This is a genomic window from Pseudoalteromonas sp. OANN1, from assembly GCF_024124685.1.
GTDB lineage: Bacteria > Pseudomonadota > Gammaproteobacteria > Enterobacterales > Alteromonadaceae > Pseudoalteromonas > Pseudoalteromonas piscicida.
This window is the reverse complement of sequence record NZ_JAMXSE010000030.1, coordinates 1-57,671: the sequence shown is the minus strand read 5'-3', so window position 1 is coordinate 57,671 and position 57,671 is coordinate 1. Positions and strand designations below refer to the sequence as shown.

54 protein-coding genes and 2 tRNA genes (1 of these 56 running past the window's edge) are annotated in these 57,671 nt (G+C 44.7%); 21 read left to right on the top strand and 35 right to left on the bottom strand.

Going from position 1 to position 57,671, the window contains the following annotated elements; translation table 11 throughout:
• From NH462_RS20325 to NH462_RS20310, 4 genes are all read right to left on the bottom strand, one after another.
• Window positions 1–478: the 5' portion of an MBL fold metallo-hydrolase gene (locus NH462_RS20325; protein WP_010378083.1), read on the bottom strand. Its footprint begins 272 nt before the window's first position; the window shows 478 of its 750 coding nt (coding positions 1–478); it begins with the start codon at window positions 476–478; the stop codon falls past the left edge of the window.
• A gap of 127 nt (window positions 479–605) precedes the next feature.
• Window positions 606–698: transfer RNA gene (locus tag NH462_RS20320), tRNA-Ser, on the bottom strand.
• Between the two features lie 18 nt (window positions 699–716).
• Window positions 717–807 (bottom strand) — tRNA-Ser (locus tag NH462_RS20315).
• Between the two features lie 224 nt (window positions 808–1,031).
• Window positions 1,032–1,178: a hypothetical protein gene (locus tag NH462_RS20310; protein ID WP_017219379.1), complete on the bottom strand. Its 147-nt coding sequence runs from the start codon at window positions 1,176–1,178 to the stop codon at window positions 1,032–1,034.
• A gap of 285 nt (window positions 1,179–1,463) precedes the next feature.
• On the opposite strand from NH462_RS20310, the gene NH462_RS20305 reads away from it, so the two are divergent.
• Complete coding sequence (locus NH462_RS20305; protein WP_253107580.1) at window positions 1,464–2,306, top strand: YegS/Rv2252/BmrU family lipid kinase; 843 nt, start codon at window positions 1,464–1,466, stop codon at window positions 2,304–2,306.
• A 41-nt stretch (window positions 2,307–2,347) separates the two neighbouring features.
• Here the strand turns inward: NH462_RS20305 and NH462_RS20300 are convergent, their stop codons facing one another.
• A complete protein-coding gene (locus NH462_RS20300; protein ID WP_253107578.1) occupies window positions 2,348–3,262 on the bottom strand; it encodes a DMT family transporter in 915 nt (304 codons plus the stop codon).
• On the opposite strand from NH462_RS20300, the gene NH462_RS20295 reads away from it, so the two are divergent.
• Window positions 3,261–4,820 (top strand): PLP-dependent aminotransferase family protein, encoded by a 1,560-nt coding sequence (locus NH462_RS20295; RefSeq protein ID WP_010378090.1) that lies wholly within the window; start codon window positions 3,261–3,263, stop codon window positions 4,818–4,820. The two genes, NH462_RS20300 and NH462_RS20295, sit on opposite strands and share 2 nt — an antisense overlap.
• Window positions 4,821–4,858: 38 nt before the next feature.
• On the opposite strand, the gene NH462_RS20290 is transcribed toward NH462_RS20295, so the two are convergent.
• Window positions 4,859–5,644, bottom strand: a complete 786-nt coding sequence (locus NH462_RS20290) for a DUF2884 family protein (protein WP_010378093.1) — start codon at window positions 5,642–5,644, stop codon at window positions 4,859–4,861.
• 288 nt (window positions 5,645–5,932) lie between these two features.
• Here NH462_RS20290 and NH462_RS20285 point away from each other — a divergent pair, with 288 nt between their 5' ends.
• Window positions 5,933–6,118, top strand: coding sequence for a PA3496 family putative envelope integrity protein (locus NH462_RS20285; RefSeq protein ID WP_010604204.1), 186 nt, complete (start codon window positions 5,933–5,935; stop codon window positions 6,116–6,118).
• A 189-nt stretch (window positions 6,119–6,307) separates the two neighbouring features.
• Here NH462_RS20285 and NH462_RS20280 read toward each other — a convergent pair whose 3' ends face one another.
• From NH462_RS20280 to NH462_RS20270, 3 genes are all read right to left on the bottom strand, one after another.
• Entirely contained in the window at window positions 6,308–6,754 is a 447-nt protein-coding gene (locus tag NH462_RS20280; protein ID WP_010378096.1) for a cytochrome c, read from the bottom strand.
• A gap of 101 nt (window positions 6,755–6,855) precedes the next feature.
• Window positions 6,856–7,320, bottom strand: a complete 465-nt coding sequence (locus NH462_RS20275; protein WP_017219384.1) for a DUF2721 domain-containing protein — start codon at window positions 7,318–7,320, stop codon at window positions 6,856–6,858.
• Between the two features lie 12 nt (window positions 7,321–7,332).
• On the bottom strand, window positions 7,333–7,845 hold the full coding sequence (locus tag NH462_RS20270; RefSeq protein ID WP_253107576.1) for a thioredoxin-like domain-containing protein: 513 nt from the start codon (window positions 7,843–7,845) through the stop codon (window positions 7,333–7,335).
• A 106-nt stretch (window positions 7,846–7,951) separates the two neighbouring features.
• On the opposite strand from NH462_RS20270, the gene NH462_RS20265 reads away from it, so the two are divergent.
• Window positions 7,952–8,380: a YqaA family protein gene (locus tag NH462_RS20265; RefSeq protein WP_253107574.1), complete on the top strand. Its 429-nt coding sequence runs from the start codon at window positions 7,952–7,954 to the stop codon at window positions 8,378–8,380.
• Between the two features lie 44 nt (window positions 8,381–8,424).
• Here the strand turns inward: NH462_RS20265 and folX are convergent, their stop codons facing one another.
• The 6 genes from folX to NH462_RS20235 all read right to left on the bottom strand — a co-directional run bounded on the left by folX (window position 8,425) and on the right by NH462_RS20235 (window position 15,118).
• On the bottom strand, window positions 8,425–8,787 hold the full coding sequence (gene folX / locus NH462_RS20260) for a dihydroneopterin triphosphate 2'-epimerase (protein ID WP_010378103.1): 363 nt from the start codon (window positions 8,785–8,787) through the stop codon (window positions 8,425–8,427).
• Between the two features lie 7 nt (window positions 8,788–8,794).
• The gene (gene folE / locus NH462_RS20255; protein WP_010378105.1) at window positions 8,795–9,349 is read right to left on the bottom strand and encodes a GTP cyclohydrolase I FolE; all 555 of its coding nucleotides are present in this window, start codon (window positions 9,347–9,349) and stop codon (window positions 8,795–8,797) included.
• 6 nt (window positions 9,350–9,355) lie between these two features.
• Window positions 9,356–10,072, bottom strand: a complete 717-nt coding sequence (folM, locus tag NH462_RS20250) for a dihydromonapterin reductase (RefSeq protein WP_253107572.1) — start codon at window positions 10,070–10,072, stop codon at window positions 9,356–9,358.
• A gap of 70 nt (window positions 10,073–10,142) precedes the next feature.
• Window positions 10,143–10,979 carry an ammonia-dependent NAD(+) synthetase gene (gene nadE / locus NH462_RS20245; protein ID WP_253107570.1) on the bottom strand — a complete coding sequence of 279 codons (837 nt, stop codon included), beginning with the start codon at window positions 10,977–10,979 and terminating at the stop codon, window positions 10,143–10,145.
• A 60-nt stretch (window positions 10,980–11,039) separates the two neighbouring features.
• The gene (locus tag NH462_RS20240) at window positions 11,040–11,666 is read right to left on the bottom strand and encodes a DUF480 domain-containing protein (RefSeq protein WP_253107568.1); all 627 of its coding nucleotides are present in this window, start codon (window positions 11,664–11,666) and stop codon (window positions 11,040–11,042) included.
• A gap of 95 nt (window positions 11,667–11,761) precedes the next feature.
• Complete coding sequence (locus NH462_RS20235; RefSeq protein WP_253107566.1) at window positions 11,762–15,118, bottom strand: ATP-binding protein; 3,357 nt, start codon at window positions 15,116–15,118, stop codon at window positions 11,762–11,764.
• Window positions 15,119–15,313: 195 nt separating this feature from the next.
• Here NH462_RS20235 and NH462_RS20230 point away from each other — a divergent pair, with 195 nt between their 5' ends.
• A complete protein-coding gene (locus NH462_RS20230) occupies window positions 15,314–17,599 on the top strand; it encodes a penicillin acylase family protein (protein ID WP_253107564.1) in 2,286 nt (761 codons plus the stop codon).
• Window positions 17,600–17,626: 27 nt separating this feature from the next.
• On the opposite strand, the gene NH462_RS20225 is transcribed toward NH462_RS20230, so the two are convergent.
• Window positions 17,627–18,697: a diguanylate cyclase gene (locus NH462_RS20225; RefSeq protein ID WP_253107562.1), complete on the bottom strand. Its 1,071-nt coding sequence runs from the start codon at window positions 18,695–18,697 to the stop codon at window positions 17,627–17,629.
• Window positions 18,698–18,854: 157 nt separating this feature from the next.
• On the opposite strand from NH462_RS20225, the gene NH462_RS20220 reads away from it, so the two are divergent.
• Window positions 18,855–20,381 (top strand): bifunctional GNAT family N-acetyltransferase/carbon-nitrogen hydrolase family protein, encoded by a 1,527-nt coding sequence (locus NH462_RS20220; protein WP_010378119.1) that lies wholly within the window; start codon window positions 18,855–18,857, stop codon window positions 20,379–20,381.
• 1 nt (window position 20,382) lies between these two features.
• Window positions 20,383–20,697 carry a multidrug efflux SMR transporter gene (locus NH462_RS20215; RefSeq protein ID WP_010378121.1) on the top strand — a complete coding sequence of 105 codons (315 nt, stop codon included), beginning with the start codon at window positions 20,383–20,385 and terminating at the stop codon, window positions 20,695–20,697.
• On the opposite strand, the gene NH462_RS20210 is transcribed toward NH462_RS20215, so the two are convergent.
• The gene (locus tag NH462_RS20210; RefSeq protein WP_253107560.1) at window positions 20,684–21,553 is read right to left on the bottom strand and encodes a DMT family transporter; all 870 of its coding nucleotides are present in this window, start codon (window positions 21,551–21,553) and stop codon (window positions 20,684–20,686) included. The two genes, NH462_RS20215 and NH462_RS20210, sit on opposite strands and share 14 nt — an antisense overlap.
• 304 nt (window positions 21,554–21,857) lie before the next feature.
• Here NH462_RS20210 and NH462_RS20205 point away from each other — a divergent pair, with 304 nt between their 5' ends.
• Window positions 21,858–22,244 carry an MAPEG family protein gene (locus NH462_RS20205; protein ID WP_010378123.1) on the top strand — a complete coding sequence of 129 codons (387 nt, stop codon included), beginning with the start codon at window positions 21,858–21,860 and terminating at the stop codon, window positions 22,242–22,244.
• 23 nt (window positions 22,245–22,267) lie between these two features.
• On the opposite strand, the gene NH462_RS20200 is transcribed toward NH462_RS20205, so the two are convergent.
• Window positions 22,268–22,960: a pseudouridine synthase gene (locus NH462_RS20200; RefSeq protein ID WP_253107597.1), complete on the bottom strand. Its 693-nt coding sequence runs from the start codon at window positions 22,958–22,960 to the stop codon at window positions 22,268–22,270.
• Between the two features lie 81 nt (window positions 22,961–23,041).
• Between NH462_RS20200 and NH462_RS20195 the strand changes: the two genes are divergently transcribed.
• On the top strand, window positions 23,042–23,347 hold the full coding sequence (locus NH462_RS20195) for a DUF6482 family protein (RefSeq protein WP_010378127.1): 306 nt from the start codon (window positions 23,042–23,044) through the stop codon (window positions 23,345–23,347).
• A 3-nt stretch (window positions 23,348–23,350) separates the two neighbouring features.
• Here NH462_RS20195 and NH462_RS20190 read toward each other — a convergent pair whose 3' ends face one another.
• From NH462_RS20190 to NH462_RS20155, 8 genes are all read right to left on the bottom strand, one after another.
• The gene (locus NH462_RS20190) at window positions 23,351–24,220 is read right to left on the bottom strand and encodes an SDR family oxidoreductase (protein ID WP_253107558.1); all 870 of its coding nucleotides are present in this window, start codon (window positions 24,218–24,220) and stop codon (window positions 23,351–23,353) included.
• A gap of 239 nt (window positions 24,221–24,459) precedes the next feature.
• Window positions 24,460–25,971: a peptide MFS transporter gene (locus tag NH462_RS20185; protein WP_010604223.1), complete on the bottom strand. Its 1,512-nt coding sequence runs from the start codon at window positions 25,969–25,971 to the stop codon at window positions 24,460–24,462.
• Between the two features lie 84 nt (window positions 25,972–26,055).
• Window positions 26,056–26,757, bottom strand: coding sequence for an HAD-IA family hydrolase (locus tag NH462_RS20180; protein WP_206472100.1), 702 nt, complete (start codon window positions 26,755–26,757; stop codon window positions 26,056–26,058).
• 2 nt (window positions 26,758–26,759) lie between these two features.
• On the bottom strand, window positions 26,760–27,683 hold the full coding sequence (locus tag NH462_RS20175) for a tyrosine recombinase XerC (RefSeq protein WP_253107556.1): 924 nt from the start codon (window positions 27,681–27,683) through the stop codon (window positions 26,760–26,762).
• The gene (locus tag NH462_RS20170) at window positions 27,680–28,306 is read right to left on the bottom strand and encodes a DUF484 family protein (protein ID WP_253107554.1); all 627 of its coding nucleotides are present in this window, start codon (window positions 28,304–28,306) and stop codon (window positions 27,680–27,682) included. Before NH462_RS20170 ends, NH462_RS20175 begins: the two co-directional genes overlap by 4 nt.
• Window positions 28,303–29,133, bottom strand: coding sequence for a diaminopimelate epimerase (gene dapF, locus NH462_RS20165; RefSeq protein ID WP_010378136.1), 831 nt, complete (start codon window positions 29,131–29,133; stop codon window positions 28,303–28,305). The genes NH462_RS20170 and dapF overlap by 4 nt, the downstream gene beginning before the upstream one ends.
• 127 nt (window positions 29,134–29,260) lie before the next feature.
• Entirely contained in the window at window positions 29,261–30,514 is a 1,254-nt protein-coding gene (gene lysA, locus NH462_RS20160) for a diaminopimelate decarboxylase (RefSeq protein WP_010378137.1), read from the bottom strand.
• Window position 30,515: 1 nt separating this feature from the next.
• Complete coding sequence (locus NH462_RS20155) at window positions 30,516–30,692, bottom strand: lipoprotein (RefSeq protein ID WP_010378139.1); 177 nt, start codon at window positions 30,690–30,692, stop codon at window positions 30,516–30,518.
• Between the two features lie 155 nt (window positions 30,693–30,847).
• Here NH462_RS20155 and cyaY point away from each other — a divergent pair, with 155 nt between their 5' ends.
• The 7 genes from cyaY (at window position 30,848) to add (ending at window position 37,857) form a co-directional block, all read left to right on the top strand.
• Window positions 30,848–31,168, top strand: coding sequence for an iron donor protein CyaY (cyaY, locus tag NH462_RS20150; protein ID WP_010378141.1), 321 nt, complete (start codon window positions 30,848–30,850; stop codon window positions 31,166–31,168).
• The gene (locus tag NH462_RS20145) at window positions 31,168–31,824 is read left to right on the top strand and encodes an alpha/beta hydrolase (protein ID WP_253107552.1); all 657 of its coding nucleotides are present in this window, start codon (window positions 31,168–31,170) and stop codon (window positions 31,822–31,824) included. The genes cyaY and NH462_RS20145 overlap by 1 nt, the downstream gene beginning before the upstream one ends.
• Window positions 31,825–31,869: 45 nt before the next feature.
• Entirely contained in the window at window positions 31,870–32,769 is a 900-nt protein-coding gene (locus NH462_RS20140; protein WP_253107550.1) for a DUF2914 domain-containing protein, read from the top strand.
• 103 nt (window positions 32,770–32,872) lie between these two features.
• Window positions 32,873–33,811 (top strand): hydroxymethylbilane synthase, encoded by a 939-nt coding sequence (gene hemC / locus NH462_RS20135; protein WP_253107547.1) that lies wholly within the window; start codon window positions 32,873–32,875, stop codon window positions 33,809–33,811.
• Entirely contained in the window at window positions 33,812–35,629 is a 1,818-nt protein-coding gene (locus tag NH462_RS20130) for a uroporphyrinogen-III C-methyltransferase (protein WP_253107545.1), read from the top strand. It abuts the gene before it with no gap.
• The gene (locus NH462_RS20125) at window positions 35,626–36,729 is read left to right on the top strand and encodes a heme biosynthesis HemY N-terminal domain-containing protein (RefSeq protein ID WP_010378149.1); all 1,104 of its coding nucleotides are present in this window, start codon (window positions 35,626–35,628) and stop codon (window positions 36,727–36,729) included. The genes NH462_RS20130 and NH462_RS20125 overlap by 4 nt, the downstream gene beginning before the upstream one ends.
• A gap of 132 nt (window positions 36,730–36,861) precedes the next feature.
• Window positions 36,862–37,857, top strand: a complete 996-nt coding sequence (add, locus tag NH462_RS20120; protein ID WP_253107543.1) for an adenosine deaminase — start codon at window positions 36,862–36,864, stop codon at window positions 37,855–37,857.
• Between the two features lie 20 nt (window positions 37,858–37,877).
• On the opposite strand, the gene NH462_RS20115 is transcribed toward add, so the two are convergent.
• From NH462_RS20115 to ubiD, 3 genes are all read right to left on the bottom strand, one after another.
• Window positions 37,878–38,285, bottom strand: coding sequence for a CBS domain-containing protein (locus tag NH462_RS20115; protein ID WP_010378153.1), 408 nt, complete (start codon window positions 38,283–38,285; stop codon window positions 37,878–37,880).
• A gap of 355 nt (window positions 38,286–38,640) precedes the next feature.
• Complete coding sequence (gene fre, locus NH462_RS20110) at window positions 38,641–39,354, bottom strand: NAD(P)H-flavin reductase (RefSeq protein ID WP_017219412.1); 714 nt, start codon at window positions 39,352–39,354, stop codon at window positions 38,641–38,643.
• Window positions 39,355–39,431: 77 nt separating this feature from the next.
• A complete protein-coding gene (gene ubiD, locus NH462_RS20105) occupies window positions 39,432–40,904 on the bottom strand; it encodes a 4-hydroxy-3-polyprenylbenzoate decarboxylase (RefSeq protein ID WP_045962178.1) in 1,473 nt (490 codons plus the stop codon).
• Between the two features lie 316 nt (window positions 40,905–41,220).
• On the opposite strand from ubiD, the gene NH462_RS20100 reads away from it, so the two are divergent.
• Window positions 41,221–43,833: an EAL domain-containing protein gene (locus NH462_RS20100; RefSeq protein ID WP_017219414.1), complete on the top strand. Its 2,613-nt coding sequence runs from the start codon at window positions 41,221–41,223 to the stop codon at window positions 43,831–43,833.
• On the opposite strand, the gene NH462_RS20095 is transcribed toward NH462_RS20100, so the two are convergent.
• A complete protein-coding gene (locus NH462_RS20095; protein WP_010378162.1) occupies window positions 43,830–44,600 on the bottom strand; it encodes a tetratricopeptide repeat protein in 771 nt (256 codons plus the stop codon). The genes NH462_RS20100 and NH462_RS20095 overlap by 4 nt on opposite strands.
• A gap of 89 nt (window positions 44,601–44,689) precedes the next feature.
• Entirely contained in the window at window positions 44,690–46,105 is a 1,416-nt protein-coding gene (locus NH462_RS20090) for a M20/M25/M40 family metallo-hydrolase (RefSeq protein ID WP_253107541.1), read from the bottom strand.
• Window positions 46,106–46,296: 191 nt separating this feature from the next.
• Between NH462_RS20090 and dbpA the strand changes: the two genes are divergently transcribed.
• Window positions 46,297–47,679: an ATP-dependent RNA helicase DbpA gene (dbpA, locus tag NH462_RS20085; protein WP_253107539.1), complete on the top strand. Its 1,383-nt coding sequence runs from the start codon at window positions 46,297–46,299 to the stop codon at window positions 47,677–47,679.
• Here dbpA and NH462_RS20080 read toward each other — a convergent pair.
• Window positions 47,668–48,252: a DNA-J related domain-containing protein gene (locus tag NH462_RS20080; RefSeq protein ID WP_010378167.1), complete on the bottom strand. Its 585-nt coding sequence runs from the start codon at window positions 48,250–48,252 to the stop codon at window positions 47,668–47,670. The genes dbpA and NH462_RS20080 overlap by 12 nt on opposite strands.
• A gap of 71 nt (window positions 48,253–48,323) precedes the next feature.
• Between NH462_RS20080 and NH462_RS20075 the strand changes: the two genes are divergently transcribed.
• Window positions 48,324–51,158: a response regulator gene (locus NH462_RS20075; protein ID WP_010378168.1), complete on the top strand. Its 2,835-nt coding sequence runs from the start codon at window positions 48,324–48,326 to the stop codon at window positions 51,156–51,158.
• Here NH462_RS20075 and NH462_RS20070 read toward each other — a convergent pair.
• The 3 genes from NH462_RS20070 to trxA form a co-directional block, all read right to left on the bottom strand.
• On the bottom strand, window positions 51,155–52,417 hold the full coding sequence (locus NH462_RS20070) for a methyl-accepting chemotaxis protein (protein ID WP_010378169.1): 1,263 nt from the start codon (window positions 52,415–52,417) through the stop codon (window positions 51,155–51,157). The two genes, NH462_RS20075 and NH462_RS20070, sit on opposite strands and share 4 nt — an antisense overlap.
• Before the next feature lie 138 nt (window positions 52,418–52,555).
• Window positions 52,556–53,815, bottom strand: a complete 1,260-nt coding sequence (gene rho, locus NH462_RS20065) for a transcription termination factor Rho (RefSeq protein WP_010378171.1) — start codon at window positions 53,813–53,815, stop codon at window positions 52,556–52,558.
• A 205-nt stretch (window positions 53,816–54,020) separates the two neighbouring features.
• The gene (gene trxA / locus NH462_RS20060) at window positions 54,021–54,347 is read right to left on the bottom strand and encodes a thioredoxin TrxA (protein ID WP_010378172.1); all 327 of its coding nucleotides are present in this window, start codon (window positions 54,345–54,347) and stop codon (window positions 54,021–54,023) included.
• Window positions 54,348–54,438: 91 nt separating this feature from the next.
• On the opposite strand from trxA, the gene rhlB reads away from it, so the two are divergent.
• Window positions 54,439–55,719, top strand: coding sequence for an ATP-dependent RNA helicase RhlB (rhlB, locus tag NH462_RS20055; RefSeq protein WP_017219421.1), 1,281 nt, complete (start codon window positions 54,439–54,441; stop codon window positions 55,717–55,719).
• Between the two features lie 52 nt (window positions 55,720–55,771).
• On the top strand, window positions 55,772–57,280 hold the full coding sequence (gene gppA / locus NH462_RS20050) for a guanosine-5'-triphosphate,3'-diphosphate diphosphatase (RefSeq protein ID WP_253107537.1): 1,509 nt from the start codon (window positions 55,772–55,774) through the stop codon (window positions 57,278–57,280).
• The last annotated feature ends 391 nt before the right edge of the window (window positions 57,281–57,671 follow it).

Here is a 57,671-nt window from a genome sequence, read left to right as displayed (position 1 = left end):
GGAGATGATACAAGCTCAAATCTCTATCCGTATGACCGGGTGTGTGTATCGCTTGCCATTCGTTAAAGTGGGGCAAGCTATCACCATCGGCTAGGTAAAAGTCTGGTGATAATTGTCTTGGGTACCAAAGATTGCGTTTGGCCTTGCGCTTTCTCCCTGCAACCCAAAGTGCCAGTGCCATATCGGAGAGGTGCATCATGACCCCATCAATACCACGATACCACTGACTGGGGGCATTTGCGGCCGCAATCTTTGCGCCCGTGAGTTTTTTGAGTTTGTGCGCGCCACCGGCATGATCTGGGTGCATATGCGTGACCACAATCAGCTTGAGTGCGCTTAGTGGCTTTTGCAGTTGTTGGATGTAGTTGCAGACCAACTCAACATCGGCACGACAGCAACCATCGAGTAACAGCAGGCCCGTTTCGTGTTCAACCAGATAAATATGTTGAATATAGCCTTCTAAGACATGGATTTTCATTAGTCACACTCATTTCCCCAATCAGATCTCAACATAGCATAGGTTGAAGACATCTGACCAGTTGTGTGTGGAAGTGATAAATCGCAGACATAAAAAAACCGCAATTAAGCGGTTTTCTTATAAGTGATGGCGGAGAAGGAGGGATTCGAACCCTCGATAGGGCTACAAACCCTATACTCCCTTAGCAGGGGAGCGCCTTCAGCCACTCGGCCACCTCTCCGGCGCAATACTTTAAAAATGGCGGAGAGATAGGGATTTGAACCCTAGATACGCTATTAACGTATGCCGGTTTTCAAGACCGGTGCTTTCAACCACTCAGCCATCTCTCCATGGGCAAAGATAATACTTAGCGATTTAGGCGCTGTAAACCGTTTTTAAACTGTTTGCTTAAAAAATGTGCTAAAAGTGAGGTTTTTTTAAAATTGTGCTAGAAATTAGCGGTTTGACGAAGAGGTTTTGTACAAAAATGCTGGTTGAAGTGGTGCTTTTATGGTCTATTGAAACAAATGCTGACGAGAGCATGGCGGGTTGGGACGCCATGCTCTGTGCAGACTTACTTATACATAATCACGTCTTTTAACGCTAAGTGTTGACCACATACTGCCAACCACTTCGTCCAATTGATACGACGTTGTTTAGTTGGTTGTGTTTGGTTAAACGTGTTTTGTGATGGGCTGCAAGGTGCAGCTGAATTAAGCATGTCTGGCTCCTAATAAGCAATGATTGAAAACAAGGCTATTTTGCACGCAATCTGTTTAAATTTAAAACGATAAAAATTGATGTTTTCGGATAAAAATAACTAATGAATTAATGATTTATTCATTTTTGTTTCAATGGGTTTTTTGCATGTTTATGCATGGCTTTGATTGTCTTGGTTAGGCTGTAACCCAATTAATATGGGTGTTTGTGGTTTTTGTTTTTGATTTTTGGTTTTAGTTTTGGTTTTTTATTCATATAAGTTGAGTTTTTGTATTTAAGGGTTTTTATGCTGGTGGTAGTCAACCCTTTAGCGGGTGCTGAGGGGAAAGCGCAAATTGCATGGTTAAAGCAACAATTAACACAACAACAGTTGACGGCAACTTGGTTTAATACCACTGGAAACTTTGTCGCAGATAGGGACGCAATTGCTCAAGCTGCTACGGCGGGAGTTAGCGTGGTGGTGATTGGGGGGGATGGCACGTTGCATCTAGTCGCCAATGCCATTGCTGAGCGGGATAACACGCTTGCGTTGCTGCCTGCGGGGACTGGCAACGATTTTGCTCGGCAGTTTAATTATTCCAAAGCACAGTGGCGAGCAGCTGTATTTTCAGATCAGGTCACAACTATTGATTTGGGTAAAGTGGACGGGCGCTGGTTTGTCAATGTTGCTGGGATTGGCTTTAACGCGCATGTCATGAATAACTTAGGACAAACCAAACGTTTAGGTAAGCTGAGCTATACCTGTGCGGGACTAATGTCGCTGTTTACTGCCAAACTCATTCGCTATCACAGCAATACGTGGCCTGAGCAGGGTATGATGTTGTTACTTGCGAATGGCAAACACTTTGGGGCAGGGTTAACTCCCGCTCCTATGGCTTGCCTTGATGACGGTCAGCTGGAGCTACTGTGGTTCACGCCGCAAACGCATTGGCAGCGGGTGATATTGTTTGTCAATATGCTGCTTAAACGTCATATGGGTACAAGAAATGTGCACCACGGCCGCATTGCAGAGCTTTTTATCGAACAAGAGGGTTATGACATTGAGGCTGATGGTGAGATTGTTGGGCGCACGCCTGCGACGATAACCTGCTGCCGCCGAGCTCTGAGCATAAAAAAAGCGCCATTATAAAATGGCGCTGAAAAGTAAGAAGCTAAAGCATTGGTAAGACTTCAACTTCTAACTGGGGACCGAATGGACAACCAAGCGTAGATGCGATTTAAAGGCGTGAGTACAATCGCATTACCTAGGATGACCAAAATAAACCCAATAAAGGTGTTTTGCTGCCACTCAAAGCCTTCAAATAAGGTACTCAAGACCACGGCAACAAAAGGAAATAACACTATCAAATAACTCGCTTTCTCAGGCCCAATATTCTTGAGTAGTGAGAAATAACAACCAAAGGCAATGACGGTGCCAAACACGCTGAGATAAATCAGAGACCACCAATATGATGCCGGCGCTTGGTTGATAAACTGATGTTCACTAAAGGCGACATAGGTTGCTAACATGACAGCGCTGTAAAGCATGCCCCACGCATTTCCCGCCATAACATCAATTTGCTGATTGGAATTGCGTACGCTCACCATATTACCGAGTGACGCGACCACTGTTCCTAATAGAGCTAATGATAATCCCAAGAAGGCCTCGCTTTGCAAATCAAATGCGACCAAATCGTGCCAAAACAAGCTGACTATCCCAAGCGTGCCCAGTGATGCACCAAAGTAAATTCGCTTTGCAATAGGTTTGGCAAAAAACAACTTAGTGTTGACGATGTTAACGACCAATAATAATGAAAACGCAATTGATGCCATCGCTGACGTTAAATGTGCCTGAGCCCAATACAAGAAGAGATAGTTAGCACCAAAATTACACAGCGCTAAGAGGATGAAAAAGCCGTGATCTCGGCGAGAAAATCGCATTGGCACACGCTTATAGATGACAAACGCCCACATACAAACCGCGGCGAGGCCAAAGCGGTAAAACAGCGACACGAACTCGTTGATGCTGCCAAGTTGGTATTCAATGGCAAGCCATGTTGATCCCCAAATCAACACAGTGATGGCGTAAAGAAATAGATTTTTCATGATCGGCTCTAGATTCAAACAGCAGTGGAAGTATGTAGTTTACGCTGTTATTCTGTATAAGCTATATACAGAATTTACTAATTTATACCTATACAGATTATTGCTTATGAGTACCGTTATTCAACGCCAACATTCCGCCTTTCTCTATCAGCAGGTGATCCAAATGATCTTGTCGATGGCAGAACAAGAGTCCATTTTACCGGGCGAAAAGCTTCCCTCATTGCGTGTTATGGCGCAAAACTTAAATGTCAGTATCCCAACGGTAAAGCAGGCCTATCAAGCACTTGAAGATCAAGGAAAAGTCATTGCCAAAGAGAAATCCGGCTACTTTTTATGCCACAGAGCTTCGCACAACGACTCTCCGAAGCGTGCACGATTGCCCGCCAAACCTGTAGTGGTTAACAAGCAGGCGCTGATTGAACAAGTGTATAAGGGGATCCATCAGCCGCATGCAATCCCCTTAGGTATCGCTAACCCCATCGCCATTGCTGGTACTGAGCAGGTTCTTGCCAAAATTATGCGCCGCGCAATGAAAGAAGCAGGGAATGAACTCATTAATTATGGCCCTATGGACGGTTTAGATAGTTTAAAAAAGCAAATCGTGCGGCGTTATTTGGATATGGGCTTAGCAATAGACATGGATGAAGTGGTGATCACCAATGGCGCGCAAGAAGCATTGGCGATTGCGTTACAAGCGGTAACCAAGCCCGGAGACGTGATAGCGATTGAATCTCCCTGTTATTTTGGCATTGTTGAACTGGCTGAAAACTTAGGGTTAAAGGCCATTGAAATACCTGTTTGCCCGGATGATGGCATTTGGCTGAGCGACCTTGAACGGGCACTTGAAAAGCATGATATTCGAGCGTGTGTGTTTTCTACCAGTATTAGTAACCCGCTTGGTAGCTTTATGCCAGATACGAGACGTGCGCAGTTGGTGGCACTATTAGAGCAACGTGACGTGGTGTTGATAGAGGACGATGTGTATGGTGATTTATATTTTACCGAGCAGCGCGGCATACCGGCACAAGCATTTAGCCAAAAAGGCTTAGTGATCACATGTGCGTCATTTTCAAAAACCGCAGCGCCCAGCTATCGAGTGGGTTGGATGGTCGCCAGTCAATTTAGTGCAAAAGCAAAGCGCATAAAACGTGCGTTGAGTTGTTCGTCATCTTTAATGAATCAATGGGCTCTGGCGGACTTTCTCAGCTCCGGAGGCTACGAGCGCCATTTAAAGTTGGTCCGTAAACGGTTAATTGAGAATCGAGATCGTATGATCCAAGCGGTGAATGTTGCATTTGGTAGTGAGGTAAGAGTCAGTCGCCCGCAAGGCGGTTGTGTGCTGTGGCTAGACTTAGGTAAGCACGTTGATGGTGCCTTGTTGTTCCAAAAAGCCTTGGAGTGCGGGATCAGTATTACGCCTGGTACGTTATTTAGTGCCAGCAAAAAGTATCAAAATTGTATACGTATCAGTTATGGTTTGCCGTGGGATGCGTCGGTAGAGCAAGCGATTAAAACGCTGGGGGAGTTGGCTGATGCACAAAGGAAAGGGTTGGCATAACGTATCCTGAATTAAAAGTAAGTTATGCCAACGTCAGATTATTTAAATTTAAACAGTTGGTACTCTGACATTGCGGGAATAGACTTTGCGACAATGGCTTCGTTTTTCGCTATTTGTTCAAAGTCGCCACACAGTGCGTCTGCTTTTTTCTCAATAGATTCTGCCTGTTGTTCAACTTTGGTTTCGATTTGTGTTGCGAAGTTTTCCATACGCTGTTCAAAGCTGCTCATATCACCGTTTGCATCTGACATTTCGTTGCCAATCGCAACCAGTAAGCTACCTATCGATTGCATCATGGCACCTTGTACTGCAGTCTCGATTTTTTCTTCAAACTGATTATCGAAATTTTGGCCAAACTCATCAAAGGTTTGCTTGCCCATCACAAACGCACCTTGCTGATAAAACGTATTTTGCACTTCTGTTTCGAGGTCATCGATCACAGCATGGATGCTATCTAAACTGGTTAAATTAAAGGTTTGCGCCACTTCATTAAGGGCAACGCCCGCTAGTTTTATGCCTTCAAAAGCAATATCAGCCACTTGTGGTAGGCGGCCTCTTAGTTCATCACCGTATTGCGTGAGCATCGTTTTTTGCTGTGTATTAAGTGCGATGCGCTCGCCATTGAGTGTCAGTTCGCCAAGGTTGTTGATCTCAGCTGTTTTGTTTTTGGCTGTTGTGATCACCAAGTTATCAGGCGTGATCCTAACGTCATTTTGAAATTCTACTTCACAATTGTCACCGCTAAACGTGATGTTATTTTTTTCGTGTGCAGCGACAGTGGTTGTCATCATTGTTGCTGCTGTTAGTAGTAAAATTTTATTCATGGTCGATCCTTATTGGCTCAGTTGCATGATTATTGTTACAAGAACAATGCCAAATATAAACTCAAATAAAATCAATATATTGTATTTTATTGTTGAAAGTTAATGTGCTCTAAAAGTGATGAAATTGACTAAAATATAGTTGTTTTTGTCAAAATGAATTAAGCAATAAAAAATTTTTATTGTAAGGATAAGAAACTCTCACTTTTCAGAATGACAATTTAGCGCTAAATAGTGATCTTGAGAGACGGCTCTCATTTTATTAATGACTATTTTATTTTGGAGTTAGTTGTGGGTAAGACATTCTCTTACGATGCGCTTGATGATGATTTTGCAGACGATGAATTTGAAAAGTTGGGTCGTAACCAACATGATAAGCAAAAGCGTAAAGTCAAAAGAAAGCTAGACGACTACTTAGAGCAAAAACGCCTACGTAGAAATCTAGGCGATGATGATTTCGACTATATTGATGATTGATCACTAGACGTCATCTACGAGTCTAGCACTGACAGTAATTCAATTTGGCTGTGTGATTAAGCAGGGCTGTGGGTTACTCAGTGCGATGTCTGAGTCACTGTGTCGTTGGTGATAACCAAGCGAGTGACGAGATATTCAGATAGTAAGCAGCCGCAAATATGCGGCTGTTTTGTTTTTATGCGATTGGTATTAATCTTTAAAAGATTTATGGCAGTCTTTACAGCCTTTTGCCCAATCTTTAAATGCAGAAGCAATCAGCTTTTTGTCGCCAGAGTCAGCTGCAACAGCCAGTGCTTGAGCATACTCGGCAAATTGCTTGGCTTTACCATCGAACTCAGCTCTGTTTGACCAAACGGCTGGTAGGGCATCAGTATTGCCTTTGTCAGAACCGTCGATAAATGCTTCCCAAGGCATTTGCGATAATTGCGCAGCATTGTGAGCACGTTGCTTAAATACTTCAGCATCAAATGGTACTTTGCCTTTTAGCATGTCGCCCATATTGCCAATCTGGAAACGGATCAATTGGAAAGACGCTTGGCGGTATTCAATTGCATCTTCAGCCGATTCAAACATGGTGTTAGCTTGCGCTGTTGCTGCAAGACAGCTAAATAGTGTGACGGTAAGTAGTTTCTTCATAGTAAACCCCTAATATTTTTCCCTATTTTCAATGTAAATTACAAATATAATCAAACAATTGCGATAAGTGCCCTGTGACGGAGGCAACTAGTTTTAAATAATCAACTCTCGATGTCTTTGAATATCATGCCCCTGCGCATACTGCGGGTGGCTAAAAAGATTTCTCCCAGCAAAGAGACAAACGCGCCAATAAGCAGCACCATAGCGGCGATAAAACAAGACGATAACGTAATGCCCAATGGCATACTGTACAAGTGTGACATGAACAGCAGCATAACCACTGCACAGACAAGCAACGCACTGAGTACACTCATGCTAAATGCAACGTGAATAAAACGAGACCGTTTTAATAGTGCGCGCATTTCACGGCTAAAGTGCATTTTTAGCTCTTCATCTTGCGTGGTATTGATCTTGCGATCAAGTAAACGCGCCCTATCCGTGATCCGTGCTAAGCGGTTTGATAGTACCCCTAAGGTCGCAGCAATACCCGTAATTAAAAATACAGGGGCAACGGCGGTTTGGATAACTTTGGCCATCGTGAGAATGCTGACGACTTCTGGATTCATATAGTTACCTCGTTAATTCCAGTTTAGTTTTGATAAGGTGTTGGGTTGCTCACCGATGAGGGTTTGCATCACTTGGTTGCGTTCATCAAGCAAGATGACTCTAGGAATGCCTTTATTGGCATACGTGTTGTAAATATCTCGATTGGGATCGGCAACAAAATGGATGGGCAATTGCATGGTTTCGTTGAACTGCTCAAGTGTAGTGTTAGTTTCTTCTCGGCCAATGGCAACGATGGTTAACTCGGCTTGGGTGAGTAATTCAGATTGTTTTAGTTCACTCAATAAACGTTGCGAATCAGAGCACCACGTCGCGAATAAAATCACCAGCTTTTTGTGATTAGCATCGAACCTAACAGCTTGGTTTTTGATATCCGTAAATTGCAAATGTTTGAAGGTGTCGCCGGTGTAGATATAGGTCTGATAGCCATCGTCTGCTTGTGGTAGCGCTTCGTTAGAGGCCTTGCAGCCGCTTAATCCGGTGGCGAGTACGGTGCTAAGTAGTAACATTTTTATTGTTGTTTTCATGCCTATCCCTTGATTCCATGTCAGTGTTTTTGAAGTCTTGCGCACATTTCAGTATATTGCCCCACTTAGATGATTTCTTAAAGTCCAATTTCTTATAGCCGTTGATATGATTTACCTTTCTTTATTTGGGCTTGCTTTTATTGCCGCAACCTTATTACCTGCGTCGTCGGAACTGGCGCTGAGTGGGCTCGTTGTGAAACAACAAGGCGAATTAGTTTGGTTATGGCTGACTGCGACAACGGGTAATTTACTTGGTAGCTGTGTCAACTATTATCTTGGCTGGTTTATCGCTAAGTGGCGGGATAAGCGCTGGTTTCCGGTTTCTCAACAGCAATATGATAAGGCTTGTGGACTATTTAATCGTTACGGCAAGTTTTCATTGCTATTTGCTTGGCTACCCATAGTCGGAGATCCTTTGACCGTGGTAGCGGGATCTCTACGGACCTCTTTTGGGTGGTTTTTTGTGTTAGTCGCGCTCGGTAAAGGCGCTCGTTATGCACTGGTGATTTACCTTGCCTTACAGGTGATTTCTTAACACCAGAAGGCAAGGAAATGAATATCAGAGTCTTATCTCTTAGTTTAGCTTCTGTACCAATCGAGCGTCAGTGACACTGAGTCAGCAAACCGTAAAGCGTGCGGTTTATCTACGGTGACTTTTGCATACGTCACGTCTTGATGTTGATGACATTCAGCAAGTATGTCAGCCACTAATTTCTCAAGTAACAAAAAATGCCCTTCTTCTACCAGTGTGATGACAGCTTTGGTCACTGTTTTGTAGTTGAGCGCGTGAGCCACGTTATCATGATCTAAACATGCCGTATCCGCTGGGTAGTGAATTTCAATATTGATCACGACATCTTGCTTTTTTTCCCGCTCCTCGGGATTAAAACCAATAAAGGTACGTAGCCTTAAATTCGTCACCTTAATAATGGCATTCGACATAGCGTGCTTATCCTTTCACTAACTGTAAAAATTCGTTGCGGGTTTTGGGGTCGCTTCTGAAGTTACCAAGCATGACAGACGTGCGCATACTAGAGTTTTGTTTTTCAACCCCACGCATCATCATACACATATGTTTGGCTTCAACGATCACGCCAACGCCTTTTGCGCCGGTGACTTCCTCAACGGCCTTGGCGATTTGATGAGTTAGCTGCTCTTGGATTTGAAAACGTCGGGCAAACATATCAACAATGCGGGCAAATTTAGACAAGCCAAGCACTTTACCATTAGGTATATAAGCGATGTGACAACGACCAACGAAAGGTAGAAGGTGATGCTCACACATAGAGTACAACTCTATATCTTGAACCAGCACCATATCATCGGCATCCGAGCTGAATACCGCGTTGTTGGTGATTTCATCCAGTGTTTGACGGTAGCCCTGAGTCAGATATTCCATCGCTTTCGCTGCGCGCTTTGGCGTATCTAATAATCCTTCGCGGTCTGCATCTTCACCCACGGCTTCAATAATCGTTTTATAACTCTGTTGTAATTTGTCTTGCATAATGCGTTACCTCAAATGGCGGCCACCGTCGATTTGTACCGTGCGTCCTGTCATATAGTTGCTAGAGAGTATCATGTCGACACTATTGATAACTTCTTTGCTACCAGGCTCAATTCCCATAATAGACTTTTTCAAGGTTTTTGCCTTGTACTCGTCACTATCGTCTTGATTAAAGATGATAAGAGAAGGTGCAATGCTATTCACTTTGATGTTAGGTGCAAACTTAGCGGCAAATGACCGTGTTAAGTTATCTAATGCAGCTTTACTTGCGGCATAGGCAATGTGTTTTGGACTGCCTTTTTCTACTACATAGTCAGTAATATGGATCACATCGCTGACGTTATTGCTAGCTGTCAATAAGTCGCTCAAGACATGATTGATCAAATAAGGGACTTTAGCGTGGATCCGCATCATATTGTCGAATAATGCTGAAAAGTCAGGGTTGTTGGCTTCACAATCCCAGCTCGATGCATTGTGGATGATGGCACTGAGTGCGTCGGTATGGGCACGAATTTGGTTGTTGAGTTGCGTGATTGCTTCTGGCTCGTCAAAATCAGCCTTGATACAAATAGCACCTTGCGATTCGAGTTCATTGATAACTTGGTGTTTGGTGCGATACGTCAATATGACGGCTTGCTGTTTAGCGAGAAAGTGTTTCACCAAAGCAAGTCCAATGCGCTGTGCGCCACCAGTAATTAAAATAGGTGCGGCTGCTGGGCTCATAAGTTCATCACCTTGTGAATTGAGAGATTAGGGGGCAGGGTGAATAATTAATTATCTCCTGCCAACAATATTATTGTTCGTCGTATACCGTAGGAATTGGCTGACGCTTGTGTTGGGTGCGCTGATAGATGGTAATAAGTTTGTCGTTCACTTCACTGCTAACAGGCTTACCCTCAAGGAAGTCATCAATATTGTCATAGCTTAGTCCCAGCGCCTCTTCATCGGAAAGGCCTGGACGGTCGCATTCAAGATCGGCTGTAGGTACTTTATGTACTAGTCCGGCAGGTGCCCCGAGAAAAGCCGCTAGTGCGCGAACTTGGCGTTTTGATAAGCCAAACAAGGGCGCTAAGTCGCAGGCGCCGTCACCAAACTTGGTATAAAAGCCCGTGATGTTTTCCGCGCTGTGATCGGTACCGACTACTAAACCGCGAGTCAGGCCTGCTATTTCGTACTGCGCTACCATGCGCTGGCGTGCTTTTACGTTTCCTTTAATAAAATCCACGCTGGCTTGTGAAGGTAGTGGCACGCTTCCACCCGCCATGGCAGCAAGTGCTTGCTCGTGCATGGCATCGGCCGCAGGCTTGATGTTGACTGTTAAGCGCTGACTAGGTTGGATAAACTCGAGTGCAAGTTGTGCTTCCTCTTCATCAGCTTGAACGCCATATGGCAAGCGCATGGCAATAAATTTATAAGCCCCAGTACCATGTTCAGCATTGAGTTCATTGATAGCTAGCTGGCATAGGCGTCCACAGGTTGACGAATCAACTCCTCCGCTTATGCCAAGCACAAGGGTGAAGCAGCCAGAGGCTTGTAATCGTGCTTTTAAAAATGAGACACGTCGTTTGACTTCAAATTCTGGGTCAATAATTGGCTGAACTTTCATTTCAGCCATGATTGCTTCACGCATACTGGTTCCTCAATACTATCGGGGCGATAAACTTCTATTATGTTGGTGCTGACGCGCTTTTTAAAGCCCTAAATGTGCTTTGATGGTAGCGAGCTCTTGCTTTAATTGCTCAATCTCGGCAATTAAGCTTTCGATTTCGCTGTCATTTTGGGTGCAGGTTATGGGTTCTGCTGGCGCTGTTGGTTCAACGACTTGGTCACCAAACAAGTGTTGATAACGACTTTCTCGTTTTCCAGGTTCTCTGGCAAGCTTAACTACATAATCATGTTCTTGCATTGCACTTAATGTCGATTCAACATCCTGTACGGAGCTGAACTCTGCGAGGCGGCTGCTACGGGTACGCAGTTCACCTGGCGTTTGTGGTCCACGCAGTAACAACAAACAGATAATCGCTTTTTGTTTCGCGTTGACTTTAAGGTGGCCAAAATCACTGTTACAAAAGCGCTGGCTGTACTTGTCGACGCGACCAGAGAGTGCTTCGTCGCAGGTAATTAAGCGTTTTTCTTGTAGGCGAGTCAGTGTGTCTAACACATCATTTTGAGAGAGTTCCATCACCGGCTCGCGATTCGACTTTTGATTACACGCATTGGTGAGGCCGTTGAGTGACATGGGGTATTGTTCTGGGGTGGTGACTTGCTTTTCGATTAAGCTACCCAGTACGCGTTGCTCTTGAGTATCTAATTGCATCACTTTCCTTATTTTTGTTGTTGCTGATGAGATGTATAACATCATCTTGATAGTAGCAATATAATACCAATATTTACTGTAGCAAAGTGTGCGAGCTAACTTTGTTGGGCCGTAGACGAAGGTGCTTGCATTGTTTGCTGCGGTTTTATTTGCAGAAGTTTGGCTTTTAGCTCATCAAAGTCAATGGGTTTGGTGAGGTAATCATCCATTCCAGCATCAAGGCATTTTTCTCTATCACCTTGCATCGCGTTGGCGGTGAGTGCAACGATCACGCTATGCTGATGGATTTTTCCGGCAACACCTTGGCGGATCTGCTGTGCTGCCTGATAACCGTCCATTACTGGCATTTGACAATCCATTAGAATTACATCGTAAGGTTTGTTAGTTGATTGTAAGTGTGTAAGTGCTAACTCGCCATTTTCTTGGCAGACTACTTTTGCACCTAAACGCTCTAACATCGTCATCGCAACGGTTTGGTTTATCCGATTATCTTCCACCAATAAGATTGAGCATGCTAACAGAGGATCAGCACTGACCTGTGAGTTGGTTTTGACTGATTTCGGCTTGTCTGGGTCTTGATAATCAGAGTTGAACACCTGAAGTGCTGCATATGGCGTGATGGGATAGTACACCCGCTCGCAAGAGGAAAATAGCGAGAGCGTTTCGCTACTTTGTTCTTCAACGGCAAGCACATGAACGATCTGTTGTTGTGTTAGCTGCGTTTTGAGGGCTTGTTGCTTTTTCCGCGGGGCGGCATTGAGTAATTTGGCATCCAAAATAACAGCAAGATGTGAGGACGGTTGTTGCAGTTGTGTCATGAGCATATCAAGTTGCTGCACGTGTAAGCACGTGATATGCCAAGGCTTCAGTAGTTTACCGTAGTCTTCATTGATTTCGCTTAATATATATAACGTTGAGTTATCAGACTTTTCATGTACGGTAATGGGTTTAGCTGCTGTTAGTAGTACATTACAGGAAAACGTGCTGCCAACGTGTTCTTTACTAAATGCTTGTAGGTCACCACCGAGCAACTGAGACAATTGCTTTGCAATGGTGAGACCAAGCCCAGTACCACCATATTGTCGAGTGGTTGATAAATCTGCTTGGGTAAATGAATCAAAAACTTTATTGAGCTTTTCTTTTGAAATACCAATACCGGTATCTTCTACACTGCACCATAACCGAGTTTGATCGCCCGTTTGTTCGGTATGGCAGCTTAATGTCACTGAACCATCATGGGTGAACTTAATCGCATTGCTTAGCAAATTATTAAGGATTTGTTTGAGGCGATTTGGATCCGTTTGCGCGGTATGGACTTTCATGCCCGATAAATCGATATGTAGCCGATTATTGTTGGCATCAGCTGCGCGCACAAAACCAGACAGCATATTACTTAACATCTCGATAAGGTCGAACTCAACAAATTCGATCGTTAGCTTACCAGCCTCTATTTTGGAAAAGTCGAGAATGTCATTAATGATGGTAAGCAAGGACTTCGCTGAACTATGTGCCAAAGAGAGCTGGTGGTGTTGGGTCGAAGTGAGTTGTGAGTGCATTACAAGCTCAACCATGCCCATTACGCCATTGAGTGGAGTGCGTATTTCATGACTCATACTGGCTAAAAACTCTGCTTTCATTTTAGCGGATTGTTCTGCTAAGTCTTTATCAATGATGGCTTGATTTTTTGCCTTTTGATGGGCTTTATTGATAAAAAGGCTTCCTAACATGGCGGCGATAGATTTCATTAAACGGAGATCGCTTTGACCCCAAACTGGACTTACAACATCGTACTCTGCACAAAGAACGCCTAAGGGTTGGTTTTTATGACTGATAGGGCAGCAAAGCATCGCCTTAATTTCAAAAGGCTCAAGGTACGTTGTGGTGAGGGCCATTGTTGCAGGGTGGTTTTCAGCTTGTTCCGCCGCAATTATTTGGCCACTCTCAATTTCACTAAAGAATGCCGGCGCTATTGCTTTTCGCCAAGGAGGAAAGTGCTCTAAGTTATCCATCGCTGCATTTGAAAAACACACTGGGATCAGCTGGTTTTTATCCTCATTAAATTGCCAAATACTCACTTTATTCACCTCCACTCCTTTTCTACAGGTATCTGCACAGAGTGTGAGTGCTTTGTTGAGATGGTTATTTAAGATGGCTTCGTGAGAGCTCAAATGGGCAAGGAGCTCATTATTTTTGGCGAATTTATCATGTTCCATTTCCATGATTTTGCGTTTATGGATGTTTTGAATGGAACCAAAAATGTGGCTAGTGCGTTTGCCACTGCGAATAGAGCGTGCTTTCACGAGCACCCATAAGTCATCCAGATTTTGAGTTTGGATAATAAATTCTTCTTCGAACTCATGGCCTGTTTTTATAAGTTCATCCACACAATCTTGCAAACGCTTTCTGTGCAAACCTGCTTTGAAAAACTCTGTTGTATTCATCCAAGTGGGCTGAAATTGTCTTGGCACACAGAAAATACTACGAGTGACGTCCGACCAAATAATATCGCGTGTTTTGACGTTAATTTCCCATGCACCAACTTCTGCGAGTATGCCCATATTGGTCAGTGATAAAGCATTGCGTTGCAGTTGCGATAGCAGTCGAGTGATGAAGATAAATGCGGCAATAAAGATGATAATCAACGCGATGATAGCTAAGCGAAAAGGCCACACTGCAGTTGCCGCTGGTTGCCAACCAATGCGAGGCACAGCGTAGAGTTCCCATTCACCTGAGGGCACGTTGACACTAAATGCGATGGGGGCAAGCGAATGAATATTACTATTGCCATAAAAGTAATCTCCGTCTTGGCCTTTACCATCAACGCCTTGAATCGCGATCAGATATTGACTTTCTAATGCGGTAAAGTCTGCTTGTTGATACAGACTATCCATATCGAGCACGACAGAGAGTAAACCCCAGAAATGAGTTTTGTCTGTGTAAACGGGAACTCTTGCGATTAAACCTGTGCCTCCTTGCAGCAACTCCAGTGGACCTGCCATCACGATTTCGCGACTTTCTTTGGCGAGTAATGCGCCGTATTTTTGCGTCGGATGGGTTTGGTAGTCCAAGCCTATGGCTTTTTCATTGCCCTTCAATGGGTAAATATAGTCGAGCCGCATATCTGGAGCTGCTCCGATATTACGAAGGATTTGGCTACTATCGAATAGGGGTTTTGCGAGCTGTTCGAAGCGAGCTTGAGAGAGCTCGGATTGACCAGAAAGGGCAATGCCTAGCCCTCTGACAAGTTGTACATTTTTTGCCAGAATACCTTCTATTTTAGTGCGGTAGACATTCACTTCCTCGGTCGAGCGGCTTTTTTCTATCGCGATTAAGCGGCGATAGTTTACTTGATCAACATACCATGCCACTGCGATGATCACGACTAGCAAAAGCCAGAAGCTATATTTCACAAAGCGAAATTTAAGTGGTGATGTCGATAGTTCAGAGATCATGGTGCTTCTGTGTTGAAGACGATGATTTAACTATAGTTCAGTCCTCGCAAAGCGAAATCTAATTAACCAAAATAAAATGCTTTAACTTGATTGTCTTATAACTGTGACAAAGTCGAGAATATTGGTTTATTAGCCAATGACATGCTATATCTTCTAGGCATAAATTAGCGCTAGATACATTGTTAAGGGATGGTCATGCTTACTTGGATTAAACGAATTGTTGTCGCTCTGCTGTTACTGGTATTGCTTGGTACTGCAAGTATATATGGCTTACTTGCGCTAAGTTTGCCCGCACTGGATGGTAAAGGTAGTACATCGGAGATCGATAATACAGTAACGGTAGCACGCGATGCCATGGGGCAAGCTGTGGTGTCGGCTGACACCCGAGCAGATGCGTCGTATGGATTGGGTTTTGCACATGGTCAGGACCGTTTTTTTCAAATGGATCTGCTGCGTCGCAATGCCGCAGGTGAATTGAGTGAGTTATTTGGCTCGGCGGCCATTGGCCTTGATGAAAGCATGCGTTTCCATCAATTCAGAAAACGGGCAAAGCTTATCCTGATGTCCTTACCTGAAGCGCATAGACAAATCCTTGAGCGTTATACACAAGGGGTGAACGATGGGCGAGTACAATCAGGCTTCACCAGTTTTGAATACCTGCTTCTAGGTGCAACTCCTGCACCATGGCAGCCAGAAGACAGCTTACTCACTATTTTTAGCATGTATCTAGACTTGCAAGCAGGTACTTATGAGCGCGATGAAACCCTAATTGCGCTTAAGCAGCAATATGGTCAAGATATGCTCGATTTTATCTTGCAGCCTAGTCAATATCAGGCTGCTTTGGATAACAGTGTACTTACGGCATCGCCAGTTACTATTCCTGCATTACAGCAACAAATCGTGCAAGCTCAGCCATCACATATTGCTGATGTGCCGCTTTACGGCAGTAATAATTGGGCCGTAACTGGTGCGCTTACAAAGACAGGATCGGCAATGTTATCCGACGATATGCACCTTGGCTTAAATGTGCCGTCGATTTGGTATCGTGCCCAGCTTAATTATCAGGATCAGGGCCATGCAATTCAGGTAACTGGGGTGTCGTTACCAGGCGCTCCAGCCATTGTGGTTGGAAGCAATAATCGCATAGCGTGGGGATTCACCAATGGTTATTTAGATACAGCCGATTGGATTGAGCTTGACGCAGACACCAAGACGCAGTTCATTGCTGAAGAAATTAAATTGCCTGATGGCAAAAGTCATACCTATCAATTAGAAATGAGTACATTTGGTCCCGTTAAACAACTTGGAGATAAGAAGCTAGCGCTGAGTTGGGTTGCTCATCAACCCTATGCCGTAAACCTAGAGCTTGTGCAACTTGAGTGCTTAACCGAAGTTCAACAAGCAACAGAGCATGCCAAAAAGGTAGGGATCCCTGTACAAAATTTGATGGTGGTAGACAGTAAAGGAGCAGCTGCTTGGACGCCGATGGGGGCTATTCCTGCACGTAAAATGACTCATAACACGGCGTTGAATACAGAGCAATATGAGCAAGCGTGGCAGAACAACGAACAAGTTCGCCCGGTTGTGCAAAACCCTGAAAACGGTAAATTGTGGACGGCTAACTCTCGCGTGGTTTCAGTTGCAGATAATCAAAGGTTTGGTGATGGCGGCTATGCGTTAGGTGCACGTGCCGTGCAGATCCGCGATGGACTTTTAGCTCAGCAGCAGTTTACGGAAGCGGATTTCTATCAGCTGCAATTGGACAATCGCGCTAAGTTTTTAGCGCCGTGGCACGAGCACTTAGTATCCCTATTGCAAAACCAACATTCCGCATCTTTTGAAAATGATATTTCGCTCCTTAATGACTGGCAGGGCTGTGCGTGTGCCGGTTCAGTCGGTTACACCTTAGTGAAAGCCTACCGCAATGCACTGATCGACACTCTTTTCGCACCCTTGGAGCAGCACTTAAACACGCAAAAATTGTCGCTGAAGCCGGTTAAGCGTTATCTTGAACCCGGACTCTGGCAGCTCTTAACCGAGCAGCCAAATAGCTGGTTGGGCGAGCATGGCTCTTGGGTTGAGTTAGAGTTGGCTGCTTACAAGCTTGCCAAGCAGAAACTTAGCGAAAGATATGGCAGTAATATGGCTGCTTGGCGCTGGGGGGATGTCAATGCACTTAAGGTGCAGCATCCTTTTTCAAAACAAATGCCAATGCTGAGTGGTTTGTTAGATATGCCAACCGCACAAGCTTTTGGTGATACCTTTATGCCTGCGGTGCAGGGTAAATCTTTCGGCGCATCGCAGCGCTTTATCGCACAACCGGGTCATTTACAAAATGCAATTTTAACGGTTGCTGGTGGCCAAAGTGGACATCCGTTATCGCCGTTTTATCGGTCTGGATTTGCTGATTATGCCGAAGGGGAGAATACCCCCTTGCTACCTGGTGAATTAACTCACCAGATAGTCATTTCACCTAAGTAATGCTTTGCACTGGACGTATCGGAAGGGTTAACTTACACCCTCCGATACACGCAAAATCGGTGCCGCGGTAACACGGTTCCGACCTGAATGTTTGCTGTCGTAAAGTGCGGCATCCGCGTGTTGAATGACGACCTCAAAAGTTTGGCTAGGATCCCAATTTGCAACGCCAAAACTCATAGTGACTTTAAGAATGTCGTTTTCAAAACTGGTGGTCTCTACGGCTCGTCGTAATTTTTCCATGCGCTGTATTGCTTCTCCACTTGAACAAGGCGCCAGCACGATTAAAAACTCTTCACCACCCCAACGAACTGCAATGTCTGCAGGGTGAATATGTGCTTTGATTGTTTCGGCCACACTTTTTAAAATTTGATCTCCTTTGTCATGGCCAAAGGTGTCATTGATTTTTTTAAAGTGGTCGATATCCGCCATTACCAAACATAAAGGAGAGTGAGTAGAGATACAGTTTTCTTTAGCATGGGTGATTAACTCGCGCGCATAGCGACGGTTGAACATTTGTGTGAGCGGGTCGTGTGCAGCGAGCTCTTCTAATTTGTCTCTTTGTTGCACCGTCATTTTACGTATGTGGCTGATCGTGTAGATCATCGGAATACCACATATGAGCACATTGGCAAAATGCACATAGGGAATTAACTGTTGATAGCGATATTGATAGGCAATATCACCAAACAATAATTCTAAGACTGCGAATAGCGTGATTAACACAACGGAATAAATTACGGCATTACGTAATCTGAGTTGGTAATCTAGCAGCATGAGGCAAGACACTGTCCAGAGATAGTACTGAAATCCAAGTGACATGCCGAGATAGGCACACACCAGCGTCGCATGGATGGCGACTTCAAGGCAGAAAACCCGCAGTGCAATAGAGGGTTTACTCGCATCAATGAGTTTAATGCCAGCGTACCACATCAGTACACTACCCACGTTTACCAAAGCAAGCATGTTCACCTCTAAATGCCAAAAGACAACAATGAGGCCGGCGTGTAGCCACATGCAATACGCGGCCACGCGTCGTAATAATGCAAATTTTAATGCTTCTACTTGGTCTGGTTTGCTATAAGGGTGGTATTTAGTCAAACGTAAGCTCTTGTGGTATTCACAATAAAATAAGTATAGAAGCTCTATTGTGATTTGCCGTCTATTTGACCTAAGCTCTGGTTATTCGCTCAGCATCCAGCAAGGTTCGCTGTAGTAGAGTGAGAGATAGGTAGATAATAAAAGCTTTGGAGTTGATATGTCTGTAGAAAAAGCGCGGATCACGCTATGTAACCTAGAAAAGTCTGACTACGATCAGGTTAAATCTTTAATGGATGAAGCCTACCCTGATCTCGGTGGTGCGTGGCCTAGTCATACGATATTTAGGTTGATTGACCAGTTTCCTGAGGGACAGATCGGTGTTAAAGACGGTGAGCGTCTCGTCGGTATCGCGCTGAGTGTTCAAGTTGACTATCAAACCTTTTCTAACCCGCATACCTATGAAGACATTGTCGACGCGCATAGCCGAATTTTTAGTGATAGTAATGCAGATGCGCTGTACGGGCTGGACGTAGTGATAGCCAAAAGCCATCGTGGTCTACGTCTTGGTCGACGACTGTATGATGCCCGTAAAGAGCTTTGTCGTCAGTACAACTTACGTGCGATTTTAGCAGGTGGTCGTATCCCGCTTTATAAGCAATTCCGTGGCAGTATGTCGCCAATGGAATATATAAACAAAGTCGATCATAAAGAATTACACGACCCCATTCTAAGCTTCCAACTTGCCAACGACTTCCAAGTAAAGCGACTGCTTAAACAATATCTGCCGGAAGATCAGGACTCCGAAGGCTATGCGACCCTACTTGAGTGGAATAACATTCTCTTCGAGCCTACCGATACCGTGATCGAAAGCAAGAAAACCATCGTCAGAGTGGGGGCCGTGCAGTGGCAGATGCGCCGGGTGGAATCGGTAGAGGAGTTAATGAAGCAGGTTGAGTATTTCGTGGACACGGTCTCGGATTACCAAAGTGACTTTATCCTGTTCCCTGAATTCTTCAACGCGCCACTAATGGGGCTCGGAAGCTATAGAAATCAGACCGAAGCTATTCGTGCATTGGCGACGTATACCGAGCAGTTTAGAGCCGCTATGTCGCAAATGGCGATCGAGTACAATGCCAATATTATCACGGGCTCTATGCCGCTACTTGAGGGCGACAAGCTCTATAACGTCAGTTACTTATGTCACCGCTCTGGCAAAGTGGATGAACAACGTAAAATTCATATCACCCCTCACGAAGACTACGATTGGGTTATCAAAGGCGGTGATAAAATAGAGGTGTTCGATACGGACGCAGGCCGAGTAGGGATCCAAGTATGCTACGACGTGGAGTTTCCAGAGTTATCGCGGATCATGGCTGAAAAAGGGCTGGATATTTTGTTTGTACCATTTTGGACTGATACGAAAAACAGCTACTTAAGGGTAAGGCACTGTGCACAGGCCCGTGCGGTTGAAAACGAATGCTACGTCGTTATTGCAGGCAGTGTTGGCAACTTACCTCAGGTAGAAAGCCTAGATGTACAGTACGCGCAGTCAGCGGTGTTGACGCCATCGGACTTTGCTTTTCCTCATGATGCCGCGCTCAACGAAGCAACACCAAATACGGAAATGCTGTTATTTAGTGACTTAGACTTAGATAAACTCAAAATATTGCATAGTGAAGGGACGGTGCGTAATTTACGAGACCGAAGAAAAGACCTGTATTCCGTGGAGTTGAAACAAAAATAGTATGGCGTGGGTTTATTTAATTATGGCTGGCCTGTTTGAAATAGGTTGGCCCGTTGGTCTGAAAATGGCGCAACAAGCCGATACTCGTTGGTTAGGCATAGTGATAGCCGTTGGTTTTATGGCCTTGAGCGGCTGGATGCTATGGCTGGCGCAAAAGCAAATTCCATTGGGTACCTCGTATGCCGTGTGGACGGGTATTGGCGCGGCAGGCACATTCTTAGTGGGTATCTTCTTTTACGGTGACCCAAGTAGTTTTATGCGCTACTTGGGCGTATTATTTATCATCAGTGGGGTTGTGGTACTTAAGTTAGCATAACCAAAATCGCCGCGATGGCGATGAGTAAGAGTCCCATTGAGTCGCGCTTCTTCACCGGCGCTTTGAGCCATAAGAATGAGATAAGCAAAGTAAAAAACACTTCGATTTGGCCGAGTGTTTTCACGTAAGCTACATGCTCAAGGCTCATTGCGCTAAACCAACCTATAGAACCGATACAGCTGCTGACACTAATTGCTACTGTCAGTTTGCGACGTTGCCAAAGTACCCGACAAGAGTGTGGTTCTCGTATCGTCATATACATACTCAGCATCACAGTTTGGCAAACCAGCACCAACAGTAGCACCCATGCTGCACTGTGAGGAAAAGGTAGGCCCGATGCGATACTGGCTTCACGCACCCAAAGAGAAGTAAGCGCGAAGCTTGTTCCACAGGCAAGTCCCACTAGTGCAGTTTTACCATTGAAAGCACGTAGGCTAAAACCGCTCAATAACAACACCGCGATGGCGCCGATAAAGACACCAAACCAACCGAGTAAAGTTAAGCTTGAGCCAAAAAAGAGTACGCCCAAAATCGCCGCCACGAGTGCCTCGCTCTTCGCAAGTCCAGCGCCTATGGCGTAATTGTTTTGCTTAAACAGCACCACCATTAACCCCGTCGCGATGATCTGCATGATACTGGCACCCAGCACAAAGGCTAAAAAGTCATCGTTAATGGCGAGCGGCTCTGCGGGAGCAATCTGGTAAAGGCTCCAAAGATATAACCCCGCAAGTGGGCTGGCTAAAATAAATCTTGCGAGGGTGACGCTGGCTGTGGAGGCGCTTTCACTCAATTTGCTTTGAAAAGCATTTCGCCAAGCCTGAGAAAAAGCAGCTAGTAAGGTGAACAAAATCCACATGAGAGGTGACTCTACAATGCTCGAATGTGTATCAGCATACCGGATAGGAGCGAGTCTGAATAAATGAATTATCGTGATAGTGAAAATAATTCAATGTGTATTCAAGGTGCTACAGAAGCACTCTTGTGGTTGGCGTACTGCGACAATTTGCCACATGTTCAATTTTCAGTATCACGATATGATTGACGTCGATGCTACAAGATTGGGCCATAGGCTAGGGTATTACGTATTCACTTATGGCTTTTCTTTTTAACGCTATTCTGCTCTACTGAGTTGAATAATCAAAAGGTTGAAGGAGTATCTTGTGGGTATACTAATTATCTGTGCAATTCTTGCCATCTTACTACCTTATTTTGCCAAAATTCCTGTGGCAGTGGCGATGAACAAAGAAGGGGGCTATGACAACAAGCACCCGCGTGAACAGCAAAAGAAACTGACTGGGCTGGGGGCAAGAGCGCTGGCCGCGCATCAAAACTGTTTTGAGTCATTATCCGTGTTTGCTGTCGCCTTAGCCGTTGCGTTTGGCACCCAAACCTACACTTCTCTAGTCGAATGGCTAGCCATAGGCCATATTGTCGCTCGAGCATTATATTGTGTGCTGTATTGGGCGAATATTGACGTGCTGCGCTCCATCGTATGGGCGCTAGGGCTCGGCTGTGCTATCGCCATTATTGTGGTGTGTGGTGTATAGTCGTCCTTTGCGTGACTCTACACTTAGGTCAACTGAATTAACTCTGCTGAAATCTCTTTCACTTCAGCAGAGTTAACCTCCAACTGTGCCAATGCTAAGTTTGCGATACGCACTCGGTATAAGTCGATAACCCGATAACCACAGTAATGTGCCATTCTTCTTATTTGGCGATTGAGGCCTTGGCGTAACACTATTCTAAAGCGGTCATGTGCGATTTGCTCAACGGTACAGGGGAGGGTTATTTGGCCCTTCACTGGCACGCCGGCTGCCATTTTAAGGCAAAAATCTGGGTCCAGAGGCTTGTCAACTTGCACCTCATATTCTTTCTCTTGATGATGGTCAGGGTGGATTAACTGCTGACACAGTGCCCCATCATTGGTAAGTAGTAGTAAGCCTCGACTGTCTTTGTCTAGCCGACCTATCGGATACACACGACACAACTCTGGAAGTACATGGTAGATACTGGCAGGGTCATCTGGATTCACTTTGCAGTCTATACCAACAGGTTTATGGTAAACAAAAAGTCTTCTCGCTTGCGGCGGCGCGACCGGTTCACCATCGACCATAATGCAATCGGTCAAATTGATGTGATCTATGTGGTTGGCCAAGCGGCCATTTACGGTCACTCTTGCGCTATCAATTAAGCGAGACGCTTGTCGCCTAGAGCAAACACCGCAGTGGCTGAGATATTTGGCCAAACGCATCGGATAGGACATAGACATTCACATGATCAAAAAGAGATAACAGCGCGTATTGTAGGGCAACAGACTGTTTGGATCTATGCATGGGGAATATCAATGGCCATTGCGTTTTCAAAGTTAAAACAACATCAACCGCTGCAAAAGGTAATAGTGCATTCCATCGATTTAGCGCTTTATCAAGTCAGTGTGCTTATTAATAATGTGGAATATTATGTCACGGAAGAAAATGGCGAGTTTTTAAAAGCACATAACCCGCTGCAAATTCAAAAACGCCTGCTTGATATTAGCTACATAGAAATGGTGATTAGGCATCAAAGCGCTTATGACGAGATGGTAGGGCACCCAGTTTCAGCCAATGACAATACACTAGAAGTGCCCTTCGGTCGTAATAACCTGTTTTAAGCGTTATCTGTGTTTTGTGAGTACTTCACTCACCGCGGTTGCAAAATCGCGGTGGTGAGCGATCCCCATGTTAATCAATCTGGTGTCTTTTAGAGCACAATTTTGTGGTCTTGTGGCATCGTCGCTCGGTTGGTTCAGCGGCACGAGATCTTGCGTCGGTAGCTGCAAAGCCTTCGCCATGACCAGCGCCATTTCATACTTAGTTAATGCTTGATTGCCACTGATATGAATAATCCCACTAAGACTAGGCTGTGCGATAACATCTTTGAGCGTTAGCGCAATATCATTGACGTGGGTGGGGTAGCGAATGGCCCAATGATCGTGACTGGAAGCGGGGTTGGCTAACAGCTGTTTTGCAATAACGGTTACCGCAGATTCTTCCAGCGTTTTTACCTCGCCGTATAATACTGGCACTCGTACTATGGTGTGTAATGCGCTATCCGCCAGTATGGCACGTTCCGCAGCTTGCTTGGTTTGGCCGTAGAAGTTCACAGGATTAGTGATATCCGTTTCAACATAAGGTGCTGAGGTGCCGTCAAACACATAGTCAGTACTAATAAAGAAAAATCGAATATCTCTTTCGCGGCAGGCTTGGGCTAAGAACTCGGTTGCCGCAACATTGAGCGCAAGCGTGGCCGCTTGATCTCGCTCACATTGCTCTGGCCTACGCTCTGCTGCTGCGTGAATCAGTACCTCTGGGCTGTGATTATCTAAGAAATCTAAAACCGAATTGTGGTCAGCCAAGTCAAGTTTGTGAAGTGGCGCGGCTGCTCGGCTAAAGCCACATCCTAAAATCTCGTGGGTACTACTTAGCTCTTGGCAAAGTGCGCGGCCAAGTAAGCCCGTTGCACCAGTGATCATGACTTTAGACATAGAAAACAGCATCCTTTTTAAAAGAGCAAGTACAGTAGCAAAGTTGGACGAAAAACTACAGATTTGTATTGTGTAACCCTATTTTGTACAAGGAATCGAGCTACAGAAATGAATAATAAAAGTTTATTGAACCGTATGTGTTTTTGTTGATATAGACACCAAGCGGTAATGGGCGTGCCGATTTCAGCTGAATTTAAGATGTAGAAGTCATCATCATCACTCCTACATCTCCAATTCGTTTAAGCCGTTTGCTCTGTCAGCGGCTTTTCAGATTGCTTTTCCCAATGCTTGGTTTTTAGACCAAGTACACCGACAAATACACCAATACCGATAGTAAATAGCGCAATTTGTAGGTATAGATTTGGTAAGTCTTCGATATTATTAGGATCAAAGCTACCAGCGAGCAGACCCGAGAAGATATTACCAATTGAGTAAGTGAGTACGAAAACCCCCATCATTTGCCCAGCAAAACGTTTGGGAGATAACTTACTTACTGCGCTCAACGCCACTGGGCTTAAACAAAGCTCACCCACGGTGTGCAGAAAGTAAGTGGTGATCAACCACATTGGTGCTACTTGTAGGCCTTGGGCTGCATATTGAGAAGCGAAAAACATTACAATAAATCCGCTCGCCATGATGATCAGACCAATCGCACATTTTACGCTATAGGTTGGCGTGATCATACGCTTGGCTAAGTTAATCCAAAGCGCTGCAAAGAAAGGTGATAAGATAATAATGAAAAAGGCATTGGCAGATTGAAACCAAGCTGTGGGAATACTAAAGCTGCCTATTAAGCGGTCCGTATAATCACGAGCAAAGAGGTTAAGCGAAGAGCCTGCTTGCTCAAAGCCAGACCAAAAGCAGGTAGAGGCAACGCAAACCAAAAAGAGAGCCCACATTCGGCGCTTTTCATTTTCATCTAGGTTTCCAGCAAAGTAGATATAACCATAGTACAAGAAAAACGTAATGGTGAAAGCGAAGGCTACATACTTTGCCAGTACCACAGGGTTTATCACTAATACGCCAGTAAATGCAGCAATGGTAACTGCTGCGACAGCCGCAATTGCAAGGCCTATAGCACTCCATGCTTTTACGCTCTCTTTTCCTTTCATGGGGTTAGTTGGCTCGTTACCGACAGTGGCAATATGTTTGCCTGTTAAACGATACGTGATAAGGCCGACTGCCATACCGACAGCCGCTGCGCCAAAGGCCCAGTGCCAGCCGACATTTTCCATAAAGTAGCCGCACACCATATAACCAATCACAGAGCCTAAATTGATCCCCATATAATAAATGGCGTAACCACTGTCACGACGATTATCCTCATCATTATAGAGCTGCCCAACCATGGCACTGATGTTTGGCTTTAATAAGCCCGTACCACTGGCAACAAAGATAAGGCCCACAAAAAAAGAAAACTCGCTAGGAATGGCGAGAATAATGTGGCCACACATGATGATGATCCCGCCGTACCAAACCGCGCGTTGACCACCAAGGAGGCGGTCGGCTATCCATCCGCCAGGTAACCCTAAGAAATAAACCGAACCAGTGTAGAGGCCATATATTGCGGCTGCAGATGCGACAGTAAAACCAAGGCCTTCTTGTTGTAAGGTTGCCGTCATGAAAAGCACTAACATGGCACGCATGCCATAATAACTCATTCGCTCCCACATCTCGGTGAGAAACAGTGTAAACAGACCTTTTGGATGACCAAAAAAGCCTGTGTCACTTGTTGTGTCCTGTGATGACATATTTCACTTCCATTATTATCGTTTTTTGGAAGTCAATATTAGTACGTTATTCAAGCACCGAATGCAACCGCATGAAAGGAAACATTACATCATCTTTTTTAACATTTGTATGTCATCGATTTCCACATTGGCTAATCCTTTGTACTGGTATGGTGCAAAGTGATTGCGAAGCCAAACACTAGGGCAGCCAGCACGGTGTGCTCCTTGTACATCGGTATCTAAGCTATCGCCAACATGCAGAAGTTGATGTGGTGCAAGGTTAAAATGCTGGCAGGCAAGCTGGTAAAGCTCAGGGTGAGGTTTAGCGCGGCCATCAATTCCAGCGCGAAGCACTAAGTCAAAACTATCGCGAAGATTAAATTTATCTATCTCGACATTACCATTAGTGATAGCAATAATGTGATATTGACTGCGTAACTGAGCAAGCAGGCTGATGACGGCGTCGCTGACCGTGATATTACTGCGGGCATCGGCAAAGGCTTGGTAGGCACGTAGTGCGTGCTGTCTACTTGTTGCGGTATCAAAGCCCAGTGCCGTGAAGCCCCATTCAAGTGCCACTTGACGCCACTTTGTCACATCTTCTGCAAGCGCACTGTTTTGTTTGAGCGTTTCGTTTCGACACTGAGACCAGAATGATCGCCCCCTCGCTTGCCACTCGGGAATAGTATTCAGGTGCGCTGTCATGGCGTTAACGGCCGCAATGATAATAGGCCTGTTGTCGTATAGTGTATCGTCTAAATCAAAACTGATGGCGGCAATGTCTGAAATGGGCTTATTGAATCTCATTGTTACTCGTCTTTTTGCTTTTTCGCTCTTGGGTGAGCGCTATCATACACTTTTGCTAAATGTTGAAAATCTAAATGGGTGTAGACCTGAGTGGCTGATAAGCTGGCATGTCCAAGCATCTCTTGTACCGCGCGCAAGTCACCGCTGGATTCTAGCATGTGGCTGGCGAACGAGTGCCTCAGTTTATGGGGGTGAATAGGTGTACTAACCCCTTGTTTCAGACCCCATTCTTTCATTCTTGCGCGGACATGGCGAGGGCTGATCCGGCGCTTTAATTTGCTCACAAAAAGCGCGGGTTCTTCCAATGTTGCAAATTGCGGCCTTATTTTGAGCCAATCAGCTAGTGCGTTTAGCGCTTTACCACCGACAGGCACAACACGCTCCTTGCCGCCTTTACCAAGCACGCGTATTTCACCGTCTTTGACATCCAATAGGTTTGCGCCAATCAACTCGCTTAATCGCAAACCACTGGAATACATTAATTCCATCATGGCTTTGTCACGAATGGCAAGCGCATCATCTGCCTGAATTTCCAGAAGTTGTCCCATTTGGTCAACATCAAGGTTCTTTGGGAGTGGCTTTTGAAACTTAGGCCCTCGGATCCCTTGCGCGGGATTGACGACTGCCTGTTGCGATTGTGACTTGAGCTTGAGAAATTTATATAAGCTCCGAATACAACTGAGCTTAAGGTTGATGGTTCTTGGGCTGTAATTTTGACCGCGAAGCTTCATGCTGTAGCGGCGGATTTGCTCGCCACTGACTTCAAGCCAAGAGGAGGCGTGTTCACAAAAGTACTGCGCTGCTTGAATAAGCTGAGTGTTGTATTGGGTTAGCGTATGTTCTGAGTAGTGCTTTTCGTGGCGCAAGTGTGCCATAAAGGCGGTTACTGGTTGCGTCCAATCTTCCGATAGTGGTGTTAGGCTCATGCCAGCGCTTCGAGCTTAAGCGATAATGTTTGAATAAAAGCCGTGATCAACATATTGTCATGTTGTGGCGAAAAGTGTTCTGGTGAGCGGCTGGCAAAGGCCAGAATAAAGCGACCTTTGTCTGACGCATCAACGCGGTAAAGTGCTACCGATCCTACTTCAATATCGGCAAACAAGAGTTCAGCTTGTGACGGACTGAGTCGTCCTAAGTAGCAGTTGTTACTGCTCAGTTTAGCTGACACTAGTTCCAAAAGCGTATCATCGATGTTGATGAGTTTACATGCTTGGATGTCCGGGTGGTCCTCAAAGCGCTGTGCTAACGTATGATTGATAGCACTCAACTCAGTACAACGCATGATAGCCAATTGGCATTCACTCAATTGCTTGAAAACCAGCTCGTTGGCTTTTGCATAATGGACCATGTCTTCGATCTGTTGCTGTAGTGAGTTGACTTTGTCGCGGAGCATCCGCTGTTGGTGCAAAGCAAGGTTTGGGAGCCCTTGCTGCTGGTGGTGTAGCTGCAAATCCAATAGCACATAAGGGTGCCTGAGCAAAAAATCAGGATGCTTGCGCAGGTACTCAATGACTAATTGTTCAGTTGAATTTGCTTCTTTTATGGTCATATTGCGATTTGCCCATCAAAAACATGCTCCGCCGGTCCGGTCATTTTCACTACTTGACCTTGACCACCCCAACGCACCTGAAGACTACCTCCTGGTAGGTCGACCCTAACGGTTTCTTCTAACTTACCTTGCATTATGCCTGCAACTACGGCGGCACATGCCCCTGTGCCACAGGCAAGTGTTTCGCCGGCGCCGCGTTCCCAAACTCGTAGCTTAACGTATTCACGAGAAACAACTTCCATAAAGCCAATATTGGCCTTTTGTGGGAAACGTTCATGGTGTTCAAGGAGTGGTCCGAGTGTAGCTACCTCAGCGGTTTCTACACTATCGACAATAATCACGCCATGAGGATTGCCCATAGAAACCGTGCTACAAAACACCGTATGTTCGTCGGCTCTTAAAATATAGGTGTTTTCTTGTTTGTTTGCACGAAACGGAATGGCTTGTGGGTTAAAGTTCGGTTTGCCCATATTCACGGTAACTTGGCCGTCTTTTTCGGTATAAAGGGTGATATTGCCGCCCTTTGTAGAGACACAAACCTTGTGTTTGTTCGTTAAGCCCTTCATGCGCACAAAACGAGCAAAACAGCGAGCACCGTTACCACATTGCTCAACTTCGTTACCATCGGCATTGAAAATACGATAATGAAAATCTAAGTCCGGGGAATAAGGCGCTTCAACCATCAACAGCTGATCAAAGCCAATTCCAAAGTGGCGATCGGCTAACTTCTTAATTTGGTCTCGAGACAAAAACACATTTTGGGTGACATTATCTATCACCACAAAGTCGTTGCCTAAACCATGCATTTTTGAAAAGTTTATAAACATAGAGTGGTTATCTTTTGGTATAAAACCATGGCCTCACTTTGCTAATACTTTGCCATGGATACCTCGGCTAGGGAAGCTGCTTGGCATTAAGCCTTGTTTTGCATCCCTAGGACGTATCCAAGTCGGATTATTGTGGCAGTAGTTGCTCAAATTGCCACAGAGATTCTAACGGCTCTCTTTGGCGGATTAGATGGTGTTGGTTGTTATCAACCATGACTTCTGCACAGCGGGGGCGTGAGTTGTAATTTGAACTCATGGTAAAGCCATAAGCGCCTGCACTACGCTGTACTAATAAGTCGCCCGCCTTAATTTTAAGTACTCGGTCTTTACCTAGAAAATCACCCGTTTCACATACTGGACCAACCACGTCGTAATTTATCGCGTCAACGTCGTCTCGCGGTGTGACTGGTACGATATTTTGCCAAGCCTGATAAAGCGATGGTCGTAACATGTCGTTCATGCCGGCATCAACAATGGCAAAATGCTTATGCTCGGTTGGCTTAATAAATTCGACTTTAGTCACCAGCACACCGGCATTGGCGGCAATCGCTCTACCAGGCTCAAAAATGAGTTCTAGATCATTGAACTGCGCCAATCGTGCTTTAATCTCTGCAGCGTAAGCACTCGGATGCGGCGGTTTTTCACCGTCATAAGGCACGCCAAGACCGCCACCGATATCGAGGTGATGCAAGTAAATTCCCGCTTTTTCAAGTTGAGAAATTAGCGCCAGCACTTTATCTAACGCCGCTAAAAATGGATTAACCTCAACCAACTGAGAGCCGATGTGGAAGTCGATCCCAACCACTTTTAAACCCGGTAGGGCATAAGCGAGCTGGTAAACATCAAATGCGGCTTTGATATCAATACCAAATTTGTTCTCTTTTAACCCAGTTGAAATATAAGGGTGAGTTTTTGCATCGATATCTGGGTTTACACGCAATGAAATTGGCGCAATCTTATCCAGTCTGGTTGCCACTTCACTGATCCGATGAAGCTCTGCAATCGACTCAACATTAAAGCATTTAATACCAGTCTCAAGCGCAAACGCGATTTCATCTTCCGTTTTCGCAACACCAGAAAAAACGACTTTTTGGGGATCTCCCCCAGCTTTTAGCACTCGCGCGAGTTCGCCCTTTGACACAATATCAAAGCCAGAGCCAAGCTGAGCCAAGACGTTCAACACGGCAATATTTGAATTCGCCTTTACTGCGTAGCACACCAAGTGGGGATGACCGGCTGCGGCATCCGTAAAAGCGTGATAATGCCGCGCTAAAGTCTTCTTCGAGTAGACATAGCAGGGAGTGCCATATTGCTCGGCGATTGTGGTGATGGCGACATCTTCAGCGAATAGCTCGCCGTTTTGATAATTGAAATAATCCATTTTAACGCTCCTGTTGTTCTGCTTCAGGCTGCTTTGCTTGTGCTGCTTTCGGTTGGTTTGATTTTTTAGCCTGTTGTTCAGGCAAATAAAGCGGACCGCTTTGACCGCAACCCGATAATCCGATTAAAGTAGTAAAAACAAGTGCCGTTACGCTAAATTTATAAGGTGTCGCTTTCATTAGATAATTCGTGTCAGTGCCTTTATAATCGCAGAGTAACAGAATTGATAAAAAAAGCAGCTTTTCGCTATTGAAATTTCGTCTTCATCAAATTGCTCAAATAGCGAGTTAAGCTTAGGCACCATGCCGCAGTGCGTCAGTAAGAGGAAATCACGATGACAGAAAGTGAATATCATGAGTTAGCCGATGCGCTAATGTTGACTATTGAAGAGCAGATCGATGATTGTGACGCTGATTTAGATTACGAATCAGCATCGGGAATTCTAGAGATTATTTTCCCTGACAAGAGCAAAATTGTTATCAACAAACAAGCACCATTGCACCAAGTCTGGGTGGCGACTAAGTTTAATGGTCATCACTTTGAGTTGCGTGGCGATCAGTGGATTGATAATCGCTCCGGTGCTGAGTTTTGGCAGTTTATGAGCGATGCGGCGACTAAGCAGGCAAATATCGCAATAGAGTGGCAGCACGATTAATGTTGGAATTTGTAGATTATCCTGCCAAAGGGCAACATAAAGCGAGTATTATTTGGCTCCATGGTTTAGGCGATTCAGGTAACGGCTTTTTACCGATTGCATCTGAGTTAAACCTGCCTGACGAATTGGGTGCACACTTTATTTTCCCACATGCACCACAGCAGCCGGTCACCATAAATGGTGGCATGGTGATGCGTGCTTGGTATGACATTAAATCATTTGATCTGGATAAAAGAGCGGATGAGCAAGGTGTGCGAGACTCATCAGCTCAGGTCGAAGCGTTAATTCAGGCACAGTTAGATAAAGGTATTCCAGCTAACCGTATTATCCTAGCTGGTTTTTCTCAAGGGGGGGTGATTGCGCTCCATCTTGCACCGCGTTTAACTGTTAAATTGGCCGGTGTCATGGCACTATCAACTTATATGTGTGTGCCTGAAAAGCTCAGCGCAGAAGCACAGCAAAGCGAGCTCACTATTTTTATGGCGCATGGCAGTGCTGATCCTGTCGTGCCGATGTTTGCAGGTGAGCACGCATTTAACACGTTACAACAGCAAGGCTATGAAGTGAGCTGGCAAGACTACCCAATGGAGCATCAGGTATGTCTTGAAGAGTTAAAAGCCATTCGCGCTTGGTTAATAACGAGACTGAGCGATTAATATTAAGTGGTATAAGGTACTGGTGACAGATACAGGAGCAAAGCAATGTCACAAAAGATTGTCATAAAAACGTCGGTGAGTAAGCAACCCTCAGAGCCCTCAGCGGTGACCTATCAATGGCACTGGAAACGCATTTTTATGGCAACGGCAGCATTTGCTGGCATTGCAACCGCGGGTGTTTATGGTGTCGTGGATAACGTCAACGCAGATGAAGATGATGTCCAAGTGGCAGTACCTATGCATGCCACCATAGCGAAAACCGATACATCGCTGAATGATTCTCCTGCATCGGTAGTCTCTAATGAGGAGGATGAGGGCGAGCTGCTAAGTGCGAATACCTCAGTCGATAGTGTTTTAACGACACCTGAACTCACTTCTGCTGGTGCCGCGACGACCTCAATAGAGGTCGCTCAAGTCATTGCGTTAGACCAAGTGCAACAACAAACTTCTGAAGAAACAGAAACAGAAACAGAAACAGAAACAGAAACAGAAACAGAAACAGAAACAGAAACAGAAACAGAAACAGAAACAAGGGCTGAAGCTAAGAATCAATTTGATGCTGAAGCGCGCATAGCCAGTGTCGCGCTAGGGGCAAAAATCGACACGCAATTTATCAGCCGCGCTGTACTTACTACTCTGATTGATGACCGCGAACCAACGAACGTGTTGAAAGACGTGATTGCGACCACTCAGTTTAGTGACAAGCTTTACTTTTTCACTGAAGTACACGCGCTTAAAGATCAAGTGGTGTCGCACCTGTGGTTTCATCAAGACGAGCTGATGGCAGAAGTGGAGCTGCCGATCCAAGCCGCGCGCTATCGTACTTATTCAAGTAAGAACGTCATGCCGAGTCAAACCGGGGATTGGCGTGTTGAGGTGGTGACGCAGTCTGGACAACTGCTTGCCCAAAAGACGTTCCGTATTGTGGATAATAGTCAGCAATAATCTTACTCGCAGCATTGTGTATGGCAGCACGTTACTGACTGCCATCACCACATAGTTAACTCTTTGCAGCGGCAATAACGCTGCAATAAATGAAAGGCAAATCATGACAGAACAAGTTTCCATATTACGTATTGCAACGCGCAAAAGTGCTTTAGCGCTATGGCAAGCCGAATTTGTTAAGGCAGAGCTTGAAAAACACCATGCTAATCTAAAAGTAGAGCTCGTGCCGATGTCGACTAAAGGCGACAAGATTTTAGATACGCCACTGGCAAAAATTGGCGGTAAAGGGTTGTTCGTCAAAGAGCTTGAGCAGGCCATGTTAGAAGGGCGCGCAGATATTGCAGTGCACTCAATGAAAGATGTACCTGTTGATTTCCCTGAAGGGCTCGAGCTGCATACTATTTGTGAACGTGAAGACCCAAGAGACGCGTTTGTGTCTAATACTTATACTTCACTGGTAGAGTTGCCTGAGGGCGCTGTGGTTGGCACATCAAGCCTGCGTCGCCAATGTCAAATTCGAGCAGCGCGCCCAGACTTAGTCATTAAGGATTTACGTGGCAATGTGAATACTCGCCTAGCTAAGCTAGATGCGGGTGAGTTTGATGCCATTATTTTGGCCGCCGCGGGACTTATCCGCTTAGAAATGGTGGATAGAATCGCAAGTTATATTGAACCAGAAGATTCATTACCGGCCAATGGTCAAGGTGCTGTCGGCATCGAATGTCGTAGCGATGATGCTCAAACCAAAGCATTCCTCGCACCACTGGAACACACTGATACACGTATTCGTGTACTTGCCGAGCGTGCAATGAACCGCCGTTTGGAAGGAGGGTGTCAGGTTCCAATCGGCGCTTACGCAGAAGTCTCGGGCGATCAGGTGCACTTGCGCGGCTTAGTGGGTGCTGTCGATGGCAGCGAAATCTTGCGCGGCGAATGCTCAGGTATGGTTGCAGAGGCTGAGCAACTTGGAATTCAATTGGCAGAATCTTTACTTGCGCAAGGTGCAGATAAAATTCTTGCTGAGGTTTATAGGGACGCTTAAATGAAAGTTGTGCTAACTCGACCCGTTGGCAAATCAGAGTCTTTATCTGAGTTACTGACACAGCAGCAAATTAGCTCAGTGATTTGCCCAGTATTACAGCTTAACGAAGTGGCAGTGAGTGACACCGCTAAAGCAATGATAAGCGAAGCCGAGTTAGCAATTTTTGTCTCGCCGGATGCGGTGCGATACTTTCACCAACTAGAAGTTCCATTAGCCGGACATTGCGCAGCTTTTGCTGTTGGTGAAGGCACGGCCGATGCTATCCAGCAGACCCTAAGTATCAAGGCTAAATACCCTAAACAACCTGATTCCGAAGGCTTGCTTGGACTCCCGCAGCTGTCCTCTGTGGAGGGCAAGCGTGTATTGTTGGTCAAAGGGAAAGGCGGGCGTCCCGTCATTGCGCAAACTTTAAAAGCGCGAGGTGCCATCCTTGACAGTCTGGTGGTTTATGAACGCGTTGCCGTAAAAGACAATGCAGATGGCTGGTTAGACCACTGGCGAAGCCAGCAGATTGAAGGTATAGTCATTACCAGTAATAGTGCAGCGGATGCGATTTTTAATACGCAGTCGTCAGCAAGTAAAGATTGGTTGGCTCAGCGCACTTTCTTTGTTGTGAGCCAACGTATTGCTGAGCATGTACAGCAATCCTATAACATCGAACAGTCTCAAATTGTGGTATGTCATGGCCCTGATAATCGTGCCATCGCAGGGAGTATCATCGACTATACCAAGCAGCAAGGGCGCAAAATGACTCAGTCTGAATCGCAAACAAAGAATACAAATACCCAGCAAGCAGCAAAAGCAGCAGAGCAAACCGTAACGCCACATCACGCGAAGCCTGGTGTGAGTAAGGTTGCGCTCCTTGCATTATTAGTGGCACTGGGTAGTGGCGCGGGTGCTGGCTATGTTTATTTGCAACAGCAACAACAGTTGCAACAAGCGTTACTGGCTAACCAAGCGATTAACGCTGAAAATCAGCTATTAGACACGCAGCTGAGTGGCGCTAAATCGCAACTTCAACGAGTAGAAAATGTGCTTGATTCGCTGCAAGACAATGTCGCAAAGCGATTGGCTGAGCAGCAGCAACATGTGGAGACCCAGTTAACGCAGACGCTTGCCAAGGCGCAGCAGCAAGTAAGCGGTGCAGTGGCCTCTGAGGCATTGTATTTACAGCGCCTTGCTGCATTTAAAGTTGCGGCAGAGCAAGATTATCTTGGCGCAATTGCTATTCTGCAGCGCTTGCAAGAGAGCTTAGAGTCTGAGTCCAACACGGCAGCTGTTAAGCAGGCGATTGCTAAAGACATTGCCGCTTTGAAGGCTTTGCCTAAGCCGCAAACGGAGTCACTTTACTTTGAGCTTCATGGTTTATTGTCTCAAGTTGATACGCTAACGATCAAAACTAAGCAAATTCCGCAAAAAGCAGCGAGTGAAGATGCTGCGCTATCGCAACAGGTTGATGATTGGCAAGCGAACTTAAAGCGCTCTTGGCAGGGATTGGTTGATGACTTTATTACCATACGTCACCATGATGAAGTGGTGATAGACCCACTCCTAGATAAAAACGAGCAGCTGCTTATACGCACGCAGCTGCGTGCTTATTTAACCCAAGCACAAACCGCATTAATGGATCAACAAGCGAGCATTTACTTCAGTGCGCTTGATAGTGCAGCCGACACGTTGGCGCGTTATTTTGATACGCAACACGCGCCTGTGAACGCGATGCAGCAGGCTTTAAACAAGCTGAGCCGCAGTGAAGTTCAGCGCCAAGAGTTGATTGAGCTTGCCACCCCAGCAGCAGTAAAAGGGTGGCTAAAATGATGGCAAAAATCATCACCTTTACGCTTATCTTTATCGCGCTAGCCGCCAGTCATTTGCTCATTGATGAGAAAGGCTATGTGTTGATCTCTTTCAATCAAACCACGATTGAAGGCAGCATAGTGTCTTTCACTATCTTGTTGTTGCTTGCCATCACCGCTTTAGTGTTGTTAGGTAAGGTAGTGCGTTGGTCGTGGCATCGTCTAGTCAATACGAAAGGTCATTTTTCCAGAAAGCGTAAACTAAAAGCGCAACAAGCATGGAACGAAAGTTTGTGGCTATTTATTAACGGCGAAGTGGAACAAGCCGCAACCTTGTTGACGAAAACGCCGCAGCCGGATGAACGCCAAGACTATGTGCGTGCCATCGCAGCCAAAGCGGCGTTAAAACAAGGAGATGTTGTCAAAGCGAATACGGAGCTAGAAGCTATATCAGATGACAACCAAGGGCAGCTTGCGGCACTATGGCTAGAGGCAAATAATAGTGAACAGGCGTTGGCTTTACTTGATGATAAAATGTCTGCGGCTAAACCAACTTCAGCGGTGCTTAGCGGTTACATTTTAGCTTGCCTACAGGCTAAGCAACCCGAGCTGGCCGCTGCACAAATCGCGAAGTGGCACAAAAAGCTCAACTGGAGTGATACACAGTGGCAGAGTGTGTTCGAGCGCATGTTTGTGATAGCCCCAGAGCAAGCAGATACTTTGTTCAATATGCTACCTAAGGCAGTAAAAGCGCATGCAATACCAGCCCTTAATAAGGTAAAGCTGCAACAGGGGCGCATAGCGGAAGTGTTGGGGGAGCTCAAGAAGCTGCTCAAACAAGGTCAATATCACCAGCTGGCCGACTATCTGCAACACAGCACGCAAAGTAGTAATGAACTCAAATTAGCACTGCAGCAGCAATTGAAAAAGCATCCAGATGACAAGGAGCTGCTGTTCTCATTGGCTTGCCTTTGCAATGCTGAGGGGGACTATGAGCTTGCTGCGAAGATCTTTGATTCTTTAAGCGCTAACCCTTGGGAAGCGCGCTGGAGTAAGCAAGCTCAGCTCGCCTACGAAAAAATGCATACCTACGAGAAAGCGTATTTAATCGCAAAATCGTAACGAAAAGCCTGCGCAGCAATGTGCAGGCTTTTTTGTATTAAAGTTAGCTATACTCAATTCTGACATATGTCCTTGCTATCTCAGTTTAGGTGCGTATGATCCCAAAAATTTTAACTGCAAATCGAGTCTCTTATGATCAATAACACACTTCCACTATTAGATTTACATCGCCACTTAGATGGTAACGTTCGTGCTACAACGATTTTAGAACTTGGCCAGCAGTTTAATATGGATTTACCGGCAACGGATCTCGAAGGTCTACGCCCGCATGTTCAAGTGTTGGATAATGCACCCAATCTAATGGCGTTTCTTGAAAAACTAGATTGGGGTGTAAAGGTACTAGGTGACTATGATGCTTGTCGCCGTATTGCGATTGAAAATGTTGCTGACGCAGTTGCACAAGGTATTGATTACACTGAACTAAGGTTTAGTCCTTACTACATGGCAAAAACCCATAATCTACACCCGCAGGGCGTTGTTGAAGCCGTAGTCGACGGTGTACAAAGTGCAGTCAAGGGTCAAGACATCAAGGTTAACCTGATCGGGATTATGTCACGCACATTTGGTGTGGAGAAATGCCAATATGAACTAGACGCGCTACTTGCCTTTAAAGAGCAGTTGGTTGCGATTGACCTCGCGGGTGACGAACTGGGCTTCCCTGGCGAGCTGTTTATTGAGCATTACAAGCAGGTTCGCGATGCTTACCTTGGTGTGACGGTACATGCTGGCGAAGCTGAGGGCGCGGTAAGTATCTGGCAAGCCATTAAAGAACTAGGTGCAACACGTATCGGTCACGGAGTTAAAGCAATCCATGACCCAGCTCTAATGGATTATTTACGTGATAATCGTATTGGGATCGAGTCTTGCCTAACCAGTAACATCCAAACAAGCACTGTCGAAAGTTTAACCACGCATCCATTGAAAGCATTTTTAGATCATGGTGTATTGGCGACCATCAATACCGATGACCCTGCGGTTCAAGGTATCGAGTTGGATAACGAGTATAGCCATGCAGCTGCGGCGGCAGGTTTAGATTTGAGTGATATCCATCAAGCGCAGCGCAATGCGGTTGAGATTGCCTTTTTAAGCGAAGCTGATAAAAAAGCGTTGCTTGCTAAGAAAGCGTAGGCTGAAGTTGCTGTGTGGGATCATCCCGCACAGCTAAGATAACTCTCTTTTAGCGCCGCAACGACTTGGCTGCGCGTCACAATACCAATCACTTTGCCTTCATTGAGTACGGGATAAACCTTAGGGCTATTTTGCTGCATGCGTTGTGCAAGGTCGACAACGGTTGTTGCAGCTTCAATGCTGAGGGCAGGCGTAGCCAGTAAGTCTCTCAGATGTACTTTACCATCACAAAAGTAGCTGGAATTAAGCAAAGGCTTGAGTAGCTGCTGCTCTGAAATAAATCCAACAAGATGACGCTGTGCATCAATCACTGGCGCACCAATTAAATGATGCTTTTGTAGCAAACTAATTGCGTCGGTTAGTTCGGTCTCGGCGGTTAACAGTGGGAAATCGGGTGACATAATGTCACGAACATAGAGTTTACTCATCATACTTCTCGCGGTGTTTGTGTGTAATATGAGAGTAGCGGGTGAGACTGCTTTGGTAAAATGGATTGTTTTGATTGGTTTGTTCTGTTTTTCCAATGTGTGACTAAAGACCAGCCACACATTGGATAAATTGCTATTAAATAACTTGTCTTAAGTTACTTAACCTGAGGTTTGGATAAGGAATGTTCCAACTAATTGTTTCTAAAGCACAACTTAGTTTTTTCCTTGTCTAGCCAGAGAGTTTTAGGGAAAACAAGGCGAATTTACGCACCAATAGCTGGCTATTGGAAGTGAATTCAACGCAGTTAGCGCTAAAACTGGCTGCTAGAAAGGCATTAATTATCCGCAGCTCAGGTTACTTAATAAACGCAAAAGCGTCGGCGTACATAAAGTCGCGCTCAGCACCATGATTGATAAAGTCATCACGCACGATACCTATCATGTCAAAGCGGCCAGCCATATAAATGCTGTACGGCTCTAAAGAAACGATATCTTTCATCACAGCCTGATGAACGAAACCGCGATGACCTTGCCATGCTTCACTGGCATTTTCTACCACAGGAATAAACTGGAAATGTTTATTTGAGGCGGCCCAAGCTTCCATCTCCGCTTTTGCATACAACGCAGCTTCTTCTTTTACACCCCAGTAAAATAATACTGGTTGGTCGTAACCCGTTTCAGCCAAGTGATCGGCCATAGATTTGACATAAGAAAACCCTGTGCCGCCGGCAAGTAGTACTAGTGGACGCGCTTGATCAACACGGATCTGAGATACGCCAAGACCAACTTCTAATGCAACGGTTTGCTTTGTATCAAAAGCGTTACGTAGGTGATCTAGTGACTGCATGGCATAAGAGTCAGCGCCAGAAGCACCGATATGTAACTCTAACTGCTCTGTTTTTGAAGGACTGCTGGCAATCGAGAAAGCACGTTTGTCTTTTTCACCAAGTACCAATTGCAGATACTGGCCGGCTTCAAATTGCACCGCTTCTTCAGGTTTTAATATAACTTTGTGAACAAATTCCGTAAGAGGTGTAATTGAGACAACCTCTGCTGCTAATACTTGCATGTGTTACCTTTATTAAGCACGTGGCTAAAGTCTGTGCACTCTAGCATAGCTGAGTGCACAATGTTAGATGATATATGTCATTTGATGGTGATCCCTAGGGTATCCCAAATTTCGTCAACGCGTTGTTTAACCTCGGGATCCATAACGATAGGCTCGCCCCATTCACGGTCGGTCTCACCCGGCCATTTGTTGGTTGCGTCCATACCCATTTTAGAACCAAGCCCGGACACAGGGGAAGCAAAATCGAGATAATCGATAGGCGTGCTTTCAACTAAGGTGGTGTCTCTTGCGGGATCCATACGTGTTGTTATCGCCCAAATTACATCATTCCAGTCGCGAGCATTTACATCATCATCGCAAACAATGACAAACTTGGTGTACATAAATTGTCTAAGGAAAGACCATACGCCCATCATCACGCGTTTAGCATGCCCCGGATACTGCTTTTTCATGGTGACGACCGCCATGCGGTATGAGCAGCCTTCTGGTGGAAGGTAAAAATCGACGATTTCCGGAAATTGCTTTTGTAAAATCGGTACGAATACTTCGTTAAGGGCAACACCAAGAATAGCTGGCTCATCAGGCGGACGGCCTGTATAAGTGCTGTGATAAATTGGATCTTTGCGATGCGTTATATGGGTGACAGTCATTACAGGGAAGTCGTCAACTTCATTGTAGTAGCCGGTGTGATCGCCATAAGGGCCTTCTGGCGCGAGTTCGCCCGGTTGAATATATCCTTCTAAGACAATTTCGGCACTCGCTGGTACTTGCAGCTCGTTAGAAATAGATTTAACGACCTGCGTTTTACTACCACGCAGTAGACCCGCAAATGCGTATTCGCTCAAGGTATCTGGAACCGGGGTCACCGCACCTAAAATCGTCGCCGGATCAGCGCCAAGTGCAACTGATACCGGATACGGTTCGCCCGGATGCTCTTTGCACCACTCTTGAAAATCAAGCGCGCCACCGCGATGTGATAGCCAGCGCATAATAATTTTGTTTTTACCCAATAACTGCTGACGATAAATCCCTAGGTTCTGACGCTTTTTATAAGGACCTTTGGTTACCGTTAACCCCCATGTGATTAAAGGTGCGGCATCACCAGGCCAGCAATGTTGAATAGGTAGTTTAGTGAGATCGACCTCATCACCGCTCAATACGACTTCTTGGCATGGGGCTTTTTTCACTTCTTTGGCTGGCATATTCAACACTTGTTTGAATACCGGTAGCTGGCCAATGGCTTCTTTAATTCCCTTCGGTGGATCGGGTTCTTTTAAAAAAGCGAGTAACTTGCCGACTTCTCTAAGTTCACTGACATCGCTTTGTCCCATCCCCATTGCAACGCGCTTTGGTGTGCCAAATAGGTTAGCCAGTACCGGAATGTCATAACCAACAGGGTTTTCAAATAGGATAGCGGGTCCACCTGCTCGCAGCGTTCGGTCTGCAATTTCAGTCATTTCTAGTTTGGTGGAAATGGGCTGCTTGACGCGAACAAGTTCTCCTTGTTTTTCAAGCTGGGCTATAAAATCTCGTAAGTCTTGGTATTTCATCGGCGCACTATGAGTTGAGTTTGGCCTAGTATATCAACTAGGCATATTTTTCCTAGCTGTACGGATAGGGTGGTGAAAAGGTTTAGTTACTCACTTTTGCGTCTACACTATTGCGAAATAGACTACACTTTCAGAACTTATCGGCTTGTCAGTACGCCAGAGCAAGTGTATAAATTGTTATAAAAAGATGTGTGTGTTGAGTTGTTTTGATATGAAACAAGCAAGAATCGACTTTCGATGTAGCTCACATACCCTTTGCGCTATAGTCGCCGCGGTTGCATAAAACGATATCCTGAGGGGTCTGAGTTTGAAGTTGATGTCAAAATTGCTCGGGGGGCTGCTGTTGCTGTTTTGTATTTCAGCACCAGCTAACGAGTTACCATATTATACTTTTTCTAATCATAGCGCGGTGATGTTGATCATCGAGCCTACGTCTGGAAAAATTTTGGATGCCAATAAAGCTGCCGCCGCATTCTATGGTTATAGCGAGGCGGTACTAGAATCAAAAGTCATTCAAGATATCAACTTATTTACCGCCGAGCAGGTTGCCAATGAGCGTCAAGCAGCTTTAAATGAAGGCCGCAACTATTTTATCTTCCAACATCAAACTGCAGACGGTAGTGTGAAAACAGTAAGTGTTCACTCAACGCCGTTTGAAAATAGTGATGGCAAACCTAGATTACTTTCTATCATTCAAGATATGAGTGAAAAGCGTAAGCTACAGCAAGATCTCTGGCACTACCAAGCTAACCTTGAACAGCAGGTCTTGTTACAGACTGAAAAAATCAAGCAAGCCAATATGGTACAGGTCATTCTGTTAACTGCGGTAATTGCTGTGCTTATTCTATCGATGGCGGTATTGATGACCGTTTTGGTCAGGCTAAGGCGCTCCAATCAGCGAGCACAAGATCAAGGCGCAAAACTCAGTGCCATTTTTGATGGTATTAAAGCATACCTGGTGTTTACGGATGAAACTCATCATATAGAAGCCGCTAATGGTTCAGTATTAAAGGATTTTGATAGTTTAGAAGCGTTAAAATCAAAATCTATTTATACCTTATTTGATGTGCTTGATAGTGAAAAGCTGCTAACGGAAGGTACGCTGGAGTGCCAACTCGATGCGCGTTTTGACTATCGTAATGTTCGGGTTTCTTGTGCCCCTGTAGTAAGCGAAACGCAAGCTAAGCTTGGCTTCATTTATGTTATTCAGGATATTACGGAAGAACTTGAGAACGAAAGAGAACAGCGTTTGGCAAGTACGGTATTTGCGACAACCACTGAAGGCGTGTTGGTCTCCGACAAACATAATCAAATCCAAATGGTAAATCGCGCATTTAGCGAAATTACAGGCTTTGGCATGGATGAAGTGATAGGGGAGACTCCATCAATCCTAAACTCTGGGCGTCACGATGAGCGCTTTTTCAATGCGTTATATGATGATTTGGTTAACAAAGGCCATTGGGAAGGAGAGATTTGGAACAAGCGCAAAAATGGTGAAATTTATCCGAGTTGGCTGCAGGTATCCGCAGTATTTAATGAAGCTCGGGAGATTGATATGTATGTTGCCTTATTCAGTGATATTACCTCGAGAAAACGTAACGAGCAGTTGATGTGGCAGCAAGCCAACTTTGATAGTTTGACGGGCCTTGCAAATCGCCATCATTATCACGTTAAATTTGATTTAGCGTTAAAACGAGCAGCTCAGCTAGAAGAGCGCTTTGCTATTTGTTTTATCGATCTTGACCGCTTTAAAGCAGTGAATGACACGCTTGGGCACCATATTGGTGATCTATTACTCAAAGAAGCAGCAAACCGTATTAATGAGTGCGTGCGCAGCTCTGATACCGTTGCAAGGTTAGGTGGGGATGAATTTGCTTTATTGCTACAAGATATAAGTTCCATCAGTGATTTAGAGCTGGTTGCGACGAAGATTTTACGTGCGCTAGCCAACCCTTTTCATTTGGAAGGACACGAAGCTTATGTCTCCGGTAGTATGGGGATCACGCTTTACCCAGATGACGGCACCGACCGAAAAATTTTGCTCCGTAATGCCGACAGTGCAATGTATAAAGCCAAGGAACATGGTCGCGACTGTTTTCAATTCTATACTTCAGCGATGCATCAACATGCCAAAGCGCGTAGCGTGTTAGAAAGCGCTTTGCATAAAGCACTGTCTAATCGAGAATTATCACTGGTGTACCAGCCCATTTTTTCACAGCTTGGCAGCGGCGACCTCGTTGGCTGCGAGGTGTTGTTAAGATGGAAAAGTGAGTTGCTGGGCCATGTTTCACCCGATCAGTTTATTCCCGTTTGCGAAGAACTAGGCCTTATCTTACCCATTGGGGAGTGGGTGCTATATCACGCTTGTTCTCAAGTTAAAGCCTGGCAAGACAACTACGGTAGACCCTTATTTATTGCAGTTAACGTTTCTAGTATTCAGTTTAAACGCCAAGATATGGTCGAGCTAGTAAGAAAAGTACTTAGAGATACCAAACTGGAAGCAAAGTATCTGACATTGGAAATCACAGAGTCGGTACTGGTTGAAAACTCAGACAAAATATTGTCACAATTAAAAGCATTAAGAGAAATGGGCGTAGAACTGGCGATTGACGACTTCGGTACTGGATATTCGTCGTTGAGTTACCTCAAGCGCTTCCCGCTTTCTAAATTGAAAATTGATAGAACCTTTATTCGTGATTTACCTGAAGATGAAGAAGATAAAGCGCTCGTCAGTGCGATTATCTTGATGGCGCACAAATTGAACTTAAAGGTCATTGCAGAAGGGGTTGAAACCCCTGCACAATGCATGTTTTTAAAGAATTTACTGTGTGATATGACACAAGGCTATTTTCATTCTAAGCCTGTGGCACAACAAGAGTTTGAAGCAAACGTTTTGACTATGCAGTATCACAAGCAAAGTCACAGTTAACAGGGGTAGTCTTGGCATAACTTAGCCAGAGCCGATTGTGCTTTATGATTACCTTGCTCGGCGGCAAGTTTAAGCCAGTGGATCGCCTTTTTAATGTCTTTTGCACCGCCTTCACCGTCGCGAAGCATTGTTCCATAGTTATATTGTGCCCAAGGGTTGCCAGTTTTAGCCGCTGCTGCAAATCCCGTTTTTGCTTCTTCAAAGTTTCCTTGGCTGTAAGCGTGAATTGCTTCTTGATTCTGTGCAGAGATCTTAGGTCCGTTATATAGTGGCTTCGGCTTTTTAAATCGTTGTCTAACAACACCGCCAAGTACATGGATCCCGACTGGTCTGTAGACGGAAACAATCGTTTCATTGTCAAGTAAGTCTAATAGATTGTCTTTTTCTAGCGTCAGCCTTTGTGGCTTAAAATAATGATCGGTCATTAGCATGCTGACACGGATATCTCGGGTGATGTTACGCATTGTTCGATACGTGTAGGCACTTTCCTTCACTTCAATGTTGTCATCTGTTAGTTCAGTAATTTGTAGTATCTGAAAAGCTGGATCATAAGCTTGCCCTGTGTTTTTGCCAGCGTCAAAAATAATCAGGTCATCGATTTGTGGGGAGGCTAAGTATGTTTGATAACTAGCGATTTGTTGTTGATGTTGGTTATAAAAGTAAAGTGCAATAGTGACCACAATCAGTGCCGACATCGCAACTTTATATTTACTGATAAAGTTGAATATTGTGTCGTAAAAGGAAAAAAATACGCTTTTGATTTCCATATTCTATTAGTTAGTTACGTGTGGGTATGTCTAAGGTAGGCAACTTGAGTGTAGGGGACAAGTGTACTTGTCCCCATAAGTGTAAGATTTTATTTCCCTGCCATTTTCGTTTTGGCGTCGGCTGCCATTAAGGCAAATACAGCGTATGCCGCGGTATTTTGCTTTAATTTTGCCGGATCGACTTTATCAAGCGTGTCATCAGCTGTGTGGTGATAATCAAAATAATCCGTGCCATCTTGGTGTAAAGCGAAGATTGGCGCCGATGTGGCATTTTTCAGCGGAATTAAGTCAGGACCACCATGTGCGCTATTCTTGCCAATATAAGTAACGCCGAGCGGCGCCAATTGCTTTGCAATCTCACGTACAACTGGTAAGGAAGCGGCATTTACGTTTGATTCAAACGCATACACTACATCTGCACCAAAATCGGACTCGGATGCGGCTACGATGCGGTCTAATTCTGCCTGATGCTTTTTAAAATAAGCTTTTGCTCCCCAGAGACCGAGTTCTTCTGCTGCAAATAGGACTACGCGGACACTACGTTTAGGGCGTTTTACATCGGCAATGTGCTTTGCTGCTGCCATCGTCAATGCAACACCAGCGCCATCATCGAGTGCACCAGTACCCAGATCCCAAGAGTCTAAGTGACCACCAATTAAGACATATTGCTCTGGAAATTCGGTGCCCGTGAATTCACCGATGACGTTGTAACTGGTTCCTTCACCTAAGTCCTCGGTTTGAATATTTAGCGCGACTTTAACGGCATGACCTGAGTTGATAAGGCGTGCTAGCTGATCTGCATCTGGGTTCGCAACTGCAGTGGACGGGATCTTTGTCACTCCCGCTTTATAGTGACTGCCGCCAGTGTGCGCGAAGCGGTGGTGGCTGGTGCTGACTGAGCGCATCATATAGGCGATAGCGCCTTTTTTAGCCGCTTCTACGGCACCGCTATTACGAGCTCTTACCGCAGGTCCATAGCCATTACCATCAATGTCGCGGTTCATGCGGTAATTAATAAAGGCTATTTTACCTTTTAAGCTATTGTCTGGCGCGGCAATCAGCTCATCGAGGGTTTCAAATAAAACTACCTCACCACTTAAACCATCTTTTGGTGTGCTGACGCTGTTACCGAGCGCGGTAAGGTGTAGCGGTTGTTCGCTCGGTATCAGGATTTTTGCAGACTCATGGTAGCGGCGCCATTCAGGAAAGGTCGCTTCCTCAAGCCAGACTTTGTCAAAGCCCAATTGCTCAAGTTGTTTCTTTGCCCAAGCTACCGCTTTTTTATCATTTTCGGTACCCGGTAAGCGTGGGCCTACTTCTGTGGTGAGGGATTCTAGTAGTTGCCAGCTTAGGTTGCTGTGGCTTGCGGCTTCTCTAACTTGTTTAACTTGTTCTAATTGTTGTGTAGTAAATTCTTCTTGTTGTGTAGTAAATTCTTCGGCTTGCAGTGCTGTGCTCAAACCTGCGCTTAATAAACCAAATGCCAATAGTGATTTAAACTTCATGATAATCCTTGGTAAAAATGGAGTTACCGAGAGATTAAAGCATAAATTGTGATGTAAGTCCGTGTATTGCGATGAGGGAAATTCATCCACAATCTAGGGGCGCTTTATCTTGGAATAATAGAGTAAAGCGGTTAGCGAATTTACACATTTGGTATAAAATACGCGATTAAGATAGCGAATAGGAAAGCACTGTGTCGATCACTTCATTTTCTCAATTACCTCTAAACCAAGCGCTTGCTCAGCGCCTTGTAGATCTTAACTACATAGTGCCAACGGCAGTACAGTCTGTGAGTTTAGCGCCGGCGCTGACTGGACGAGATTTAGTCGTGAAAGGGAAAACCGGATCTGGTAAAACACTGGTGTTTTCACTTGCGCTGCTGAATAAGTTGCAGCCTGACAGCAATGAGGTTCAGGCTTTGGTGTTATGTCCAACGAGAGAGTTGGCTGATCAAGTCGCACAAGAAATCAGAAAAGTTGCGGCTTTAATTGGTAACGTCAAAGTGCAAACACTCTGCGGAGGAACGCCAATTGAACCTCAAACTCGGGCGTTACAACATGGCGCGCATATTGTTGTTGGTACACCCGGTCGGGTTGAAGAGCATGTTTTTAATGGCTCACTCATGCTAACTGAAACGCAGACTGTGGTATTCGACGAAGCCGATCAGATGCTGGATATGGGCTTTACTGAAACGCTAGAAAGCATTCTAGTGTATGTGCCTGAAGTTCGACAAACACTAATGTTTAGTGCGACTTACCCAGACAAGATCATGAAACTGGCGAAGCAATATATGCGTGAGCCAGAGTTTGTTGAAGCGAAAGAAGAACAAGCACACCACAGCATTAAGCAAACCTTTTATAAATTAGACAACAATAAAATGCGCTTTAACGCACTGAGAGTGCTGTTAATGCAACACCAGCCGCAAAGCTGTATCGTTTTTTGTAATACCAAAGCTGAGACTAAGCGACTATTCGAAGAATTACGTCAAACTGGACTAGCTTGCGTCGAGTTACATGGCGATTTAGATCAAGGTGAACGTGAATGGTCATTGCTCACTTTTGCTAACAAGAGTGCCAATATTCTAGTTGCCACTGACGTTGCCGCTCGAGGGCTCGACGTTGAGGAAGTTGAGCTTGTGGTTAATTATCATTTGGCGCTTGAGCCGCAGACGCATATTCACCGTGTTGGTCGTACGGGTCGGGGTGAGCACAAAGGTATCGCAGTATCTCTTTATGGAGAAAAAGAAGCCTTCAAAATAAAACAGTTGGCGGAAATATATGGTCAAGAGCTAAAACATGGCACGTTGCCGAGTCATTCGCTGCTCGAAAAACCAGCCTATAAGTCGAATATGGTGACCCTCATGATTGAAGGTGGAAAGCAGCAAAAGCTTCGCAAAGGAGATATCGTGGGCAGTTTGACTGGTGAAGAAGGCATAAGCTTCAAGCAAATTGGTAAAATCAATATTTATGATGTGCAAACATTCGTGGCTGTAAAACGCGAGGCAGTGAAGCCTGCACTACGTAAGCTTAACAATAGTAAGATTAAAAATAAGCGCTATAAAGCCTTACGTGCTTAAGGCCTGCTTGAGTATTTCATACTCATTCATTAAGCGTTTGAATGTTTCCTCATCACCTGATTTATCCGGGTGATGAGTCAAGGCCAGTTTTCTCCAACATTGGCTTAACATCCTGCGATCATAACCTTTAGGAAGTCTCCAGCGCGTTTTAATCGCGTTTAATTCGTCAGGTTTGATGGCAAGTCGCTGGCGAGCGCCGCTAAATGTAAACTGTTGCCAAAAATTATCTAACAGAGCACTCACTTCTTCACTACTGGTTTCGTAATGCTGCCAGTCTAAATAATAACTTCTGAGCGGGTCATCTAACGCTAATGAATGTTCACCTAGTTGTGGAGCTAGATAAATATTGAGTGCTTCTACATGTAGATACAGGCCCTCAGCGAATACTTCTTGCTGGAGTTGATACAGGGCATTCATGATCAGGAAGTTACGTTTAAATAGATTTTTATTTTCATCTTCATCAAGGCGAGGTAGTTGCTGTTGTTCCATCAGAGCGGCGGCAATAGTGTGCACTTTTAAAGATTGATTTTGACAAATTAGTCTAAAAATAACATCTGTTAGCGGATTGAACATTGTCGCCTCTTTAGTCTTGGTGTATCTTCACACTACCACGCAGACTAAATGATAAGCAATGGAGAGCAACAATGAATTTATCGAGGCTACTAAAGCCCTGGTCTGTGTTTGCCTGTAGCCTGTGTTTCTCCAGTTGTTTTCAAGTTAACGCCACACTAAATGATAGCACCCTTGCTGAGCGGATCTCAGAGGTGGAGCAAACCACCAATTGGCAACAGCAAAAAATACTGGGCACTGAGTTGCTCACGGAGCAAAACCTAGGAAAGGCAAGAAAAGTAGAACTTTTGCTTAGTCTAGGTAAGTCTGCTTATAAACAAAATCAATTCAAAGATGCACTCGTTTTTCTCAATCAGTTAGAGTTGATAACGCAATCAGACAGACTGAGTGACAACCATTTTTCAGCGGTAAAGGTTCAAGGGATCTGCTACTTTTACCTTGGTCATTATCAACAGGCTATTGAGTTTTACTCACGGGCATTAGCGTTAGCTGAGCAACGTAATGTCCCCATCGAAATGGCTAATTTACATAGTAATTTGGGGTTGGCGTATTTTAATAGCTTCACACTTGACTTGGCACTACATAATTATTTAAAAGCAGATGAACTTTACCAAGAGTTTGGCGATGCTCAAGATCATGCCGATATTTTACTAAATATATCGGGTGTTTATATTCGTCAAGGTGCCTATGATAAAGCGGAAGAAATGCTCCATGAAGCCCTAAACGCATTCGTCGAGCTAAACGATGAATATGGTGTTGCGCTAGCTCAAGCAGATCTTGGCGTGCTATACACTGAGACTAAACGCCCCGCGCTTGCCAAAGCGTCGTACCAAGCAGCAATTACTTATTATGAAGCGCAGAACGATGTCCGCCACTTGTCATTTGAATATGGCAATCTTGCTTTATTGAGCTATTCACAAAACCAATTAGAATTAGCCGAAAAAGAAGCAAACTTTGCGCTCTATTATGCCGAAAAGGCTCAGAATCCTGCCAACCTAATGGAAGCTCAGTTCACCTTAGCACAAATTTTCTTCGCTCAAGGGCGGCTAACAGAAGCGCTGACTAATGCAGAGCAAAGTTTAGCGGCAAGTCGAGTTATGCATGAACAGAAAAGAGAGCGTATGGCACTTCGTTTGTTAGCGCTGATTGAGGCTGCACAAGGAAATATTAAGCGCGCTAGAGATTATGACTCACAAAATTTGGAAGCGCAAAACCGCTTGATGAATGATGACATGCTGAAAAGGATTAATGACTATCGTGCTAAGTATGAGGCTAGTGAACTTTCTCGAGAAGTCGAAGTGCTCAAGCAAGAACAAAAATTACAGTTGCTGAAAGAGGAACAGCGCAGCCAATTACAATTGTTGGGTGTTATCATCGCGATATTAACTTTACTGACAACTTTCGCACTCTATCGGCGTAAGGTTGAGCAAAGAGCAAAACTGGAGTTAAGCCAAAAAGTAGCGTTGAGAACATCTGAGCTTCAGCAAAAAGCGGATGAGTTAAAGGCGGCCAACCAAGTGAAAAGTCAATTTCTGGCAAACATGAGTCATGAAATTAGGACGCCACTTACCACGGTGCTGGGACATGCAGAAGACTTGTTGGTCGAACAAGATTTAAATGCTCAGGCACAAGCATCGGTCAGAACTATTTATAATCAAGGATTACATTTACGCGATCTCGTCAATGATATTTTGGATTTAAGTCGAATCGAAGCCGAGCGCTTAGAGCTAGAAGCAACTGAATTTTCGGTAAGCAGCTTACTTGCTGACTTATGTGATATGTTTCAACAAAATATACAGAGTAAGCAATTAGAGTTTATTGTCTGTGATCAGGTAAGGGCTAACGCTTATGTACGTTTGGATTACATTCGAGTAAAACAAATACTAATAAACTTGCTAAGTAATGCCCTAAAGTTTACCGAAAAAGGCCGTATCGAATTGGAGGTATCTGAAACGCACCATGGTTTACAGTTTGTGGTGAAGGACACCGGTATTGGTATGACTGAGCAGCAGATAGGTCGAATTTTTGATAATTTCCAACAAGCTGACAACAGTATAACAAGGCGTTTTGGGGGGTCTGGGCTGGGGTTAAGTTTGTCGAGCCAGCTTGCCCACATGATGAATGGTGAAATCAAAGTACAAAGTGTTGTCGATCATGGCAGTGTTTTCTCCTTCTGTGTCCCTTGTACTGTATACCTCAATACGGCTATTACCGAAATTCAAGAACCGCAGTCCAAGCAACCTTTGCTCTCAGGTACGGTGCTGGTTGTGGAAGATCACCCAGAGAATCGGCAACTATTCTCTCGCATGATAGAGAGAACTGGTGCGACGGTTATTGTAGCCGAAAATGGTGCTCGAGCGGTTGAACAGTGTCTTAGCGACTTTCCTGATCTGGTGCTTATGGATATTCAAATGCCAAGAATGGATGGGGTTGAGGCACTTCGGATCATTCGCTCGGCGGGCTACTCTGGTCCAATATACGCGTTAACCGCTAATGTGTTGATGGAAGAGGTAAAATCATATATTGACTCAGGGTTCAATGGTCACATTGGCAAGCCGATTAATAAAAATGAATTACTAGCGGTATTGAATACGCACTTAAACTTTGAGTCTGACGGCAAAGCGTATGAACTTAATATTGATTTATCGGATTTGCGAGATAGTTTCGCAAGCACTTTTGAGCAAGAGCGCTACTTGTTGATTGATGCGTGGCAAAACAAAGATCTGAGCACTCTTCAGACTATTTGTCATAAGTTGGCGGGGGCGGCATCCATGTTTGAATTTCCAGAGCTTGCAAGTATCGCTATAGAATTTGAGAAGGTATTAAAGCAAGGAAGTGAAGATCAATTTCAATCTCTGTTTCTTGCAATGTGTGATCAGCTAAAATCTCAAGAATCATTGGCCTCCTAAAATAGCTCTATATCGTCGGAATCATCCACCTTTAGATTATCAGGTTGCTCATCATCACTGATAGATACTCGGGAGCTGTCTTTTCTGGTATCGAGTTCTGGCGTGTAATCTGAAATCTTAAACATGGATAACTTTGAATGAATACTTTGCGAAAGGGCGATGAGGTCACGATTGGAGACGGCCTGTATTTTGGTACTTGAAAGGGCATCGGAATTCAGGTGTACCATTGACTCTATACTTTCTTGAGCTGCGTCAGAGGCTTGTTTCTGCTCTTCAACTTGTTGATGAATGTCATGGGACATTTGATTGATAGAAAGCATTGCGTTTTCTATTTCATCAACCTCTTTTGTCGACGCTTCGCTTAATTTCACGGTATTGGCGGTTTCTTGCAGCGCCGCTTGCATCAGCGCATGAACGGATTCTGTGCCGGATTGTATTTTCCTAATTACCAGACTTACTTCCTTAGTTGATTGGCTTGTTCTTGCTGCAAGATTACGCACTTCGTCAGCGACGACAGCAAAGCCTCGGCCAAGTTCGCCTGCTCGTGCGGCCTCAATTGCAGCATTTAGCGCAAGTAAATTGGTTTGCTCTGCAATACCGTTAATGACTTCAAGCACAGAACTAATTTCATTGCTGTCAGTTTTGAGCAATTCTATTTGTTCACTGGTTTTCTTGATGTTGTCTGCAAGTGTTAGCAGACTTTCTTGGCTTTTATCGGTATCTAATCGGGTCTGTTTCACTGCCGTTGTGGCATTCTCTACAGATGCGTAGATTTGCTCTAAACTCGTATCTAAACGCGCAGAAATCTCTAACATAGACTGTATTGAAGTAGCTAAGTATTCACCATGCGTATGTTGTAGTGTTGCCTTTTGTGTCATGGATGCATAGGTATCTCTTAAGCTATCCGCCATTGGGTGAAGTCGAGAAGAAGATGCGTACACTTCACTAATTATATGTTCTATAACGGCGAAGCAATCATTCATTAGTAGGCAGGACTTAGAAATATTTTTATCTTGTTCGTTAAAGCGATATGTTAGGTCGACACCATTGTCACTGATAAAATTGCGAACTAGATGCTCCATATCTTTTTCAGCAGAAGAGGCTTTTTTTAAACATAAGAATTGCAATAATGCCCCGAGTGTTAAAGCGCTAACTGCGACGGCCACTCTAGCCTCATCAGAGGATAGTAAGGTAATAGCGAGTGTTACTGAAGCCAAGTTAAAAAGCGTGACAGCGGCAATAATACGACTCGGCTTCATTCTAAGTCCCTAGGTTCATTATTCAAATTTGGTTTAAATTCACTAGGTAAGGTATAGAACAAAAACAGGCAGTTGGCGAACCTGAAACGCAAAAAGCCAGCATAAGCTGGCTTTTCAATAACTAGACTTAGAGTCTACTTACTTACGACGCATTGAGTCGAAAAACTCATCGTTTGTTTTGCTCATGGAAAGCTTATCAATAAGGAATTCCATCGCATCGATTTCACTCATTTCATGCACAATCTTACGCAAGATCCACATTTTCTGAAGTTCGTCAGTTTTCGTTAGTAGCTCTTCACGACGAGTACCTGAGCGGTTGAAGTCGATAGCTGGGAATACACGTTTTTCCGCAATCTTACGGTTTAGGTGTAGTTCCATGTTACCCGTACCTTTAAACTCTTCGTAGATAACTTCATCCATCTTAGAGCCGGTATCGATAAGTGCCGTTGCGATGATGGTTAAGCTTCCGCCTTCCTCAACATTACGCGCAGCACCAAAGAAGCGCTTAGGCTTGTGAAGTGCATTGGCATCAACACCACCAGTTAATACTTTACCTGATGAAGGAATGACCGTGTTGTATGCTCGAGCAAGACGTGTAATTGAGTCAAGTAGAATAATAACATCCTTCTTATGCTCAACTAAGCGTTTTGCTTTTTCGATTACCATTTCTGCTACCTGAACGTGGCGGTTAGCTGGTTCATCAAACGTAGAGGCAATAACTTCACCTTGAACAAGGCGCTGCATCTCAGTTACTTCTTCCGGACGCTCATCGATAAGTAGTACCATCAAAGTTGCATCTGGGTTGTTGTATGTGATGGACTGAGCAATGTTTTGTAGCAACATTGTCTTACCCGCCTTTGGTGGTGCAACGATAAGTGCACGCTGACCTTTACCGATTGGAGAGGCAAGGTCTAACACTCGAGCGGTAATATCTTCGGTACTACCATTACCGCGTTCCATTACCATACGCTCATTAGCATGAATAGGCGTTAAGTTTTCGAATAGGATTTTGGTACGAGAGTTTTCAGGCTTATCGAAGTTAACTTCATTAACTTTCAATAATGCAAAATATCTTTCGCCATCTTTTGGTGGTCTGATTAAACCAACGATGGTATCACCGGTACGCAGGCTGAAACGTCTAATCTGGCTCGGAGAAACATAAATATCATCAGGGCCAGCTAGGTAAGATGCTTCTGAAGAACGTAAAAAGCCGAAGCCATCTTGTAAAATTTCTAAAACACCGCCGCCGTATATATTTTCGCCGCTTTTCGCGTGCGCTTTCAAAATAGCAAAGATAATATCTTGTTTTCTTAAACGAGCTACGTTTTCAAGTCCCATGGACTCAGCCAGTTTTACAAGTTCATTGATTGACTTGTCTTTTAATTCGCGTAAATGCATATTGGTGGGTTCTTTATTACAGTTGTCATTCTCGTTAGTTTCACGAGAGAGGTTGATTTGATAAAGCTTAAAGGTTTGTGGCTTTATAAGTTAGCAGCTAGGCGTCGGGTCGTCCAGTGTTTATACAAATTTTATTCTATTAAAAATGATATAGATCAGCTTCACAACTGCGGCAGTTATGCCGCAGAGTGTGTAACAACCTGAATTACAGGTTGTTTTCTAGGAACTCAACGAGTTGAGTCTTAGATAGAGCACCAACTTTAGTTGCTGCTACTGCACCATCTTTAAACAGTAATAGTGTTGGAATACCACGGATACCGTACTTAGGTGGAGTACCAGCGTTTTGGTCGATATTTAGTTTGCCGATCGCTACGCGGTCACCGTGTGATTCTGCAACTTCATCAAGGATAGGCGCAATCATCTTACAAGGGCCACACCATTCTGCCCAGAAATCTACTAGTACAGGCTTGTCAGATTTGATTACGTCAGCTTCAAAGCTGTCATCAGTTAGTTGGATAATTTTGTCGCTCATTACGCTCTCCGTTAGAATTAGGCGAAATATTTAATGCGTATTTAAACACTCTTGTTTCTTATTGCAAGTTTAAACGTTATGCTTTATTGCTATGACTAAGACACATTTGACCAATAAAAAATTCAACGACTTTGCTTTAGCACCGGAAGTGGTCGCCGGTTTACAGGAAAATGGCTTCGAATTTTGTACGCCAATCCAAGCAAAGTGTATACCTTACATCTGTGAAGGCCGCGATATCGCGGGCCAGGCACAAACTGGTACGGGCAAAACTCTTGCGTTTTTGACCGCGACCTGTCATCGCCTATTGCAGACTAAAAAGGATAAAAAAACGCAACCTCGTGCAATTATTATGGCACCGACTCGAGAGTTGGCTATCCAAATACATAAGGACGCGCAAGTCATTGCGCCACGTTGTGATCTTAAGCTTGCCCTTGTATATGGTGGCGAAGATTACGAAAAACAACGGGCTCAACTGGAAAAAGGCGCGGATATACTAATCGGAACGACTGGGCGTTTAATCGATTTTTATAAGCAGGGTGCTTATAACCTCAATGATATCGAAGTGGTTGTGCTAGATGAAGCAGACCGAATGTTTGATTTAGGTTTTATCAAAGACATTCGTTATTTGTTCAATCGCATGCCAGGTCGTGAAGAGCGATTAAATCTATTATTCTCTGCAACACTGTCATACAGAGTGCAAGAGTTAGCATTCGAACACATGACCAATCCTATTCATGTGCAAATTGAGCCAGATGTTAAAACGGGCAAACGTATTCAAGAAGAGCTATTTCACCCGTCAACAGATGACAAAATACCTTTACTGCTGACTTTGATTGAGGAAGAGTGGCCAGAGAAGGCAATCATTTTTGCTAATACTAAGCACAGCTGCGAAAACGTATACGCATGGCTGAAAGCAGATGGCCACCGTGCAGGCTTGCTTACTGGAGACGTGAATCAAAAGAAACGCCAGTCAATTTTAGCGCAGTTTACGCGTGGCGATGTTGATTTATTGGTGGCGACTGATGTTGCTGCACGTGGTTTACATATTCCTGAAGTAAGTCATGTGTTCAACTTCGACTTGCCGGATGACAGAGAAGACTACGTTCACCGCATTGGTCGTACGGGTCGAGCTGGTGCATCTGGACATGCGATTAGTTTTGCGTGCGAGCAATACGCCTATAATTTACATGAGATAGAGGAATACATAGAGCATGCAATTCCTGTTTCTCATTATGATAAAACAGCACTATTAACTGACTTGCGTGCGCCTCAAGTAAATAAACGTCGTCATTCAGGCCATGGTAATAGTGGTAACAAGCAACGTGGTGGTGGTCGCCGAACAGGTGGCTACAGAAAACCACAATCCAAGTAAACTTGGATAGTAAAGTAGTAAGCGCTTAAAGCGATTTGTTGAGGTTTAAAAAGTGGCAAAGACTGCTTCGAAGGAAGATATTTACGCTGTAATAGACTTAGGGTCTAACAGCTTTCATATGTTGATAGCGAAACATATGGCAGGCGGTATTCACACAATTGGCCGTGTGAAAAGGAAGGTGCGGCTGGCATCTGGGCTTAATGACCAAAATGAATTGTCGCTTGAGGCGATGCAAAGAGGATGGGAATGCCTTGCTTTGTTTGCTGAGCGCTTACAGGATATCCCCAAGCAAAACGTTAGTATTGTCGCGACAGCGACATTGCGTTTGGCTACTAATGCTCACACATTTATCGAAAAAGCGGAGCAGATCCTTAATCATCAGGTAAATGTGATAAGTGGAGAAGTGGAAGCGAAAACCATTTATAAAGGTGTCGCTCACACATCCGCCTGTCAAGGTAAGCAACTTGTTATTGATATCGGTGGCGCGAGTACCGAAGTTGTGATCGGGAAAGGCTTTGATGCCTTGCTGTATAAAAGCTTAAATATGGGCTGTGTGACTTATCTAGATAGGTATTTCAGCGATGGCCTATTAAGTCTTGAAAACTTTGACGCTGCTGAGCAGGCTGCAAAGCAGGTAATACAGCCTATTCAGGCCAAATATAAAAAGCTTGGCTGGGAGTTAGCCATTGGTGCGTCAGGAACTGTTCAAGCCATTCAGGAAATTTTCGCCGCGATGGGCGAGAACGAACAACTGACGCTAAGCAAGTTGGAAGAAGTAAAGCTTAAAGCAATTGAATGTGAAACGGTGGCTGCGCTAACTTTACCTGGGTTAATTGAAGAACGCCGCTTAGTCTTTGTATCGGGCCTTGCTATTTTGATTGCACTATTCAAGTCATTGGATATTCAATCTATGGGTCTTGCCGGTGGCGCACTTCGTGAGGGTGTACTTTATAGTATGATCCCTGATTTTCAGGCTGTCGATATCTGTCAGCGTACATTGGATGGTTTCACTCAGCGTTATCATGTTGATACCGAGCAGGCGCTGCGAGTATACGAAGTGGTGTCTGATATTATCGCCCAAGTGTCATCAAGCTGGGGTCTGGATGAACAAGCGAGTCTGCACTTGGCAAAGGCAATCGCATCTCTTCATGAAATTGGCTTGCTGATTGACTATAAACAGTACCATAGACACAGCGGCTATATATTGGCGAATACTTCAATGCCTGGATATAGCAAAGCGCAAAAAGATATTATCGTTGCTATCGTTAAAAATCATAGAGCCGACCTTGTTGCCAAAGATTTTGATCGATTAGGTTGTCACTTTGAGTACGCTAAGCTGTTATGCGTCGTAGTTCGACTTGGTGTTTTGCTATCTATGCGTAGAAAAGACGATGTTCTACCTAAAGTAACAGTTCAAGCCAACAATGAAGAGAAAAAGTCCCTGACTATGCAAATGCCCGATCCCTGGTTATCTCTTCATCCGTTGATGCTAGCGGAGCTCGTTCAAGAAGCGGCTTACCTATCAAAATTCGGTTGGGAATTAAAAATAGAGCGCGTCTAGCGCTCTTTTTGTTTGTAAAACATGCAAAAATAACTGTCTTAGAGTGATTTCTATCCAAACGATCTGTTTTTCGCAACTTTCTTAAAAAAAAGGGTTGCACTAAAATCGGATCGCCCTATAATGCGACCCCACTGACACGGGGCGCCACGCTGAAAAGCAAAGCAGCAACGAGTTAGGGTCAAGTAAAACTTAAGTTCGAAACTTCTGCTAAAGAAATTCAAAATTAAGTGTTGACAAAAAATCGGGAATGCTTAGAATGCACATCCCTCGAAACAACGAAATGTTTCGAAACGTTCTTTAAAAATATGAAGCAATCATCTGTGTGGGCACTCGTACAGATTGAGTTCTAACAGCAGATTCTAGTTCGCTAGATGACGCAAACAAATTTAGA

Excerpts from the sequence above, each read along its gene's own strand:
- NH462_RS20210 (WP_253107560.1), bottom strand. The coding sequence starts at position 21,553 with ATGTGGATTTTGTTCACCTTACTAGCTGCTTTTTCTCAGGCTTGGCGA.
- folE (WP_010378105.1), bottom strand. The coding sequence starts at position 9,349 with ATGCAAGACAAATTACAACAGAGTTATAAAACGATTATTGAAGCCGTG.
- cyaY (WP_010378141.1), top strand. The coding sequence starts at position 30,848 with ATGACAGAAAGTGAATATCATGAGTTAGCCGATGCGCTAATGTTGACT.
- NH462_RS20080 (WP_010378167.1), bottom strand. The coding sequence starts at position 48,252 with ATGTTCAATCCGCTAACAGATGTTATTTTTAGACTAATTTGTCAAAAT.
- NH462_RS20195 (WP_010378127.1), top strand. The coding sequence starts at position 23,042 with ATGGCCATTGCGTTTTCAAAGTTAAAACAACATCAACCGCTGCAAAAG.
- NH462_RS20235 (WP_253107566.1), bottom strand. The coding sequence starts at position 15,118 with ATGATCTCTGAACTATCGACATCACCACTTAAATTTCGCTTTGTGAAA.
- NH462_RS20295 (WP_010378090.1), top strand. The coding sequence starts at position 3,261 with ATGATCGGCTCTAGATTCAAACAGCAGTGGAAGTATGTAGTTTACGCT.
- NH462_RS20070 (WP_010378169.1), bottom strand. The coding sequence starts at position 52,417 with ATGAAGCCGAGTCGTATTATTGCCGCTGTCACGCTTTTTAACTTGGCT.
- folM (WP_253107572.1), bottom strand. The coding sequence starts at position 10,072 with ATGAGCCCAGCAGCCGCACCTATTTTAATTACTGGTGGCGCACAGCGC.
- NH462_RS20095 (WP_010378162.1), bottom strand. The coding sequence starts at position 44,600 with ATGGAAATCAAAAGCGTATTTTTTTCCTTTTACGACACAATATTCAAC.
- NH462_RS20200 (WP_253107597.1), bottom strand. The coding sequence starts at position 22,960 with ATGTCCTATCCGATGCGTTTGGCCAAATATCTCAGCCACTGCGGTGTT.
- NH462_RS20215 (WP_010378121.1), top strand. The coding sequence starts at position 20,383 with ATGGCGTGGGTTTATTTAATTATGGCTGGCCTGTTTGAAATAGGTTGG.
- NH462_RS20115 (WP_010378153.1), bottom strand. The coding sequence starts at position 38,285 with ATGAGTAAACTCTATGTTCGTGACATTATGTCACCCGATTTCCCACTG.
- NH462_RS20280 (WP_010378096.1), bottom strand. The coding sequence starts at position 6,754 with ATGAAGAAACTACTTACCGTCACACTATTTAGCTGTCTTGCAGCAACA.
- lysA (WP_010378137.1), bottom strand. The coding sequence starts at position 30,514 with ATGGATTATTTCAATTATCAAAACGGCGAGCTATTCGCTGAAGATGTC.
- NH462_RS20310 (WP_017219379.1), bottom strand. The coding sequence starts at position 1,178 with ATGCTTAATTCAGCTGCACCTTGCAGCCCATCACAAAACACGTTTAAC.
- add (WP_253107543.1), top strand. The coding sequence starts at position 36,862 with ATGATCAATAACACACTTCCACTATTAGATTTACATCGCCACTTAGAT.
- NH462_RS20125 (WP_010378149.1), top strand. The coding sequence starts at position 35,626 with ATGATGGCAAAAATCATCACCTTTACGCTTATCTTTATCGCGCTAGCC.
- NH462_RS20265 (WP_253107574.1), top strand. The coding sequence starts at position 7,952 with ATGATTTACCTTTCTTTATTTGGGCTTGCTTTTATTGCCGCAACCTTA.
- ubiD (WP_045962178.1), bottom strand. The coding sequence starts at position 40,904 with ATGAAATACCAAGACTTACGAGATTTTATAGCCCAGCTTGAAAAACAA.
- dapF (WP_010378136.1), bottom strand. The coding sequence starts at position 29,133 with ATGTTTATAAACTTTTCAAAAATGCATGGTTTAGGCAACGACTTTGTG.
- NH462_RS20230 (WP_253107564.1), top strand. The coding sequence starts at position 15,314 with ATGCTTACTTGGATTAAACGAATTGTTGTCGCTCTGCTGTTACTGGTA.
- NH462_RS20270 (WP_253107576.1), bottom strand. The coding sequence starts at position 7,845 with ATGAAAACAACAATAAAAATGTTACTACTTAGCACCGTACTCGCCACC.
- NH462_RS20220 (WP_010378119.1), top strand. The coding sequence starts at position 18,855 with ATGTCTGTAGAAAAAGCGCGGATCACGCTATGTAACCTAGAAAAGTCT.
- rho (WP_010378171.1), bottom strand. The coding sequence starts at position 53,815 with ATGCATTTACGCGAATTAAAAGACAAGTCAATCAATGAACTTGTAAAA.
- NH462_RS20175 (WP_253107556.1), bottom strand. The coding sequence starts at position 27,683 with ATGAGCCTAACACCACTATCGGAAGATTGGACGCAACCAGTAACCGCC.
- nadE (WP_253107570.1), bottom strand. The coding sequence starts at position 10,979 with ATGCGTGAAGCAATCATGGCTGAAATGAAAGTTCAGCCAATTATTGAC.
- NH462_RS20075 (WP_010378168.1), top strand. The coding sequence starts at position 48,324 with ATGAATTTATCGAGGCTACTAAAGCCCTGGTCTGTGTTTGCCTGTAGC.
- hemC (WP_253107547.1), top strand. The coding sequence starts at position 32,873 with ATGACAGAACAAGTTTCCATATTACGTATTGCAACGCGCAAAAGTGCT.
- trxA (WP_010378172.1), bottom strand. The coding sequence starts at position 54,347 with ATGAGCGACAAAATTATCCAACTAACTGATGACAGCTTTGAAGCTGAC.
- NH462_RS20130 (WP_253107545.1), top strand. The coding sequence starts at position 33,812 with ATGAAAGTTGTGCTAACTCGACCCGTTGGCAAATCAGAGTCTTTATCT.
- folX (WP_010378103.1), bottom strand. The coding sequence starts at position 8,787 with ATGTCGAATGCCATTATTAAGGTGACGAATTTAAGGCTACGTACCTTT.
- NH462_RS20100 (WP_017219414.1), top strand. The coding sequence starts at position 41,221 with ATGTCAAAATTGCTCGGGGGGCTGCTGTTGCTGTTTTGTATTTCAGCA.
- NH462_RS20140 (WP_253107550.1), top strand. The coding sequence starts at position 31,870 with ATGTCACAAAAGATTGTCATAAAAACGTCGGTGAGTAAGCAACCCTCA.
- fre (WP_017219412.1), bottom strand. The coding sequence starts at position 39,354 with ATGCAAGTATTAGCAGCAGAGGTTGTCTCAATTACACCTCTTACGGAA.
- NH462_RS20305 (WP_253107580.1), top strand. The coding sequence starts at position 1,464 with ATGCTGGTGGTAGTCAACCCTTTAGCGGGTGCTGAGGGGAAAGCGCAA.
- NH462_RS20170 (WP_253107554.1), bottom strand. The coding sequence starts at position 28,306 with ATGACCATAAAAGAAGCAAATTCAACTGAACAATTAGTCATTGAGTAC.
- NH462_RS20090 (WP_253107541.1), bottom strand. The coding sequence starts at position 46,105 with ATGAAGTTTAAATCACTATTGGCATTTGGTTTATTAAGCGCAGGTTTG.
- NH462_RS20145 (WP_253107552.1), top strand. The coding sequence starts at position 31,168 with ATGTTGGAATTTGTAGATTATCCTGCCAAAGGGCAACATAAAGCGAGT.
- NH462_RS20300 (WP_253107578.1), bottom strand. The coding sequence starts at position 3,262 with ATGAAAAATCTATTTCTTTACGCCATCACTGTGTTGATTTGGGGATCA.
- NH462_RS20275 (WP_017219384.1), bottom strand. The coding sequence starts at position 7,320 with ATGAATCCAGAAGTCGTCAGCATTCTCACGATGGCCAAAGTTATCCAA.
- NH462_RS20185 (WP_010604223.1), bottom strand. The coding sequence starts at position 25,971 with ATGTCATCACAGGACACAACAAGTGACACAGGCTTTTTTGGTCATCCA.
- rhlB (WP_017219421.1), top strand. The coding sequence starts at position 54,439 with ATGACTAAGACACATTTGACCAATAAAAAATTCAACGACTTTGCTTTA.
- NH462_RS20240 (WP_253107568.1), bottom strand. The coding sequence starts at position 11,666 with ATGCAATTAGATACTCAAGAGCAACGCGTACTGGGTAGCTTAATCGAA.
- NH462_RS20155 (WP_010378139.1), bottom strand. The coding sequence starts at position 30,692 with ATGAAAGCGACACCTTATAAATTTAGCGTAACGGCACTTGTTTTTACT.
- NH462_RS20180 (WP_206472100.1), bottom strand. The coding sequence starts at position 26,757 with ATGAGATTCAATAAGCCCATTTCAGACATTGCCGCCATCAGTTTTGAT.
- NH462_RS20290 (WP_010378093.1), bottom strand. The coding sequence starts at position 5,644 with ATGAATAAAATTTTACTACTAACAGCAGCAACAATGATGACAACCACT.
- NH462_RS20190 (WP_253107558.1), bottom strand. The coding sequence starts at position 24,220 with ATGTCTAAAGTCATGATCACTGGTGCAACGGGCTTACTTGGCCGCGCA.